This is a genomic window from Parerythrobacter jejuensis, assembly GCF_039536765.1.
GTDB classification, from domain to species: Bacteria; Pseudomonadota; Alphaproteobacteria; order Sphingomonadales; family Sphingomonadaceae; genus Parerythrobacter; species Parerythrobacter jejuensis.
On sequence record NZ_BAAAZF010000001.1, the window covers coordinates 2,152,495 to 2,207,012 of the forward strand.

Here is a 54,518-nt window from a genome sequence, read left to right on the forward strand (position 1 = left end):
ACCAGCCCCTGGGCAATTGCACCGCCCGATCCGTTGACCAGCGCACGCGGGGTTTCGTCGGCAACGATCTGGCCGCCATCCATCACCAGCACACGGTCCGCCAGCAACAGAGCTTCGGCCATATCATGCGTCACCATCACGGTGGTCAGCCCGAATTCCTGGTGCAGATCGCGGACCCGGCGGCCCAGGGCATCGCGGGTGACAGGGTCTAGCGCGCCAAAGGGCTCATCCATCAGCAACAAGCGTGGATCGCCTGCCAGGGCCCGCGCCACCCCAATACGTTGACGCTGCCCGCCCGACAGTTCGTGCGGCATGCGATTGGCGTAGCTGCCGTCCAGTTCCACCAGCTCCAGCAACTCAGCAATGCGACTGACGGACAGCTTTTCGCCCGCAAGACGCGGACCGATGGCGATATTTTCCCCCACGCTCATATGGGGGAATAGGCCGATCGACTGGAACACATAGCCGACCTTGCGTCGCAGTGCCGGCAGCGGAACAGTGGCGACGTCTTCGTCTTCGAAGCGGACCGACCCGCCGCCAGGTTCGACCAGCCGGTTCACGGTTTTGAGCAATGTTGATTTGCCCGATCCGGAAGCGCCGACCAGGGCAACGAAACTGCCGGATTCAATCTCCAGCGACACGGCATTTATGGCGGTCACCGTATCATAGGTTTTGGTAACCCGATCAAATTGCAGAACCATTGCGCCCGAACCCGTCATGGGGCCGAGCCTAGGGGGGAAAGGTGAGTGGGGGAAGGGAGCGGGATCAGTTTGCGAGCGAAGCGAGAGGCAAGGTAATCCGCACACGCAGCCCGTTTGCATCCCATTCCTGATCGAGCGAACCATCGAGCTGGGATTCGATGCTCATGCGCAAAAGGCGCGAGCCAAATCCGGAATCAGACGGGGCGGATACTTCGGGCCCGCCATGCTCTGCCCAGGTAATGTGGACAGAGGTTGCGTCTTTACGCAGTGCGACTTCGACCGAGCCTTGCTCGGCTGACAAGGCCCCGTATTTGGCGGAATTGGTTGCCAGCTCGTGGAACACCAGCGCCATCGGAGTGGCCGCGCGAATGCCGATTTCGACCCGGTCGCCGGTCACATGGATATGTCGTCCGTCGCCCTTGCCATAGGGAGCCGTGAGAATATCGAGCAGGCCACGCAGGCTCTCGCCTTTCTCGTCGGTCAGCGGACGAACGAATTCCTGGGCCCGCCCTAGTGCGCGGACGGTGCCGGCCAGCTCGTCGGCGAAATCGCGCACTTCCGGCTTGCCGCGGCTACGCAGTGCGATCAGGCCATTCATCACTGCGAAGATGTTCTTGATCCGGTGCGCCAGCTCGCGCGCAATCAGGTCGCGCGATTCCGATTGCCGGTGCGACACATCAATATCGGTTAGCGTGCCGAACCATTGGGCGGTTTCCGCATCGGCGTGGCTGGGCACTGCGCGCGACAGATTCCAGCGATAGGTGCCATCGGCCTGGCGTATGCGCAATTGATCTTCAAACGGCTCGACCGCTTCGACAGCGGCGGTGAATTTCTCTCGCGAGGCGTCCCAGTCGTCCGGGTGGATGAAGCGTTCCCAATCGCTGACACTGCGCGGCGGCGCAGCGCCGGTTACCTCGTCCCAGCGGGCATTGAACCGGTCAAACACCGGCCCGGGCAAGGCCGACCACGCAATATCGGGCACCGAATCGAGCATGAACCGCAAACGGCGCGCATTCTCGTCCGTAGCAATGGCAGAGCGGCTCGACTGGCGCTGCGATTCGAGGCGCCGCATCACCGAACGGGCCAACACACTCAGCCCGCGCATCTGCGTTGCGCTCAACCCCTCGGGGCGGGGCTGTGTGTCGATGATGCACAGAGCGCCGATCGGTGCGCCTTCGGACGTGACCAATGGCATGCCCGCATAGAACCGGACATGAGGATCTCCGGTGACCAGCGGATTGTCGGCAAAGCTTGGGTCGACAGTAGCGTCGGGAATTACCATCGCGCCTTGGCCCATCATGGCATGAGCGCAGAAGCTGTATTCCCGCGGGGTTTCGGTCACCTCTAAGCCGAGCCCGGCGATAAAATTCTGCCGGTGTTCTTCCACGATCGAGACCAGGGCGATCGGGGCTGCGCACAATTCGGCAGCGAAGCGGGTAATTTCGGACAGTTCCGGATCGTCGCGCAGGCGTTCGACCCCGAAACCGGCCAGCACGGTCAGGCGATCGCAATCCTCGCACCATTCGGGTGCGGGCAGCGTGCCGTCGGGCCAGGGATTGGGGTTCAAATCATTCACAGCGATCCCTTCGGTTGTCGCGTGCTGCGCGCTTACAGCAAGTCACTGAAAAATCAAATAGACCTGTGTCTGTTCGGCTGATTTCAACTGCAACCGGTTTGCGCGGTGGCGCAGCCTTGCTATGCGCGCTTGCAAGGAGAATTTGAACTATGCGTGCTACCCCCGATTTCGATTTCCAGCTTGGTGAAAGCGCCGAGATGATCCGCGAAAATGTGGCCCGCTTCGCCGATGAACAGATCGCGCCCCTGGCTGACAAGGCCGATCGTGAAGACTGGTTCCCGCAAGAGCTGTGGCCGATGATGGGCGAGCTTGGGCTGCACGGGCTGACCGTGGACGAGGCCGATGGCGGTCTGGGCATGGGCTATCTTGAGCATGTCATCGCGGTGGAAGAAGTCAGCCGCGCCAGTGCCTCTGTCGGTCTGTCCTACGGCGCGCATTCCAACCTGTGCGTCAACCAGATCCGCCGTTGGGGCAATGAAGAGCAGAAGGCAAAGTACCTGCCCAAGCTCATCAGCGGCGAGCATGTCGGGTCACTGGCCATGAGCGAGGCGAGCGCAGGCTCCGACGTTGTTTCGATGAAGCTCAAGGCGGAGGCCGTGCAAGGCGGCTATATCCTCAATGGCACCAAGTTCTGGATCACCAATGCCACCTATGCTGACACGCTGGTGGTCTATGCCAAGACCGATGGCGCAGCGGGATCGCGCGGCATCACGGCCTTTCTGATCGAGAAAGGCATGCCGGGCTTCGAAATCGGCCAGAAGATCGACAAGATGGGCATGCGCGGCAGCCCGACGGCGGAGCTGGTTTTTACCGATTGCGAAGTGCCCGAAGAGAACGTGATGGGCCCGGTCAATGGCGGCGTCGGCGTGTTGATGAGCGGGCTGGATTACGAACGCGTCGTGCTCGCGGGGCTCCAGCTTGGCATCATGCAGGCGTGCCTCGATTGCGTGATCCCCTATCTGCGTGAGCGCAAGCAGTTCGGCAAACCGATCGGCAGTTTTCAGCTGATGCAGGCCAAGGTTGCCGATATGTATGTCGCGCTGCAATCGGCCCGGGCCTACACCTATGCGGTGGCCAAGGCGTGCGATGCCGACCAGACCACCCGTTTCGATGCCGCAGGCGTGATCCTGCTGGCCAGCGAGAACGCCTTCAAGGTTGCCGCCGAAGCGGTGCAGGCGCTGGGCGGTGCGGGCTATACCAAGGACTGGCCGGTGGAACGCTATCTGCGCGATGCCAAACTGCTCGATATCGGCGCTGGCACCAACGAGATCCGCCGGATGCTGATCGGGCGTGAGTTGATCGGCGCGGCCGGATAAACGTTTTGGCTGTCACCCATGACTCCAGGGATGTCGGCGCCGCTCCCCAATTAGATGTGTTCGATATCGGCCCGCTGCGCGAACTGTTCCGGCCCATGATATCAGGCGCCTGGGAACTGAAGTGTATCGAGATGGCGCCGTGTCGCGGCTATTGGTCCGGGGTGCAGATGTGCTTCGGGCTGATCTTGCTGACCCGGGGCGAAGACACCTGGATGTCGCTCGCGCCGGTCGAAATCGAGAGCCAGATCCTGGGGGTCGAAGCGGCCCGTGGTCATGTTGCGATCATGGGGCTGGGCATGGGCTGGGCCGCGAGCGAAACAGCTTTACGTGAAGAAGTGGCGCAGATCACGATTGTGGAGCATGATCCAGAGGCAATTGCTTTGCACGAAGAGCTCGACCTGTTTGCCCGCCTGCCCGGCGGTGTGGGTGAGAAGATCCGTATCGTGGAAGCTGATGCCTATGCATGGGTGCCGGATACGCCGGTCGATTTGCTGATGCCCGATATCTGGCTGCCCTTGGTGGGAGGCCACCGGGTCGCCGATGTCGCCCGGATGCAAGACAATGTGCAGGCCCCGCAGGTCTACTTCTGGGGTCAGGAACTGGAAATCGCCCGCCACGCCGCAGCTTCAGGACGGCTGCTTGACGAAGCAGGGATTGCCGCGACAGTGGCCGGGTTTGATTTGCCCCTTTTGATCCCCGACGCGCCCGACTATCCCGGAAAGATCAAAGCCGCTGCATCGCAGTGGATGAACGACAATTGGTTCGAGGAAGGCCATGCGGCCATTCTCACCCGCAGCTGAAGGATGCCCGATGTCGGTTTATCTTATCTCGCGTTTCAAGATTCACGACCGTGCCTTGTACGACAAGTACGAAGACCTGTTCATGCCGACCTTCGAGAATTCGGGTGGCACGCTGCTGAGTGTCGATGAGGAGCCGCGCGTCTTGCAGGGCGAATGGGAGCATACGCGGTCTGTGTTGATCGAATTTCCCGACAAGGAAAGCGCCTTTGCCTGGATGATGTCGCCCGAATACCAGGCGATCGCGAAATACCGGCTCGAAGGCAGCGAGGGGCAGTCGATCATGGTCAAGGGCATGGACCCCGCATGATGCAGCCCGGCGTATCGCTCACCATTTTGCGCATGCTTGGCGCCGGGTTGGCCCTGTCGTTGATGATTGGCGAGGCGATCCGCACATGGGGCACTGGCCGCCCTTTCCCCTTCTGGTTCGATGATTACTGGACCGGCGGGCTGTTGCTGGCAGGGGCGCTGCTGATGGCGCGGCCGACTCCGTTCCGATCCCATGTGTTCGTGGTCGGATGGGCAGCGTGCCTCGGCATGCTGTTTGGCAGCTTCTTCGGCAAAATCTATGATCCTGCTTCCGCCAATTCCGGCAATATCGATCTCGGCTTTTTGACAATCCTGATCGGCATGGCATTTGCGACTGCAATAATCGGCCTGGTCTGGTCTCTTTGGGAAGTATCGCGCGCATGACGGCACCTGTTCTTACATCCACGCTCGATCGGGAAAGCCCCGAGGCGAAGGCGCGTTTCGCTCACAATCAGGGGTTGGCCGACGACTTGCGCGGCAAAGTGTCCGAGGCGGCGTTGGGTGGCAGTGAAAAAAGTCGGGAGCGGCATGTTTCGCGCGGCAAGCTGCTCCCGCGGGATCGCGTCGAGCGCCTGCTCGATCCGGGTTCGCCTTTCCTCGAAGTCGGGCAACTGGCCGCGAACGATCTGTATGGCGGGGATATCCATGGCGCTTCGATGATTGCCGGAATCGGCCGTGTGTCGGGCCGGCAGGTGATGATCGTGTGCAATGATGCCACCGTGAAGGGCGGCACGTACTACCCATTGACAGTGAAGAAGCATCTGCGCGCACAGGAAATCGCGCAGGAAAACAGGCTGCCGTGCATCTATCTGGTCGATAGCGGCGGGGCCAACTTGCCGCATCAGGCCGAGGTGTTTCCCGATCGCGATCACTTTGGCCGTATCTTCTTCAATCAGGCCAATATGAGCGCGCTGGGCATTCCGCAGATCGCTTGTGTGATGGGCAGTTGCACCGCGGGCGGGGCCTATGTCCCCGCGATGAGTGACGAGACCGTGATTGTGCGCAACCAGGGCACGATCTTCCTGGCAGGCCCGCCCCTGGTGAAGGCCGCCACAGGTGAGGAGATCAGCGCCGAAGATCTGGGCGGCGGTGATCTGCATGCCAAGAAATCGGGCGTGGTCGACCATCTGGCCGAGAATGACGAACATGCGCTGACCATTGTCCGCGATATCGTCAGCCATCTGGGCGAGAACACCGGCGCGGCGACCGATATCGCGATCAAGGAACCGCGTGCGCCCAAGTTCGACGCCGATGATCTTTATGCGCTGATCCCCGATGATGTTCGCGCACCCTACGACGTGCACGAAGTGATCGCGCGGCTGGTCGACGGCAGTGAATTCCACGAATTCAAGGCGCAGTATGGCTCAACCCTGGTGTGCGGCTTCGCCCATATCTGGGGCATGCCGGTGGCCATCCTCGCCAACAACGGCGTGCTGTTTTCGGAAAGCGCGCAGAAGGGCGCGCACTTTATCGAACTGGCGCAGCAACGCCGCATCCCGTTGCTGTTCCTGCAGAATATCTCCGGCTTCATGGTCGGCGGAAAGTACGAGGCGGAAGGCATCGCCAAGCATGGCGCGAAACTGGTAACAGCGGTGGCGACGGCAACGGTGCCCAAGATCACCGTGGTCATCGGCGGCAGTTTCGGCGCAGGCAATTACGGCATGTGCGGCCGTGCCTATTCGCCGCGCTTCCTGTTCACCTGGCCCAATGCGCGCATTTCGGTGATGGGCGGCGAACAGGCCGCCAGCGTCCTTGCCACCGTTCACCGCGACGCCGACAAATGGGACGAGCGCGAGGCAGAAGCATTCAAAGCCCCCATCCGCCAGAAATATGAAGACGAGGGCAACCCCTACTACGCCACCGCCCGCCTATGGGATGATGGCGTGATCGACCCGGTGCAGACCCGCGATGTGCTCGGGCTGGCCTTTGCGGCGACGCTGGAAGCGCCGATTCCGGAGCGGCCAAGCTTTGGCGTGTTCAGGATGTGAAGCGTTTGCGGAGAGATTTTAACGTCTGCGAAGACATTGGCCTATTGCTGATCGGGTTTGTAATCTTCGACTCCGCCTATAGCGGATGGAGTTCGCACATCTCTATTTTTCAAATAGCCGAGGGAGAATTCAACAAGTCGAGGGCAATAGTCATTAGTTTGTATTCGTTCGTCGTCATTTTGGCTATCTATTGTCAGAGAATTTGGGAGAGAAGGCTCTGGCAAATTTGGCGGATATACGGAAAAGTTTGGAAGTGGGACTTCTCCAGGTTTGTTAGATTTGCGCGAAAATCCAAACGCATACTATTTGATTCACTTATTTCGTTTGTCCTGTGGGCCACTCTGGCTGTAGGCGCTGTCATGATCGCGTATCTAGCTATCGGAGAGGCGCAGGCATTCTTAACCGCTCTGGGGTTGGTCCTAGTATTTGTTCAGCTAGCTCTTGATCATGACCTTCAAGTCTACAACCAGACTGGGAAGTTTCCTGTTGGTAGAGTCTCTATATATCGCCGAGTTCGGCGATAGCTGATGAATCACCCCCTCGCATTCCCCCGCACACGTGCTAATCCGTAGCGGCAATGGGAGAGAACATGTCGCAAGAACCCGCCTATAAGCGGTCCCTGCTGTCGCGCCTGGTGCGGCGGATTATCGTCTGGATCTATCATGCCAAGGGGTGGAAGATCGAAGGCGGCCTGCCCAAGGATGTGCAAAAATATGTGATCGCAGGGGCACCGCATTCCTCCAACTGGGATTTTGTGTTCTTTGCCGGCGCGACCGAGGTCGAGGGGGTGCATCCCAGTTTCATGGGCAAGCACACGCTGTTCAAAGGCATCATGCGCAATTTCATGTTCGATATGGGCGGCATCCCGATCGACCGGACCAAGAGGGCGAATTACGTCGAACAGATCGCCGCTGAATATGCCAAGCGCGATCATCTCGCTCTGGTGATTGCAGCCGAGGGCAGCCGCACCACTGATGGCAGCTGGAAATCCGGTTTTTACAATATCGCCATGGCGGCCAATGTGCCGATTGTGGCCGCGTGGGTGGACAACGACTCCAACACGCTTGGTTTCAGCAAACCGATCTGGCCGACCGGCAATTATGGCGAGGACCTCGCCAAAATCGCGGCGTTCCTCCGGTCCAAACTGCCCGATTTCGAGCGCTACAAAGTGCTCGAGGCGCAAGCCCGCCAATTGGTCGAAGATGCCAAGGCCAAAAGCTGAGCCGGGCATCGATCGTCGGCAAATGCGACTGCGTGTTTCGCAATATTGCCAAGAAATCCCTGCAATTCATCGCATCGGGCCTTCCGGTGGCGGGATCGCGTTCCTACATGTGCGCTATTCGAGGGAGATCGAGCGTGGTGGCATCTGGCAATCCTGATCAAGACCGGCGTCAGCTGGTCGAATTGGCGATGCAGGTCACAGAGCGGCGCGGCGAAGAAGTCAGCCGGGCCACACTCGCTTCAGATGCGGGCGTCTCGCGCACTGTCGTAGACCGCCATTTCCCCGAAGAAGCCGACCTGTTCAACGCAATTGTCGAGCTCTGGTACGAGCCCGACATTGCGATAATGGAAGAGGTGGTCGCGTCCGATCTGCCGATCCAGCGCAAGTTCTTCGAATTCTTCGCCCGCCGTTTCGTACGCGAGCGGGCGCGGTTCGAAGCCGACCCGGTGACCTTCGCGCTTTATTGCGAACTTGGCAGCAATCGCTTCGAGGATGTGCGCGGCTATATCGACCTGGCTGACCATTATCTGAGTGAACTGATCGCGGAAGCGCAGGCCGAGGGATTCTTCCCTCACCTGAAGATCAATCAGGCGCTCACCCTGATCAACCAAATGGTGATGGCCTACACATCCCCACAAGTCATGATGATGATTGCAGTCCGGTTGGAAGAGGACAAGCTGGCCGCGATCATCGATACGATGTTCGCCGGGCTTTCGGGCGGCGATCGCGGCGCCAAGGGCGTGACCGGACTGCGCGTCGCCAGCTAGCGCGCGCGATTGGGTCGCCGGCTCAGATCGCTTGGCCCGCGGCCCAGCCGCTGCTCCAGGCCCATTGGAAGTTGTATCCGCCCAGCCAGCCCGTCACATCGACGGCCTCGCCAATCGCAAACAGCCCCGGCATCGCCTTTGCTTCCATCGTCTGGCTGGAAAGATCGGCCGTGCTGATGCCGCCGGCGGTGACCTCTGCCTTGGCGAACCCCTCCGTGCCGTTGGGGCGGAATTCCCACCGCGCCAATTGTTGTTCGGCGCGCCTCAGGGCCTTGTCGCTGATCGAATGGAGGACGCCTGACAGACCCAGCCGCTCGGCCAAGATCTTGGCCAGGCGTTCGGGCATATAGGCGCGCAGGATCGCCACGAGTTGCGTCTCCGGCGTGGCCCGCTTGTGCTCGAGCAGCCAGCCCTCGCGCTGCCCGGGGCAGAAATCGAGGTGGATCGGGTCACCATGCGTCCAGTAGCTAGATACTTGCAGAATGGCCGGGCCGGACAGGCCGCGATGGGTCAGCAGGGCAGCTTCGGCAAAGGAAGTCTTGCCCGCCTTCGCGACAACATCCGTTGCAACGCCTGACAATTCGCGGAACAGCACATCCTCGCCGCCCAGCGTGAGCGGCACCAGCGCCGGGCGTGGCTCGACCACTTTCAGGCCGAATTGCCGTGCCAGCCCGTAAGCGAAGTCGGTTGCACCCATCTTGGGAATGGAAGGCCCGCCGGTGGCAATCACGAGACTGTCCGTCGTATGCGCAGTGCCATTGGCCATGACAGCATAGCGCCCGCCCTCATGCACGACTTCGCTGACATCCTGCCCGGTCAATATCTCGACATGTCCGCCAGACGCGTGCGCCTTGTCGCATTCGTCAAGCAGCATCTGCACGATCTGAATCGCGGACTGGTCACAAAACAGCTGGCCCAGCGTCTTCTCGTGCCAGGCGATGCCATGCGCCTCGACCAAATCCAGAAAGTCCCGTGCGGTATAGCGACGCAGGGCCGATTTGGCGAAATGCGGATTGGCCGAGAGGAAATTTTCCGGCTTCGCCCCGATATTGGTGAAGTTGCAGCGCCCGCCGCCTGAGATGAGGATTTTCTTGCCGACCGTGTCAGCCTTTTCCAGCACCAGCACCCGCTTGCCGCGCTGCCCTGCCTGGGCGGCACAGAACAGGCCTGCGGCGCCTCCGCCGAGAATGATCGCATCATGGGACATAGTGCGGCTCTAGCGTCAGTTGGCCGCTTCGTCGCCGGTTGGTTCAGGATCGCCCGCCCGCTGTTCGCGCAGAATGGTCCAACCGGCAAGGAACAGCCCGGCGACCAATGGCCCGATCACGATGCCGGACAGGCCAGCCGAGGCAATCCCGCCCAGCGTCGTCACCAGCACGACCCAGTCGGGAATGCCCGTATCACGGCCCACGAGGATGGGGCGCAGCGCATTGTCGACCATCCCGATCACCGCGACGCCCGAGATGAGGACCACGACACCTTCCCAGATCGCGCCGGTCGCCAGCAGCCAGATCGCCGCCGGGGCCCAGACAATCGCCGGGCCGATTGCAGGCAGGAGCGAGAAGATCGCCATCAGCACGCCGAACAGGACGACGGAGGGCATGCCCACAATCGAGAATGTGATCGCACCCAGAGCGCCTTGTACCAGGCCGACAACCACCGAACCCTTGATCGTGGCGCGCACGATGGAGAGGAACTGTTGGGCGAGGCGCGCGGCGATATCACGCTGCAGCGGCAAGGATCGCACGATGGTGCGGCCAACGCCCATCCCGTCACGTAGCAGGAAGAACGTCACATAGAGGAAGATGCCGAAGGCCAGGAACCAGCTCAGGGCACCGCCACCGATGGCGACGGCCTGACGCGCGATCAGCCCGGCGCTTTCCGTGGCCAATTGCTGCAATTGTTCCTGCAGGAAGGCCATGTTGGTCCAGCCCGCACTGTCGAGCGAAGCGCGCAGATTGGCGGGCAAGGCGGCCAGAATCTGGTCAAACCACGCGGCGACATCGATTTGCCCGTCGCGGAAGGCAATGAAGATGCCCGCTGCCTGTTCGACCACGATGCTACCGATCCAGATCGCCGGAACCAGCACCACGAAGAAGATGATCAGCAGGCTGGCGAGGGCGGCTTGGTTGGTCTTGTTCGGGATCTTCGCAAGGATCCATTGATACAGAGGTTGGAACATGATCGCTGCCAGTGTCGCCCATAGGATCGGCGCGATAAAAGGCCACGAAATCGCCAGCACAGCTACGGTGGCCAGTGCCAGGAACAGCAGGAATCCACCCTGTTCGACGCCACTCTTGCTTTCCGTTGCGGCCATCAAATCTCTCCTAGAAACCGCTATCCCAGCGTTTTGGTATGCGTTTGTCCGACAAGGCGTAGCGCAAGCTGGCCCCGATCATCAGCGCGGCAAGGGTGATGATCCCGCCCGCCCAGATCCAGTGCGGCAAGAGCAGATATTCTTCGATCGCCCCGGTGTCCGACAGGATCTCCTGTCCGCCCACAACCGCACGCTCGGTCAGCAGATAGTCCCATTGCTGGAACATGCTGAGCGCTGCCGAAAGCCCCAGAAACTGCAAGGCAAATCGCTCAAGCCATGGCGCGCCTTTCGCCGCGATGACAACCAGCACCAGCGCGATCGAGGGCAAGACGATCCATCCGATCATCGAGCGGACCCAGATCAGGGTCGACAGGACAATCGCGCCTGCCAGGATGTACAATGTCGGGCGCCATAGAGCCGCCTTGGTCGAGGCCAGGATCAGGAGCGAGCCGACAATAGCAGGGCCGATCGGACCACCTGCCGCAACCAGGGCCTGGCTAAACGACGAAGCGTTCACCGGGCGCAGCGTTTCGGCAAAGCCTGAGCCATTGGGGAACAGCACAAGCCTTTCGAACTGGAAGCCGACCGCCATCGCGGTGAGGCCGTGACCCATTTCGTGAAACCAGGTCGACAGGATCATGAACGGATAGAGAAGGTAATTGCCCAGCGGCACGTGCGGCAACACGAACAATGCCCCGGCCGCCAGCGCCAGCCAGCGAATATGCTCCTGGCGCGAATGGATGGCGAGCGGGCTCATATGGGGGGAGCCGCGCCCATCAAACGTCCAGATTGGCCACGTTCAACGCGTTGTCCTGGATGAACTCGCGGCGCGGTTCGACCACATCGCCCATCAGGCGCGTGAAAATCTCGTCGGTGACGTCCGCATCTTCGACCTTCACTTGCAACAACACGCGGTGATCGGGATCAAGCGTGGTCTCCCACAACTGCTCCGCATTCATTTCGCCCAGACCCTTGTAGCGGGCAATCGAAAGACCCTTCCGGCCTGCTGCCAGAACCGTATCGAGCAATTCGGTCGGACGGGTAATGGCGTCATCATCGGCGAAGCTGGGTGCTTCCTCTTCTTCGCCTTCTTCGCTCGTCGCAGCGGTATCGGCGGCGCTTGTCTTGATCAGGCGACCGGCAGTTTCATAGGCTTCGGCTTCCTCTGCCGCGACACGGTGCAGCTTGCGCGCTTCGGCGCTTTCAAGGAACTTGGCCTCGAACAAGTGGACATCGGTGACCCCGCGCCACAGCCGTTCGAACTTCACACTTCCATCCTCGGTCCGCGCACCGGTCCAGCTGGCCTCCTGATCGCCAGACTGCAGCCGGGCGGCGGCTGTAGCCAGCGCATCCGCGGAGCCGAGATTATCAGGATCGAACACGCCGGCCAGAGCCATCGATTCAATGATTCCCGCATTGTATTTGCGCGGAGCGAAGGCGATCAGATTGCGCATCCGCATAGCGTGTTCGACCAGAGCCGCGAGTTCGGGCCCGCTCCGCTGGGTGCCACCACTTTCAAGCACGCGCCCCTGCAAGCCGCCTTCGGTCAGGTAACGGTCGAGCTCGCGATCATCTTTCAGATAGACCTCGCTGCGGCCCTTGCTCACCTTGTAGAGCGGCGGTTGCGCGATGAAAAGGTGCCCTGCCTTGACGATTTCCGGCATCTGGCGATGGAAGAATGTCAGCAGCAGCGTTCGGATATGCGCACCGTCGACATCGGCGTCGGTCATGATCACGATCTTGTGATAGCGCAGCTTTTCGAGGTCGAATTCGTCGCGCAGGCCAGTGCCCATCGCCTGGATCAGCGTGCCGACTTCCTTGGACGAAATGATCCGGTCAAATCGTGCGCGTTCCACATTCAGGATCTTGCCCTTCAGGGGCAGGATCGCCTGGGTCTTGCGGTCGCGACCCTGCTTGGCCGAGCCACCGGCGGAATCGCCCTCGACCAGGAACAGTTCGGATTTCGCTGGATCGCGTTCCTGACAATCGGCCAGCTTGCCAGGCAGGCTGGCGACGCTCATCGCGCCCTTGCGGCTCATCTCGCGGGCACGCTTGGCGGCTTCGCGCGCGGCAGCCGCATCGATGATCTTCTGGATGATGGCTTTGGCGTCGGCAGGATTCTCTTCCAGCCACTCGGTCATCTTCTCGCTCATCAGGCTTTCCAGCGGCTGGCGCACTTCGGAAGAGACAAGCTTGTCTTTGGTTTGCGAGCTAAACTTGGGATCGGGCAGCTTTACGCTGACAATCGCGCTCAGACCTTCACGCATATCCTCGCCCGTCAGGCTGACCTTTTCCTTCTTCAGCAGGCCGGCAGCGTTGGCATAATTGTTGAGCGTTCGGGTGAGCGCGGCGCGGAAGGCGGCAAGGTGGGTGCCGCCATCGCGCTGCGGGATGTTGTTTGTGAAGCACAGTACGTTTTCGTAGTAGCTGTCGTTCCACTGCAAAGAGACGTCGATCCCGATGCCGTCCTTGTTGGCGGACACCGCAATCGGCTCTGCCACGAGTGGCTGTTTGTTGCGATCGAGATATTTCACGAAAGCCGCGATGCCGCCTTCGTAATACAGGTCATGCTCCAACACTTCCTCGCCGCGATTGTCGCGCAGCAGGATGCGCACGCCGGAATTGAGGAAGGCAAGCTCGCGATAGCGGTGCTCGAGCTTGTCGAAATCGAACTCGGTCACATTCTTGAACGTGTCATGGCTGGCCATGAAGGTCACGCGGGTGCCCTTCTTGAAGCCATTGTCGTCCGGATTGCGATCCACCTTGGGCGCATCACCCTTCACTTCGAGGCTGTTGACGGCGTCGCCATGCTCGAAGCGCATCCAGTGCTCCTTGCCGTCGCGCCAGATCATCAGTTCGAGCCATTCGGACAGCGCGTTGACCACCGAGACGCCGACACCGTGGAGGCCGCCGGAGACCTTGTAGGCATTATCATCGGAGGTGTTCTCAAACTTACCGCCCGCATGCAGCTGGGTCATGATGACCTCGGCCGCCGAAACGCCCTCTTCCTTGTGCATGCCCACCGGAATGCCGCGTCCATTATCCTCGACACTGACCGAACCATCCGGATTCAATTCAATCAGAACCAGGTCGCAATGGCCCGCCAGGGCTTCATCGATGGCATTGTCGCTGACTTCGAACACCATGTGGTGGAGGCCGGAACCGTCATCGGTATCGCCGATATACATGCCCGGGCGCTTGCGGACGGCATCCAGGCCCTTGAGAACCTTGATCGAATCGGCGCCATACTCGCCCATCTGCTTGGCATTTTCAGCCGGGATCTGCGGGGCGTTTTCGGGTGTGTCCGGGGTGTTTTCGCTCATGCCCAGTATATAGGCTCCGCAAGGGCAAAACCCAAACATTGCCGCCCGCTTTTGTCCGGCTTTTTCCACTGCGCCGAAGCGCAGTACGCGCGCCTTCGAAAAAGCGGCTCTCGACACGGCGGGTTTCGACGCTAGCGTAGCGGCCATGAGTGCGCATCCCGTTGTAGAATCGCTGGCCGAACCTTTCGGCTCCTTCCCGCAAATTCTGGCCGACTGGGCTGGAATCCAGCCAGACAAAATTGCGCTGCGCGATAACCATGCCGAGCTGAGCTGGGCCGACATGGACAGCCGGATCGAGCGGATTGCCGCGCGCCTGGCCGAGACCGGGCTAGAACGCGGGCAATCGGTCGCGATCCTTGGCACTTCGACAGTCAATTACGCGCTGGCCTACCTCGCCGCAGTGCGGGCGGGCGGGGTGGCTGCCCCGCTGACCACCAGCGCCAGCCCCGACCAGCTCGAAGGGATGGCAAGGGATTCAGGTGCCCGCCACCTGTTTATCGACGGGGCAAAACTGGCCGAGCTGGGCGAGGGCTTTATGCGCGGTCTGGAACATATTGTGCTTGATGAAGAGCTGGATAGCTGGATGGCGCCGACAGGCGCCACCGCACCGGCATTCGATCCGCTGCCAGGCGATCATTTCAACATCATCTATTCAAGCGGGACGACCGGCATTCCCAAAGGCATCGTCCACTCGCACCAGATGCGCTGGGTCCAGTTTGCGCCGACCGCGTCATCCTATCTGGCGAATGGTCTCGACTCGCAATCGCTGACCTCTACGCCGCTCTATTCCAACACTACGATGGTGGCGTTCCTGTCTACGCTGCTCGCGGGCGGAACGGTCAACATTATGGGCAAGTTCAATACCGTCGAATGGCTCGCCACGGCCCAGCGCTTTGGTGTGACCCACACCATGCTGGTGCCGGTACAATACCAGCGGTTGATGGACGAGCCACGCTTTGACGAGTTTGACCTGTCAAAATTGCAATTGAAATATTGCACATCGGCACCGTTCTCGGCGGAATTGAAGGCGCAGGTCCTCCAGCGGATGCCGGGCGGACTGATCGAGATTTACTCGATGACCGAAGGCGGGGTCGTATGCCTGCTGCCTGCGCATGAATTTCCGGACAAACTGCACACCGTCGGGCGCCCTGCGCCGGGCAGCGAGCTGAAAGTGATGGGCGAAGACGGCAACCTTGTTCCGCCGGGCGAGGCGGGGGAGCTGGTCGGGCGCGGCCCGGCGATGATGCAGGGTTACAAGAACCGGCCCGACAAGACTGCCGAGGCGCAATGGATCGATCCGGAAACCGGCGAGTGGTGGATGCGGATGGGCGATATCGGACGGGTCGACGAGGACGGCTTTGTCGAACTGGTCGGCCGCGCCAAGGACATGATCATTTCCGGCGGGTTCAACATCTATCCCAGCGATCTGGAGGCAGAGCTGGAAAAGGATGACCGGGTGGCCGAGGCTGCCGTCATCGGTGTGCCAAGCAAGCAGTGGGGCGAAACACCGTTCGGCTTTGTCCGGCTTGCGGACGGTGCGAGTGAAGGGGATGTTGCCGACATTATGGGCGCGATGAACGCCCGCGTCGGCAAGACCCAGCGGCTATCGGCCCTTCATGCGATCGATGAAATGCCGCGTAGCCATATCGGCAAGCTGCTCAAGACCGAATTGCGCGAACGGGCCGAGAGAGTGACCAGCTGACGCGGAAATGAAAGTGGATGCGGCCTGCCGCGGGGGAGGAAGAGTGACAGACCGCATCCAGCGACCCGGACGTGGCCGGGATCGGGGGGGTGTGAGTGTCAGGCCGTTGCAACCGTGATTACGGTTCCGCTGAGCGAAACGGCAATGACGACGGCGAGGAGCTTTTCAGAAATCAGCCGCATGGCATATTCCTTTCCAATGAGGGGTCTTGCCCTCTTGTTCGCCCGCTGCACCGGGAAGGTTACAAGCTCATGTCGCGGAGAAGAAAATTGCCGCGAGACGCAGGTCGCCGGGGGGGAGAGGAGAGAGTGGCGACCGCGTCTCGCGGCGATTGTAACCGGGGCCGGATCGTTAGACGATCGTGGCGCCAATCGTGAAGCTGCTGAGTGTCGCTGCAGCTACAAAAGCGATCAGATGAGCAGAGAGCTTGCGCATGTCCTGCCTCCTTTTCTGATGCCGGGGTGAACAATTATCGGGGGGAGAGGACTGGCCACCTCCGGCGTGGGACCAGGAAATAATGTTTCGGGCCACTTTTCAAAAGTGAGAAAAGCCGCAGGTATGTTCAGTTTTTTGCAACATATGGGCCTAAAGTTTCTCTTCATGATGAGAAAGGCGCAATCGTGCGTAGAGGAAAATCGCCAATGTTCCCAAGGCGAGCACGGCTGACAGCAGCAGCGGCATTCCCGGCAATATGATCCAGGCACCGTCGGACATGAAGGCTGCGAACACGATCGTGTACATCGGCGGCCCGACGATCGCGGCGAGACTGCCAATGGCCTGGGTCGCGCCCTGGAGCTCTCCCTGGCTCGAAGCGTCGACGGCGCGGCTGTTAAGCGAATTGATCGATGGCATCACCAATCCCTGCAATCCGCCCAACAGGAGGGCGGCATAGATTATCCAGTCGCTGCGCGCGAAGGTGTAGGTGATACTGACAACGCAAACCGCAGCGATGCCCAGGATAACGGCGCGCGTCTCCCCCAGTATTGGCAGGAGCAATCGCAGGCCGAAACCCTGCACCAGCGCGCTGCCGATCCCTACCATCATCAACGACAGGCCGATCTGCCACTCGCTCCAGCCATAGGCCGCAATTGCAAAATATGCCCAAATGGCGGGATAGACGAGATGCGACAGCTGCCAGACACCCAGCGCTGCGAGGAACCACAGCACCGTGCGATCCTGCCCCGACAAAGCGCGCAAGGCCGACAGAGCATTGGCGCGGGCAAGCCGGAAGGGTCTCCGCCTTTCCTTCGGCAGGCTCTCATCGAGGAAGAAGAAACCGAACACGAAGTTTGCCAACGCGAAAGCGCCGGCAGCGTAAAAGGGAATACGGGGGCCAATCTCGCCCAGAAAGCCGCCTAAGGCTGGCCCGATGATAAAGCCGAAGCCGAAGGCCATGCCCAGCAGGCCAAAACTCGCAGCGCGATCCTCCGGCTCCGTAATATCGGCGATATAGGCATAGGCCGCAGCGAAACTTGCGCCGGTCAGACCTGCGATGAAACGCCCCAGCACCAGCCACCAGATCGATGGCGCGAGGCCCATCAGAAAATAGTCGAGCGAGAACGCGAAAACGCAGGCCAGCAAGACCGGGCGACGGCCGAAACGGTCGGACAAATTGCCCAGGATGGGCGCAAAAATGAACTGCATCGCGGCGTAGCCCGCACCGAGCCAGCCGGCCCATATTGCCGCTTCGTCAACACTGAACGTACCCAGCTCCATGATCAGTTGCGGCAGTACCGGCATTACGATGCCGAAACCGATCATATCGAGCAGGACGAGGATGAAGATGAAGGCGACCGAAGCCTTGCGCTGCATGCTGGCCGCCTTCCCTGTGCCCTTGTCCCTGCTGCCTAGCTATCATGTCCGCGCCCGATCCCAAACGAAAAGGGCGGCGAGGGACGCTCTGCACGTTCCCTCGCCGCCCTGAATATCGGGTCGGCACAACCGGCGCTACCGGCTGTGTCTATCCGCGTGGCTTAATTGCCGGCAGCAACCGTCGCCGCTGGCTGGACCGATGCCAGCTTGGTGAAGGCAGCCTGGCGTGCCTTGGCCAGGCAATCGCGATCCAGGGTGCTGCGGGTGTAACGCGTGCCATCGCGCTTGCAGGCGGAACGCACTGCCGCATCGACGCGCGCGCGCAATGTGGCGCGGTCTTCAGCACGATCGAGGTTGAGATCGGCGTAGGAAACGCTGACCCGCTCGGTCACGATGGTGGCGTTTGCAGGTGCAGCAAACGCCATGGTGGCGGCGGTCAGAAGAGTGATAGTACGCAACATGATGGCAGTCCTTTCGGCCATTGAAACAATCAATAAGGGCCTCCCGAGCGGCGGCTTGTGCGGCGCAGCAATTCGTTTTGCAATTGCGAAAAACGCGCCCGCAAATGCATCCGTTGCAAGCTGAAACTTTTTGTCGCTTCGTGCGTATTGTCGGGTTGTCCAATGTCCCGTGGGTGGGGCTCTGCGGCGTCTGGACAGGCCCAGCCCAGCCGCTTAACGCCTCCGCCCATGGACCAAGAACACCTCCCCGATTCCATCCTCATTGTCGATTTTGGCAGCCAGGTGACCCAGCTGATTGCGCGCCGCGTGCGCGAGGCTGGCGTCTATTCCGAAATCGCGCCTTTCAGCATGGCGGAAGAAGCGTTCCACCGGCTCAAGCCCAAAGGCATTATCCTGTCCGGTTCGCCCGCCGGGGTGCCAGACGAAGGCAGCCCGCGGGCGCCGCAGATGCTGTTCGAAGCCGGCGTGCCGATCCTGGGCATTTGTTATGGCCAGCAGGTGATGACCCATCAGCTCGGCGGTGAAGTGCGGCCCGGTCACGAGACCGGAGATGGCGGCGAATTCGGCCGCGCCTATCTGACGGTGACCGAAGAATGCGCGCTGTTCGATGGCCTGTGGAAGGTGGGCGAGCGGCACCAGGTGTGGATGAGCCATGGCGACAAGGTCACCAACTTTGCCGACGGCTTCGAAATTGTCGCCACCAGCGATGGCGCGCCCTTCGCCGTGATCGCGGATGAAAGCCGCAAGTTCTACGGCACCCAGTTCCACCCCGAAGTCGTCCACACGCCGGACGGGGCCAAATTGCTGGCCAATTTCGTGCGCCATGTCTGCGGCCTGAAAGGCGACTGGACAATGGCCGAATTTCGCAAGACCAAGATCGAGGAGATCCGCGCCCAGGTGGGCGATGGAAAGGTCATTTGCGGGCTATCGGGCGGAGTCGACAGCGCAGTCGCGGCGGTGTTGATCCACGAGGCGATTGGCGAGCAGCTCACCTGCGTCTTTGTCGACCACGGGTTGATGCGCATGAACGAGGCGGAGCAGGTCGTGACCCTGTTCCGCGACCACTACAATATCCCTCTGGTCCATGTGGATGCCGAGGAACAGTTTCTTGGCGGGCTCGCCGGTGTCACCGATCCGGAGAAGAAGCGCAAATTCATCGGCGGGGCCTTCATCGACCTGTTCGAAGCCGAGGCCAAGGCGGTAGGCGGGGCCGATTTCCTCGCTCAGGGCACGCTTTATCCCGATGTGATTGAGTCGGTTTCGTTTACCGGCGGACCAAGCGTAACGATCAAGAGCCATCACAATGTTGGCGGCCTTCCCGAGCGTATGAACATGCAACTGGTCGAGCCGCTGCGCGAATTGTTCAAGGACGAAGTGCGCGATCTGGGTCGGGAGCTGGGCCTGCCCGATATTTTCGTCGGCCGCCATCCCTTCCCCGGCCCCGGCCTTGCCATCCGCATTCCCGGCGAAGTCACGAAAGAACGCTGCGACATCCTGCGCAAGGCGGATGCGATCTATCTCGAGGAAATCCGCAACGCCGGATTGTATGATGCGATCTGGCAGGCGTTCGCTGTCTTGCTGCCGGTCAAGACCGTCGGCGTGATGGGCGATGCCCGCACCTATGATAGCGTCTGCGGCCTGCGCGCCGTAACCAGCACCGACGGGATGACGGCAGATGTCTATCCCTTCGATGCCGCCTTCCTGACGCAGTGCGCCACGCGGATCGTCAACGAAGTGCAGGGCATCAATCGCGTGGTATATGACTATACCAGCAAGCCGCCGGGAACGATTGAGTGGGAGTAAGACCTACGTCGCTGCACGTTGTCGATTGAACGATCCTTACTGTGTTATCTGTATAACACAGATAGCAAGCGGTTTCGGCAAGTCAGCCGTGAGCGTCATGGGGATCAGAAACTTGAAGAAAACACTCTTGCGGGTCGCACTTGCTGCTGCCTTCTTCGGCGGCACACCAGCTGTCGCCAATAGCTTTGCCTATGCGACACTCGGTGAAGACAGGGCGATTACCGTCGGTGCAAGCGGCGATGCGATTGCAGGCGCACTCTATGAATCGGGTTCAATCGGCAAATTCGCTTGCACGCTCGCAACGCTCAGGCTCGCGGACAGTGGTGCCCTCGATCTGGGTGACAGTCTGGGCGATCTTCTGCCGGGTTTCGGTGACACGCCAATTGGCGATGTAACGCTCAAGCAGGTTCTCGCCAGCAGAAGCGGGCTCGCGGATGGTCTCCTTCCGGCATTCCGGAAGTCTCCGGCTGACGTAATGAGCACCCCCGATGCGCGAACAGCTCTGATGAAATTCGCGACAGGCGAGCTTGTCTCCGTGCCTGGTACCCAGTGGTCATACGATCTGGTCAACTGGATCGCGGTCCAGGCGGTTGTCGAACAAACCACCGGGCAACCGATCGGCGATGTGCTTGATCGAACGGTCCTGCAGGCGGCTGGTATGGGCCAAAGCCGGATTTTCATCGGAGAAATTGGCGATGGCGCTGCTCCACCGTCTGCGCCTGTGCGGCCTCTGCCCGGTTTCCTGACTTGCGCTGGAGGTCTCGCCACTACTCCGACCGATCTGATTGCCTTGGCCCGTTTCCCGCACCAGGGTGGCTTGAGCGCAGAAAGTCTCGAATTGCTGACCTCGGTCACCACCGAGGATGAAGGCTACACGCTGGGGGGTCGCTACCTTGCCGCGGGCCAATCGCCGAGCCGCATGATCAGCTGGCAGACCGGAAGCAACGGGGCCTACAAATCCCTCGTGACCTACGATCCGCATACTGACACCGCCTTCGCAGCTATGACTGCTTCGGATGATAATTCGGCCATCCAGCAAGCACGATCGGAATGGATGGCGCAGCGCGGCCTGTGATAGGGCCGGTGTCAGCGCGCAACCCCCATGATTGATCCAGGTCAATGAAGCCGCTGATGGCTTGGCGCAGGAGATTGCCACATTCCTGAAGGAGGCACTGCGCCATGTTCCGAATGATGCTCGTCCTGTTGCCGATCATTGCCACCACGCTGATGGGAATCGCCGTTATCGCTGTCCTGACGACGGACATGGGCGCAGACTGGTAACCGATTGCTCTCGCTGCCCTGGCAGGGCTGGTCGTTTCCATTCCGGTATCGTGGTGGGTCGGCAAGCAAGTGGCCGCCAAAACAGGGTGGTAGGCGGCGGATCGGCCATACTGCGACCATTACTATGGGGCCTTGCTGAGAAAGGGGCGGCGGTGCATGCGATAGGTCATGCAACTCCCGCTCGGCACTGATCCCCGGACCGAAATCCTGCGCCGTATGCAGCCCGCCTTGATCGCGCGGTTCGGGCGCATAATTCGACCGTCGGACAAGCGCCGCGCGCCGGAATGGGTCCTCGTTCATGGCGTAATCGGGGCTCAGACCAAGACGGCAGCGTCCAATGCATCGACCGATGGATTGCTGGCGGAACATGGCTCGTGGGAAGCCGTGGCGGTGGTGTCGGTCGACGAATTGGAAGCGCGGTTGCAGCGGCAGACGTTCCCAAGCGTTGCGGCGCAGCGGCTGAAAGACTGCCTCAGCGCCATCATGGCCGAGCGCGGATCGGTCGATCTGCGCCACCTTTCCAAGCTCGATCTGGCTGTTGCGATGGAATGGCTGGAGCGGTTGCCCGGCGTCGCGCGCAAGAATTCCGCCGGGGTGATGAATGCCTCTGCATTCGATCGCAAGGCGATGGTAATCGACGGGCACCATCGCCGGATCATGCAACGCATGGGGATCGTGCCGGCCAAGGCGGATACCGCGAAAACCTATGATGTGCTGATGCCGCTGGTGCCCGAGGAATGGTCTGCCGCCGATCTGGACGAGCATCATCTGCTGCTCAAGAAACTTGGCCAGACCCATTGCCGACCGCGCGGCCCGCAATGCGAGGGTTGCCCGGTGCGCGCAGATTGCCGCACCGGAACCGGAGCGTCGCCCGCTCGCTGACACAGCAATGCTGGAGAAAACTGAAGTTGAAACCGTGTTCGAGCGTCTCCGCGATGCGATGCCCGGACGCACGCACAATGCAAAAGGTCCCAAGGGGCAACCCGATGCCTATCGCAGCTGCATTTCGTGCATGCTTTCGGCGCAATCGCTTGATCGAAACACTGCCAGGGCGACCCGCGCCCTGTTCGCCCTCGCGACTACTCCTGAAGAAATGCTCGCGCTCGATGACGCGGCGATTGCCGAAGCGATCAAGCCGTGCGGGCTCTACAATATGAAGACGCGCAATATCCGGAATTTCAATGAGGCGTTGCTGGGTGAACATGGCGGAGTGGTGCCTAGCACGCGCGCGGGGCTGCTTGCGCTTCCCGGTATCGGGCGAAAATGTGCCGACATCGTTTTGAGCTTTACCTTCGGAGCGGATGTGATCGCAGTCGACACGCACGTCCACCGCGTTTGCAACAGGATCGGCCTGACTGACGCGAAGGCCGCCGATAAGACGGCGCAACAACTGGAAGAGCGTGCACCGGATTGGGCCCATCGCGATGGACACTTCTGGCTGATCCAGTTTGGCAAGCGGGTGTGTACGGCACGGGCGCCCAAATGCGATGACTGCCCTGTCAGCGATCTGTGCGAATGGCTCGCCGCTAGCCGGGAAAGCTGACGCCGGTCAGCTGCTCGGATTTGGTCCAGAGGTCCTGCGCGAGCTGGGTGTCGCGAATATGTGGAGCCACGCCCGCACCACGCGGGGTATTCTCGTCGGCCATCGCGCCGATATTGCAGTCCTCGCAATAAACGCCGCCTTTGCCGTCCAGCAACGGCGAGACCGCGCACCATACACTGGTGGCGGCGCCTTCCTCGACCGATTTGAACGATTCATGGACATTGCCGTCATCATCGAACCACCCCATCGCAACCTGTTCTTCATGGGTAAGGTGGCGCTGAAGCGGGGTGACGATCCCGCCCGGATGTACAGCGAAAGCGCGCACGCCATGCGATTCTCCCAAGGCATCGAGTTGCAAGGCAAACAGCGCGTTGGCCGACTTCGTGGCGCCATAGGCCGGCCATTTGGCATACTCCCGCGCCTCCCAGTTCGGATCGTCGAGATCGAGCCCGCCCAGACGATGGCCGACCGAGGAAAGGATGACCACGCGTGCGCCATCGGCTGCCTTGAGCAGCGGCCACAGCCGCGCCGTCATCTGGAAATGGCCGAGGTGGTTGGTCGCAAACTGCATTTCATAGCCGCGCGCATCACGCATCAGCGGGCTGGCCATGATGGCAGCATTGGCGATCAGGATATCGATCCGGCCCCACTTTGCCGCGACCTTCTCGCAGAAAGTGTCGATCGAGGCAGGGTCGGACAAGTCGAGCGGGAGGATCGAAATCTGCCCCGCCATTTCGTCCAGCACTTTATGCGCCGCGTCGGGCCTCCGCGCGCCGACGAGAACATGCGCGCCAGCCCCGGCAAGGGCGCGGACTGTCTCTGTCCCAAGGCCTGAATAACCCCCCGTCACCAGGATGTTCTTGCCCGCCAGATCGATTCCGGCGGCGACTTCCGCTGCGGTAGAGCGGTGCCCGAAAGGGGAATCGATGGGCTCTTGGGGTGTCGGCATGAGTGTTTCCTTTGCGAATGACCCGTCACTGTCACGCGAAGCCCGCCCCGATGCAAGGCGGATCGATCAGAGAGGACGCAATGGATCGGGCAGCTTGCCTACCAAGCGAATCCGGCATCGATGGCACGCTGTTCTGCGGCGGTGGTTGGGCGGCCTAGCACCGGGTTGCGGTGCGGGAAGCGCCCGAACCGTGCGATCATTTTGCGGTGGCTGCGGGCAAAGGAGAATGCGCCTGGCACATGGTTTGCAAAGATCCGGCAACACAGATCCTGATCGGCAATGTCCTCGCTATGCATCAGTGGCATGGCAAGGAATTGGATCCGGCTCGACGACAGGTCGCGGTGCCAGCCGCGTTGTAGCGCGCCATGGGTGATAGCACGGGCGAGAGGGTCGCTGGTAAAGGCGCGTGCCTCGCCGCGAAACAGGTTGCGCGGCACCTGGTCGAACAACAGGATTGCGGCCAGCGCGACGCTATCGTCGGTCAGGAATTCATGGGCCGGGCGGTGCCGCAGGCTGTGCCAATCTGCGGCAAACCGGCGCGCGAGCAAGGCATCGACGTGGTCGGAGCCGCCGAACCAGTCCCGCTCGTTTAGCCGATGGAACCAGACATGCAGGATTTCCGCAGCCCAGCGCCGCGATGCCAACGCCAAGGTTTTGCCTTAGCCGTCTGACTCGACTTTCCGGTACGGCACGAAATCGTCCAGGAAGACATTGCCGGTGTAGAACCCGTTGAAGCGATCAATAGTGGTGACGATGTCGGTCTTGCAGACTTGCGATCCGAACCGGCGGAAAACCAGCGTGTCGGAATCATCGAGGTTCTTGGGATCGCGCGTGTAATTGACCCAATATGTCCGGCCGATCTTGTAGACGATGGCCGTCTTGTCGATCACCTGGAACCGGCTGATCGGACGGTCTCGGATACAGCTTTCAGGCTCACCCGCTTCACGCCCTTCGAGCAGCTTGGCGAGCTTTTTCTCGCCCTTGGTCGGCTCGCGCTCGACATCTTCTGCCAGCGCAGGCGTGGCTGCCAATGCGGCCAGGGCAAATGCGGAAAGGATAGGCTTGATCATGGCGATTCTCCTCAAGACTGCTTCTTGTGAGGATTTACGCCTGAACCGCTGCTGACGTTTCACAGCGGCGAAAAAATCACCGGTGCCCCGGGTCTGCGCCTTCGGAAATATCGGGAAGCTCCGACTGGTCGATGCCTTCTGCGGGCCCCCCTTTGAGCACGAACCGGCGATCGCAATAGCCGCAATCAACATAGCCGTGCTCGTCAATCTCCAGATAGATGCGCGGGTGGCCCAGAGCGGCAGGGCGATAATTGTCGCCCCCGCGAATGTCGCTCGCGCCGTCACAGCTGACGCGGCGGGTGGTGACGGTGATGACTTCGGGCGGTGCGGTGTTCATGGCGAAGCCGATAGACCTGTCTCGCGAGTGGCGCAATATCACGCGTCACACCTGGCGGGGGTCCCTCACTGGTAGTCGACATCCACGTTGAATGTACCGGAATAGACGCCCGGAGCCTGGTTACGCCGGATCCGCAATTGCCCGCCCAGCTTGACAAGAAATGCGCCATTGGCGTCGGTGATCCGATAGCGGATCGATCTACGATTTGTTCGGGCGGTCAGCCTTTGCAGACCCTCTGTATACCCGAACACGACATTGCGGATTTGCATCCGGCGTCCAGGACCCGTGAGGAAAATGCGGCGATTGCGGGGTTTACGGATCCGGATGCGCCGGTTGGTGGTGCCGACCCCGGTGAATTCCGCTGCAATGCAGGATCCACTATGAACCACATTGGCGCTGGTGGTGCATGTTTCCGAATCCGTTGGGTTTAGCGTAACCGTCCCCGGATTGTTGTCCACCGCAAGCCGACCGAAGTCCATGTCCTTGCTCTTAACGATTGTAATCCGTTCAACCAGTTCGGTGCGGGTGGGTGCATTCTGGCTGTTCGATTGCGCCTGAGCCACAGCTGGCCAGGCCAGCACGCCAGCGAACAGCGCAACAATGCTCGCGCGCACCAAACGGCTGGCGCGCTTCGAGCAGCGCTGCAAAGGATGATCCCGGTTCCCCATTCCGCTGCCATAGCTAGCGCTCTGTTAAGGAAACGCCTTCGAGGTAAGGTTAACGGCGGGGTAGGGATGCGGCCCTGAAAGCCGCGCCAGTTCTATTCGAAATCAACCCGGACCACGAATTCGCCGGTGTAGACGCCTGGCATCTGGTTGCCGGCCACGTTCAAGGTTCCGCCAACGCGGAAATCATAGGATGTCTGCCCGAACCATGCCGGCACGGTGAACAGCCCGAAAAAGATCGTCCGGGTGCGATTGAAGTCGTTGGTGAAATTGGTCAGCTGCATCGTTTCCGATGTGTCGGTCGCGTGGATCAGCGTGATCGAATCGGCAGTGGTAGGTGAAACATAGGCCGGGAAATCCAGCCCTGTGCGTCGTTCGATGATGAAGCTGGCAGCACTCGGCGTGCTGACCGAAAGGACAGTGCCCGTGACAGTTGCAGAGTTGTCGGGTGCCACCACGATGGTGCCGCCTGTGTCGCCCGGGGCGACCTTGCCGAAATCCAAATCGCCGGTGTTGCGCATGGTGCCGCTGGCGATCACCGATGCGCTGGCATCGGGGGCAGCCGAATTGGACTGCGCGGCGGCCGGTGCAGCCAGGCACAGCAATGCTGTCGCTGCCACCGCCCCGGTGGTTGCGATCCTGCTTGCAATGGTTTGCGTGCGTGAACCCGACTGCATCATTGAGGCTGCAACTACCTACCGAGGCATTAAGGAAGCCGACCCAAGCATGGTGAATGGCTTGTTAGGGATTGCTGTTGATGCTGGCCCTTTACGACGGGGGCCAGCCACGCCTAGGGGCAATGCGCATGAGCCAGATCAGCGCCCCTTCCGCCATATCGATCCGCGATGTCCAGAAGACCTATGCCGGCACCAAGGGGGAGCCGGGCAAGCACGCGCTCAAAGGGGTCAGCTTCGAGGTTCCGCAAGGCGGGATATTTGGACTGCTGGGTCCGAACGGGGCAGGCAAGTCGACGCTGATCAATGTCCTGGCCGGATTGGTGACCAAGAGCGCAGGCTCGGCCGAGATCTGGGGCTTCGATATCGATGACCAGCGCCGCAATGCCAAGCGCGCGATCGGGATCGTGCCGCAGGAAATTGTCTTCGACCCGTTTTTCACGCCTTACGAAGTGCTGGAAAACCAGGCGGGGTTCTACGGAGTGCCCAAGGCCGAGCGTCGCAGCGAGGAATTGCTCGCGGCAGTCCGGCTGACTGACAAACGCGATGCCTATGCCCGCACCTTGTCGGGCGGGATGAAACGCCGGTTGCTGATTGCCAAGGCGATGGTCCATTCGCCCCCGATCCTGGTGCTGGACGAGCCGACCGCAGGCGTCGATGTCGAATTGCGCCGCCAATTGTGGGAGCTGGTCACCGAGCTCAACCGGCAAGGAGTCACCATTGTTCTGACCACCCACTACCTCGAAGAAGCAGAGCAGCTGTGTGACCGGATTGCGATCATCAACAATGGCGAACTGATCGCCAACAAGACGACCAGCGAAATGGTCGGCATGGCGCGCGAGAAGATCGTGGTGGTCAGCACCGACAAGGACTTGCCCTCCGCCCCTGTCCATTCGGCCTTCATAAAATCGGCTCTGACGGGTGAGCGCACAGTCGAAGTCACGTACGACAAGGATGCGCTGACAGCGGGGCAAGTCCTTGCAATCTTGCAGGAACAGGGCGTGACAATCGAAGATGTGACCACGCGCGAGGCCGATCTGGAGGATGTATTCGTCCAGCTGACCGGCGCAGGATGAGCGCGCTCTACGACACAATCGGCATCGATTACGCCAATTTGCGCAAGCCCGATCCGCGCATCGCGGCGCAGGTGGATGCGGCATTGGGCGATGCGCGGACCCTCTTGAATGTCGGGGCCGGCGCAGGATCTTACGAACCGCGCGGACGCGAACTGACTGCGCTTGAACCTTCCCGGGAAATGATCGCCCAGCGCCCCGAAGGCAGCGCACCAGTCGTGCAGGGCACTGCCGAACACTTGCCGTTTGCGGACGACAGTTTCGAGGCGGTAATGGCCATCCTCACCATCCATCACTGGACCGACAAAGCCCGGGGCCTGGCGGAAATGCGCCGTGTCGCGCGGGACCGGGTGGTGCTGCTCACTTATGATCCGGCCTTCCGGGGCCAGTGGCAGACCGAATATTGGCCCGCCCTGATCGGGCTCGATGAAGGGATCATGCCCCCGATGGAGTTCTTCGAGCAGCATCTCGGGCCCGTCGACATCACGCCGGTTCTCGTCCCGCACGATTGCAGTGACGGCTTTCTCTATGCCTACTGGCGACGGCCCGAGGCCTATCTCGATGCGCGCATTCGCAAGGGTAGCTCCAGCTTCTGGGTGATCGAGGGACTGGAGGATGGCGTGCAGCGGTTGGAGGCGGATCTGGCGAGCGGCAAATGGGCGCAGCACAATGCCGGGCTGCTCAAGGCCGAAAGCGCGGATATGGGTTACCGGCTGGTGATTGCGGAGGGCCTGCCATGCTGATGATGCCATGCTGATTATCCTGGGCACAGTCCGCCTGCCGCCCGAGAACCTGTATGAGGCGCGCGCCGCGATGCAGGAGATGATCGAGGAAAGCCGCGCTGAGGAAGGGTGCGTGACCTATTCCTATGCCGAGGATGTGATCGAACCGGGCCTCGTGCGGGTTACGGAAATCTGGCGCGACCGCGAGGCGCTGGACGCGCATTTTGCCTCGGACCACCTTGCTGAGTGGCGTGCGAATTGGGACCGCTTGGGCGTCCACGATCGGGATTTGCAACTCTTCGAAGCGAAATCGGGCCAACCGGTCTAGGGCGAGCCGGCCCCACGGGTGGCTTTCCCCGATCTTGCGGGGCTGCGCTATTCTCGCCATGAGGCGCCGATGACACGCGAATATCACGACGTCCTGATTATCGGCTCCGGCGCGGCCGGGCTTACCGCTGCGCTGGAACTGGCGGAGCACAAGAAAGTGCTGGTGCTGGCCAAGGGCTCGCTCACCGGCGGGTCGACGGCTTGGGCACAGGGCGGTATCGCTGCGGTGCTGGATGCGGGCGACACATTCGACAATCATGTCCGCGATACCATGGTGGCAGGTGCAGGCCTGAACCGGCGTGAGACCGTAGAATTCGTCATCGAGCAGGCGCCCAAGGCGATCGACCGGCTGGTCGAGCTGGGCGTCCCGTTCAACCAGGATTCGGGCGATCTACACCTGACCCGCGAAGGTGGGCATTCGCACCGCCGAATCGTCCATGTCGATGATGCAACCGGCTGGGCCGTGCAGGAGGCGCTGCTCAAAGCAGCAGAGGCCAATCCCAACATTACCCTGCTGCCGGGCCGCAGTTGCGTCGATTTGATCACGGGCCGGAATGCGGAGCTGTATTCGGGCGCGGGCCGGGTCTGGGGTGCCTACGCGCTGGACGAGGCCACGGGCGAAGTCGAAGCGCATGTCGCCAAGGCCACGATCATGGCGGCGGGCGGCGCTGGCCGGGTGTACCAGTTCTCCACCGCGCCGCGCGGCGCAACGGGGGACGGGATTGCGATGGCGTGGCGGGCCGGCGCCCGCGTCTCCAATATGGAGATGATGCAGTTTCACCCGACCTGCCTGTATAATCTGGAGGTCAAGAACTTCCTCATCACCGAGGCGGTGCGGGGCGAGGGCGGGCATTTGCTCCATCCGGAAACCGGGCATCGTTTCATGGCGGATTATGACGCGGAGCGGATGGAGCTGGCCCCGCGCGATGTTGTGGCGCGCGCAATCGACGACCAGATCAAGCGCTATGGGCTCGACTATGTCCATCTCGATATCAGCCACCAGCCGCCCGATTTTGTGCGCGAGCACTTCCCGACCATCCATGAAAAACTGACCGGACTGGGCATCGACATGACGACCGGCCCGATCCCGGTGGTGCCGGCCCAGCATTATACCTGTGGCGGTGTGCTGGTCGGCCTCGATGCGCGGACAGATCTGCCGGGCCTGTGGGCGGCGGGCGAATGCACCGAAAGCGGCCTGCATGGTGCCAATCGCCTGGCCTCCAACAGCCTGCTTGAGTGCTTCGTATTTGGCGAAGCCGCAGCGGATGACATCCTGTCGCGGTGGGACGAATTGCTCGATCCGCCCGCGATCAGGGAGTGGGATGAAAGCCGGGTCACGGATTCTGACGAGGAAGTCGTCATCAAGCAGAACTGGACAGAGATCCGCCGCTTTATGTGGAACTATGTCGGAATCGTGCGCACTACCAAGCGGCTGGAACGGGCGGCCAATCGGATCAAGCTGCTGCGCGACGAGGTTGATGACTATTACGGTAATTTCCGCGTCACGACCGACCTGATCGAACTGCGCAACCTGCTGGAAGCGGCCGATCTGATCGTAACTTCCGCCCTCGCCCGGCACGAAAGCCGCGGACTGCATTTCACGCTCAATTATCCGAACACAGACGATGTGGCGCGCGATACGGTGCTGGTGCCGTAGCGTCTTCCTCCGTTTGCATGTGCCACGCATGACTGGCCCAGGTTCTTCTGACTCCCTTTTTTGATCTGGCGCAATTTCAGGAGTGTCGCATTCTGCTTTGATGCTGGACGAGTCGCGCCTGGAGGCAATCCGGGGTGACACCATTCGGGAGGGGAAAGTTTATGGCACGCGCTGGCGGAAACACATCGAAGGGGAATGCGAGCGGCGCCAAACCAGCGGTCGAAGAGGCTCTGGCCGATGAACGGACCGAAGCGGCGATCGAGGGAGAGGAAGAGGCCATTGGCGTCGTTGCCAAGACTTCCCCCACGGAAGGCGTAGACGCCATCATTGCCGGATCATCGCCCGATGATGCCGCGCGCCTGCGTCAGTATCTTGGCCTGCCCAAGCCTCCGGGCAAACCGCGCAAGACCAACAACCAGCTGGCAGAAGACTGGCGCGAGGGTGGCTATCCCTACAAGTACAAGATGCTGCGCAAGGATTACGAGCGCGAAAAATTCGTGCTCCAGACCGAGCTGCTGAAATTGCAGCAATGGGTCCGTGAAAACCAGCAGCGGGTGATCATCCTGTTCGAAGGCCGCGATGCGGCGGGCAAGGGCGGGGCGATCAAGCGCATGATGGAGCATCTTAATCCGCGCGGTGCCCGCGTTGTCGCCCTGGAAAAGCCGAGCGAGGTGGAGCGTGGGCAATGGTATTTCCAGCGCTATGTCGAGCATCTTCCAACCGTTGGCGAGATCGTGCTGTTTGACCGGTCGTGGTACAACCGGGCCGGGGTCGAACGGGTCATGGGCTTTTGCAGCGACGAGGAATATCGCGAGTTTCTGAGGCAGGCGCCCGATTTCGAACGCAATCTGGTCCGCTCCGGCATTCATTTGATCAAGTTCTGGTTCTCGGTCAGCCGGCCGGAACAATTGCGGCGGTTCAAGGAACGGCAGGTCCATCCGCTCAAGCAATGGAAGCTGTCGCCGGTCGACTTGGCCAGTCTCGACAAATGGGATGATTACACCAAGGCGAAAGAGGCCATGTTCTTTGCCACCGATACGGCCGACAGCCCATGGACAGTGGTCAAGTCCGACGACAAGAAACGCGCGCGCCTAAATGCGATGCGCTATGTTCTGCATTCCCTCCCCTATACCGGCAAAGACACTGACCGGATCGGGCGGGTCGATGATTTGCTGGTGGGCAGGGCCAACGTGATCCACGAACGCGGCGAGTATTTGATGCCGGGCAGCAAAGGTGACTAGAGCGCTTCGCAGATAGGTCGGGCCGCTGACCGGAGGCACAGCTCTCAGGCACTAATCGGTCGCCGTCGCCCGTTCGTCGGAAACATTGTTACTCCGATAGAAGCATGATTGTGGCGACTCGGCGCGGGGTGCATCTGTGCCCTTGGACGCGGTGCTCACCCCCGGTCGCCGCGTCCGATCGACCATTAGCCCAAGCGCGAGGAGTTAGGGACTGCGCCTGGAACAAGGGTAACGCCCGGCTGGTCACTCATGGCCGATCATCCAACGACAGCAGAGGATGATCTGATGACAAAATTGTTTCGTAACCCCGTCGCACTGGCGCTTGGCGCCGCCCTTATCACTCCGGTTCTTGTGACCCCGGCGATGGCCGGCTCCGGCCAGCAAGAAATTGTGGTCTCGCCCAGCAGCGCGATGGAAGAATGGCGTGCTGATGTGAGCCGCGATCTTGGTCGCAATCTGGTCCTCGCTGAGCGCTGGGCCAAGCACAATCCCGATAGCGGCATTGTGCAAGTGCGCTTCCAGCTCGATGCCAAGGGCCGCCCGGCCAATATGCAGACCTATCGCAGCTCCGGCTCGGTCAGCACTGATCGCGCCGCTCGGTGGGCGGTTCGGCGGCTGAGTGATCTCGACCAAGGTCCGGCGCAGGCTTCGGCTGGGCAGGTGTTTCAGGCCAATATCATCTTTGCCGATAGCGCCGCGCAGAAGGCACATTATGCAGAGAAGCTGGCCTATATCGAGCGCCGCCGTCTCGCCAGCGCCGCCGCCGAACGCGGAGTGATCGCGCTCGGTTCCTGACCTCATTCCAACAGGCACCATGGTTGGTGGTGCCTATCCCCGGGCATCGCCGCCAGTCACCTCCAAGTGACCGGCGGCGATGTTGCGTCTGATATCCGTCATTTTGTCAACTTGCCCGGCATGGCCAGTTCGGCCATGTGATCCGGGCAACCGGCCCGAAGCTGCCGGAACACAGAATGAAACGGGAAAGGACTGCACGGCATGCCCGAAACAACGGCCAATGGAATCTCCATTCATTACGAGGATCACGGCGACAAGAATGCGCCGCCAATGCTGCTGATCATGGGGTTCGGTGCGCAGCTGACCCTGTGGCCGGATGAACTGGTGGACGAGCTGGTCGGCCACGGCTTTCGCGTCATCCGGTATGACAATCGCGACATCGGCCTCAGCCACAAGTTTGACGGGGTCAAGGCGCCCGGACTGATCAAGATGACCCTGCTCGGGAAGCTCGGGATCACGCCCAAGGTGCCCTACACGCTGTCCGACATGGCCGATGACGGGGCCGGGCTGCTGGAGGCGCTGGAGATTCCGCGGGCGCATATCGTCGGTGGCAGCATGGGCGGGATGATTGCCCAGCATGTCGCGGCCAAACATGCCGACAAGACAATGTCGCTGACCTCGATTTTCTCGACCACCGGCCACCCCAAACTGCCAGCTGCCAAGCCAGAAGCGCTCAAGGCGCTGGTGACCCGGCCCAAGAGCATAGATGAGGAAGCGCTGGTCGAACACGGCATGTTCCTGTCGCGCACGATCGGGAGCCCGGGCTATCCGGCGGATGCGGATCGTTTGCGCGAACGGGTTACGGCGAGCGTGCGCCGCAGCGTCTATCCGGAGGGGCCGACCCGGCACTTGTCCGCGATTGTGGCTGACGGCGACCGGCGCGAGATGATCAAGAACATTACCGCGCCAACGCTCGTCCTGCATGGAGAGGCGGATCCGCTGGTCCCGGTCGAGGGTGGCCATGACACGGCCGCCCATATTCCCGGCGCGAAGATCAAGACCTTCCCCGGTTGGGGCCATGACCTGCCCGAGGAACTGATCAAGCCGATCGCAGCGGAGATGGCCGAGCACGCCAAGGCAGCGCAGGGCTAGGGACGGGCTTTCTATTCGGTTTCTTGCGGGGCGGCTGCGGGCTTGGCGAGCGCGCGCCGCCGTGCTTCCACCTTTCCGTGGACATAGCCCCACCACACGGCGTTGAAGGCCACCGATGACCAGAAGAATGTCGGCCGCACCCAGCCGGGCAGATCTGGCAAAGGGATGAAGCGGGCATAGATCGCGATTCCCGCCCAGAACCAGATTGCGGCTGCGATCACGATCATGCGTTCGTGCTTCAATCCGATCGTGATTGCGCGTTCCAGCATGGTGTCTTCCTTGCAGTTCAAACGGTTGGTTTGGATTCGAAAATTGCGTCGCTCGATTCGAATGATTCAAAAGGCCCGCAGAGGAATTTTGCCCGACAAAATTTTTTCACGGATTCATTTTTGGGCTTGCACAAGCCAGCAGTCCAGCTTTCTCCACGCGTCGCGGCGTTGCAACAGGCTAACACACCGAGTCCCGGAACGCGGTTTTGCCATTTATTCCTTGTTTACCCTCTTGCGCGCGAGTCCAGTCTGATTCAGTATCTAGTGGTTCGCATCGGTCGCGGACCCCAAAACCTAGTGAGATCGGCCCGCCAGCGCGGATTCCCGCGTAAGGGGAGGAGTCGGTCAGCTCGCAGGCCTCGGGGGACAAGATTGTGGGTGAACGGGGGACAGTCAGGGGACAGCAAAACCCATCACGACTGACACCATGTCATAGGCCGGGAGCTCGGAAGAAGGCTCTCGACGCGGCAGAACGAATGTGGAACAAAGGGCGGCCCGCGAGTCGCCCTTAAGAATGAAAGAGCGGGGCGAGAGAATGGATTTCAAGGCAGGGGACGACACGGCCATGGGCGCAGATGTGGTAGATACCGCGGAGACCGTCGCCGACGCGCCCGAATCGAAAGCGAAGAAGGACAAGGCTGTCAGCATGGACAAGCAGGACGCAGGATCCGAAGAGCTGGTCGCGACCGCAGCTGCAGGCGCCATGGCGGAAGCCGTGAAGACCGCCGCAACGCCGCAGGAAGACAGCAAGAAGGTCAACGACCGCCGCTTCGAAATCACCATTGATGAATCGCGCGATGCCAATCTGACCGAATTCGGCAAGGAAACGCTGATCGATCGCTACCTGCTTCCGGGCGAGAAATTTCAAGACCTGTTCGCGCGCGTGGCCGATGCCTATGCCGACGATCAGGAACACGCCCAGCGCCTGTATGATTACATTTCCCGGCTGTGGTTCATGCCGGCCACGCCGGTCCTTTCCAACGGGGGCACCAGCCGGGGCCTGCCGATCAGCTGCTATCTCAATTCGGTTTCGGACAGCCTCAACGGGATTGTCGATACCTGGAACGAGAATGTCTGGCTGGCGTCCAAGGGCGGCGGCATCGGCACCTATTGGGGTCAGGTGCGCGGCATTGGCGAGCCGGTCGGCCTGAACGGCAAGACCAGCGGCATCATTCCCTTCGTGCGCGTGATGGACAGTTTGACGCTGGCGATTTCACAAGGCTCGCTGCGGCGCGGCTCGGCGGCCTGCTATATCGATGTGCACCATCCGGAGATCGAAGAATTCCTCGAAATCCGCAAGCCATCGGGCGATTTCAACCGCAAGGCTCTGAACCTGCACCACGGCGTGCTGCTGACCGATGAATTTATGGAAGCTGTTCGCGCAGGCGAAGAGTTCAATCTCATCTCGCCGAAAACAGGCGAAGTGCGCAGCACGGTCGATGCCCGTAGCCTGTTCCAGAAGCTGGTCGAAACGCGCCTTGCCACGGGTGAGCCCTATATCGTGTTCTCCGACACTGTGAATCGCATGATGCCCAAGCATCACCGCGATCTGGGCCTGAAGGTCTCGACCTCCAACCTGTGTTCGGAAATCACCCTGCCAACCGGTGTCGACCATCTCGGCAATGACCGCACGGCAGTCTGCTGCCTGTCGTCGCTCAACCTTGAAAAATGGGACGAGTGGAAAGACGAGAAAGGCTTTGTCGAAGACGTCCTGCGCTTCCTCGATAATGTCCTGCAGGATTATATCGACCGCGCGCCGGACGATATGGCGCGTGCCAAATATTCCGCCAGCCGCGAACGCAGTGTCGGCATGGGCGTGATGGGCTTCCACTCCTTCCTCCAGAGCAAGAACCTGCCGCTGGAAGGGCCGATGGCCAAGGCGTGGAACGAGAAGATGTTCAAGTACATCCATTCCAAGGCGAACGAAGCCAGCATGGTTCTCGCCAAGGAACGCGGCCCCTGCCCGGATGCCGAAGAAATGGGCGCGATGGAGCGCTTCAGCTGCAAGATGGCCATCGCGCCGACCGCGTCGATTTCAATCATCTGTGGCGGTACCAGTGCCTGCATCGAGCCGATCCCGGCCAATATCTACACGCACAAGACGCTGTCGGGCAGCTTCATCGTGAAGAACCCGTATCTGGAAAAGATCCTGCGCAAGAAGAGCAAGGATTCCACCAATGTGTGGAATTCCATCCTCGAGCGTGGCGGTTCGGTCCAGCATCTCGATTTCCTGACCACGGAAGAGAAGGCGACCTTCAAGACCAGCTTTGAAATCGACCAGCGCTACCTGCTCGAATTCGCTGCTGATCGTGCGCCCTATATCGACCAGGCCCAGTCGCTGAACCTGTTCATCCCGGCTGACGTCGACAAGTGGGACCTGATGATGCTGCACTTCCAGGCGTGGGAGAAGGGCATCAAGTCGCTCTATTACCTGCGTTCGAAGAGCGTCCAGCGCGCAGGCTTCGCCGGCGGTGTCGAAGCCGACAACACCAGCGATGCGCCCGAGATCGAACTCAAGGCGGAGCTGGGCGAACAGCAGACCGACTATGAGGAATGTCTCAGCTGCCAGTGAGGATTGTCCGTGGTGTTTGTTGAGCCTGTCCGATTCAAGGACGAGCTCGACGCATTGAGGGACGCGCTGGCAGCGGCAGACCTGCCAGTCGACGATATCGATCAAGCCGGGCGCCAGTTTCTGTTACTGCGAGACGGGGCAGAACGGCTTGGCTTCATCGGCGTTGAAGGTGAGGGACCGGATCGCTTGTTGCGGTCTGCCATCATCTTGCCCGACAAACGTGGCGCGGGTGTCGGCAGCCAGCTTGTCAAAGAGCTTGAGACCTTTGTGCGATCAGACGGGTGCGAGCGACTTCATCTTCTCACCACCACGGCCGAAGCGTTCTTCGCCCGGCTCGGATACAGGGCAAAGGACCGCTCAACCGCGCCGCAAGTAATTGCCGCATCGCGGGAATTCGCCGAGCTGTGTCCCGGAAGCGCGATCTATATGATGAAGACATTCAAGTGACCGCCGTTGCTCACATATCGAACTGGCCTTTTGCGCGATCGCCGAGGGACCCAGTGAGTGGTTCGTCCTCTTGTGGTTTGCATTGTCGTTGATTGCGCTAAGCTGGTGGATCAGGAAAAAGCTCGGGAGGCCCAGGCCATGACACCACATCAGTTTGCGAAGATTGCCGTTGCGAGCACTGCCTTGCTGCTCCTGTCGGCTTGCGCCAGCCAGATTGATGCCGGCGTCGCCAAGGAAGCCGGGTCGCCCGGTTTCTGGTGGGGGCTGTGGCACGGTTTCATCTTCCCGTGGTCTTTCATTGGCTCGCTCTTCAATCCCGATATTGCGGTTTATGCCGTGCCTAATCGCGGCGGATGGTATGATTTTGGCTTCTTCCTCGGCATAACCATGCTGGGTGGCGGCTCGTTCTTCGGATCGAAGAGCAAGAGCTGACGGACCCATAGGGGGGAGAAGGGCATGATTGGAATGATCGGCCTTGTAGCCGGGTTGGCGTTGCTGATCTGGCTGGCATTGCGCGATGTGAATATCATTTTCGCATCGGTCGTGTGCGCGCTGGTGGTGATCGTCACCAACGGCCTGCCCTTCGCCGAAAGCCTGACGCAAAGCTTCACCATCGGGGAATTGGGTGCCTTCACCTTTGCCGGGCGGTTCTTCCTGCTGTTCGCTGCGGGCGCGGTTTTTGGCAAGATCATGGGCGATAGCCATGCAGCGACCAGCATTGCCATGGCGCTGGTGCACAAGCTTGGCGCGCACAGGACATTGTGGATCACAGTGTTGGCCTGTGCTGTTCTGACGTACGGTGGTGTCGTCGTCTTTGTCGTTATCTTCGCGATGTATCCGCTCGGGCTAAGGCTCCTGAAAGAGGCGAATATTCCCAAACGCCTGTTCTGCGGAGCAGCTGCCCTGGGCGCAGGTACTTTCACTCTTACAGCGCTGCCCGGCACGCCATCGATCCATAATGTCATACCTACACTTACGCTGGGGACAGACCTGTTCGCCGCCCCGCTGCTGGGCCTGTTTGGTGGATTCCTGATGTTCGCTTTGGGGATGGCCTATCTCGAGCGGGAGCGGATCAAGGCGCAAGCTGCAGGGGAGGGCTTCGAGCCGGGCCCACGCGATGTGATCCCGGACTTCTCCGAAATCGAGAAAGACGTGCCGCATTGGGCGCTCGCGATCTTTCCGCTGATGCTGGTAATTGCCACGATCCTTGCGCCGCGTCTGGCGCAAATGGCGGGCGTGGGTGAAGGCTCGGCCCTGATTGAATTCGCCACGTCCCAACCAGTGCTGTGGCCCTCGATTGCGCTGATCCTGGCGAGCCTGGTGGCGATTGCGCTGTTCCCGGCAGTGCGCAAGGCTCCGCTCCAGACCATGGGGCTCGGCACGCAAGATGCGATCATGCCGCTGATGGCGACCAGCGCGGTTATCGGTTTCGGGGGTGTGGTGGCGCAGACCAGCGGCTTCGCAGCCTTTACCGATCTGGTAGTGGGCTCGCCCTTGCCGCCCGAATTGTCCATGTTCGCAGCCGCCAGCACGGTTTCCGGTATCACTGGCTCTTCATCGGGCGGTCTGCAGATTTTCATGGCCACATTGGCCGAACCGTATCTCGCACTCGGCATCTCGCCGGAAGAATTGCACCGGCTGGTGGCGATGGCGGCGGGCGGATTCGACTCGCTGCCACATTGCGGCGCGGTGATTGCCATGCTCACCATCACGCAGCTTACGCACAAGCAGGCCTACAAGGAGGTCGGCGTGGTGACAGTGGTGGTGCCGGTAGTCGCGACGCTGGCCACGATTGCGCTGGCCATGGTGACCTGACCTCGCGGCCTAGCTGGCGATACGGTCCACCCGCAGCTCGATCCGTTCCGACACAACCACGCGGTTCCGGCCGGCTTTTTTGGCGCTGTAAAGGGCGCGGTCGGCCCGGGCGGTCAATTCAGCCAGATCCACGGAGGCGCCGGCCCCGGTTGATGCCAGGCCGATGCTGGTGGTGATCGTCTCGCTCGTATCGCTGCGCACATTGATGTCGAGCGCGGCGATCCTGCAGCGCAGCATCTCGCCGAATTTTTCCGCCTCCGCGACCGAGCCACTGCGGAAGGCGCCGATGAATTCCTCGCCGCCAAAGCGTGCAACCAGCCCGTCGACACCGCGGAAGCATTCTTCCAGGCAGCGTGCGACCTGGCGCAGCGCACGGTCACCGGCCTGGTGGCCGTGATCGTCATTGAACCTTTTGAAGTGGTCGAGATCGATCATCATCACCGTGACATCGCCTGCACCCTGCTGCGCCGGATCGGCGAAGGAACTGGCGAATACGCTGCTGAAAGACCGGCGATTGGCGAGCCCGGTCAGCGCGTCACTGTCCGACAATTCGCGTAAGACGCGGATATTCTGTTCCAGCGCGCGATGGGTCAGCCGGTCGCGCAGGCTGTAGAGATAGTTGGTCGTCTTGAGGTCGATATGGCGCGAGGCAACCACATAGGCACCTGCCGCACAGAGGACGGAAAGCAGCGTTTGTTCCAGCACGCCCTGGGGCGGATGGGTGTGGGGCCACTGGCTCATCAGGGTCATCACCGCGATATATACGACCGTAAAGGCGACCAGTTCGCGGCGGCGGAAGGGCAGGATCAGGATGGCAGCACCCAGCAGGAATGTGGTCGACATCAGATAGCGCGCCGCCGTTACCGGTTCGGCGTGGCAGGCAAGATGCGCCACGATCCCGGCGAACAGGATCAACGTTGTCGCGGTGGCGAGCTTCATTTGCTGCACGCTCAACCGGTCCCAGAACAGGATCGCGGCGAGCCCGATCGGCACGACCAGCACAAGCCGCAGGATCGCACCGCGCAGCAGCTGGTCGGGCAGGGCAATCGCATCGAACGCGATCGATACGACCGCCACGATCAGCCCGACGATTTGCAGGAACCGCAACTCGCTTTGGGCGATGCGGCCACGATGGACCTGGTATTCGGCTTTCAGCGCCTCGGGCCAGTCGGCAAAGCGCAACTTCCCGGCCACGGCCGTATCGACCGCTTGCTCCAGCTCGGACGGCTGGGGAGGGGGTACTGGCCCTGTCATTCGGCGCTATTGCGCTCCTTGTAACCGTGCGTGACGAAGGGCCAGCCCGCCTTGCAGCGCGCACGGACCCGGTCGAAAGGCCGTAGTTGCACAAATTGCTTAACGAGCCGTTCGCCCTGTCGCCCGGTGCGCAGCGAGGCAGTCGCGAGCCTTGTCGCCAGGCCGTTTCGCGGCAGTTGCAAATCATGCTACAAAAAGGGGGCGTTTATCCCCCGCCTAAAGGTCAGGCTTGCTATCGAATCACCCATGTGATTCTTATGGTGGCCAATCACGCTGATCCACGGAGACCACAAGATGTCGTTGCTCGAAGCCCGGAAGACCTACAAGCCCTTTGAATACCCATGGGCCTACGACTTCTGGAAACGCCAGCAGCAGATCCACTGGATGCCCGAGGAAGTGCCCTTGGGCGAAGACTGCCGCGACTGGGCCCAGAAGATCTCCGAGCATGAGCGTAACCTGCTCACCCAGATCTTCCGCTTCTTCACCCAGGCCGATGTCGAAGTGCAGGATTGTTACCACGACAAATACGGCCGTGTGTTCAAGCCGACCGAGATCAAGATGATGCTGACCGCCTTCTCCAATATGGAGACGGTGCACATCGCGGCCTACAGCCACCTGCTCGATACGATCGGCATGCCCGAAAGCGAATATTCCGCCTTCCTCGAATATGAGGAAATGAAGGACAAGCACGATTTCCTCCAGATGTTCGGCGTGGACACCGATGAAGATATCGCGCGCACGCTGGCGGCATTCGGCGGCTTCACCGAAGGCATGCAGCTGTTCGCCAGCTTCGCCATGCTGATGAACTTCCCGCGCTTCAACAAGATGAAGGGCATGGGCCAGATCGTCAGCTGGAGTGTGCGCGACGAAAGCCTGCATTGCGAAGGCATCATCAAGCTGTTCCACGAATTCGTACGCGAACGCGATTGCTACACCAAGGCAGTGAAGGAAGACATTATCGACCTGTGCCAGAAATCGGTGCGGCTGGAGGACAACTTCATCGACCTCGCCTTCGAAATGGGCCCGGTTTCCGGGATGACGCCGAAGGAAATCAAGAAATACATCCGCTACATCGCCGACTGGCGCCTGGGCCAGCTGGGCCTGCAGCCGATCTACATGATCGACGAACACCCGCTGCCCTGGCTCGCCCCGCTGCTCAACGGTGTGGAGCACGCCAACTTCTTCGAACAGCGCGCCACCGAATATTCCAAGGGCGCGACCAAGGGCAACTGGCAGGACGTGTGGAGCACCTTCGACAAACGCTCCGGCGCCGGCAAAGCCGCGAACGAGGAAGAGGCGGTGGACGACGGGCCGGATATGTTCGGTGACGAAGCCGGGAGTGTGGCGGCGGAGTGATGCTCCGCAGTTTGGGTCCCTCATCCCGGAGTTCAAAGTGATCCAGCTTCTAATTGATTGAATAGATTAGGAGCCAATTGGTTCTAGCTATAATGCTAGGGTGGCTTTAGCCTGCACTATTAAGTGGGGGTGGTATGTCGCGTGAACTTGCAATCAAAGACGAAGAATTGGCTTGGCGCGAATACGAGAGCGTGCAGGCAGGCATTGGCCGATACGATGAAATCCTTTTCAAAATCCGATCTTGGTGGATCGCCGTCGATGCGGCACTGATCATCGCCTATTTGGGGGCGGATCAGGCTTTGATGAACCAACCGAATGCGACCGGCGCCGAGGAACGTATTTCGCCAGGCTCGCCAGACCTATTGTTTTCAGCCCAAGGGTTCCTGGATGAGATTGCGTTCTTGGCTATCGCCATCGTCGGCTTTTGTTTCTGGTCATTGGACGCATTGAACAAGTCACTGCAGCACGTGCTCATAAATCTTTCAACTGATCTTGAGAGGCTAATTGTCTATTCGCATCCCTATCTCGGCCCTACCAGATCTCACCGCTTCCGGCGGAAGGAGCGGCGCCACATTCGCGACATGCTCCGCCATATGTCAGACCAGTCAATTGCGCCGTTTTATCTCTTCCCGATCTTGGCATCCGGTGCCCTAATTGGTGTGAAGGCGTGGCTCGAGAGTGGCATGAAAATTTCCGTTCTTGCTCTGGCGGTAGTATTCTCGCTTGCCTGCACGTGGGCAATCTACAGATTGATCTACCCAAGAGGAGGGCGCAGTCTCCAATTCATTGTTGTGGCAGGCTTGGCGCTGAGTAGCGTGATCTATGCAGTTCTCTCACTCTTGCCGGTCGAGTTTCTCGATAGCCTTCCGACGATGACAGCAGCTCTGGTGGAGGTTGGCAGCTTCCTCCTGAACCTTGTTTTGCCATCAATCGTATTAGGCGCGGTATGGGCAGTTTGGCATTTCTCTAAAGCGCTGGCTGATCCACTTTCCCGAGCATCCTGGTTCTTTTCGAGCAGGGAATTCAGAAAAGCACTCTGGCGCGAGAATCTTCGTGAATCTCTCGAAGAGTATTTCGATGCAGCTGATTTCAAACTGATCGAAAGCCCAGTATTTGTGACAGGCTACAAAATTGAGTTCCGGGGCCCGGATTGGGCACTCTTCATAGACTACCGAAAGACACGCCCTTTGACTGCTTACCAGGAAATCCGAGGCGCAGTCCTTAAGAAGATGGGCTATCATCCTCTCTGGGTGATTATCGACTCGACGGATGTAGAGTTTGGTGATGATCCACCCGAACACATTTCCAGCCTCCGAGAGTTCCTGCAGAAGAATCTACAAGGGAACCGGCACAAGCTACCCACTGGCCGCTTGGCGATGCTCGACGGTCAGAGGTATTGGCGAAGACTATTCGATCCTCAATACAGCAAGGTATAGGGCACAAAGCGACCGCTGAGTTCCAAGGGCCGAACACCAAATCAATCAATCCCGATCCTTTCGCTCGCACCAAGCCACCGTCGGTCCACCCCAACGCTCTGCCAAACCTTCGCTCACAAGCCTGTCGCCCACGCTCGCCCCGTCGCGTGTGACCACACGGAGCAGGCGGCCGTATTTGTCGCGGTCGCGGCCGTCGGGGTTGGGGGCTAGGGTGAAGGCATCGGCATTGAGCATGGCTTGCAGGCGACGCGTTGCCTTGCTGCCCAAGCGCGCTTCGCGGGCGCAGCCGGGTTTGCTCACTTCTGGCGTGTCGATATCGGCGATGCGGATTTTGTCGCCGCGATACCAGATGGTGTCGCCATCGACGACGCAGGTGATGCGTGGGCCTCTGCCGCAAATCGGGAAAGTTGCCACTTCGCGATCCGGTGCCACGCGGGCAGCGGGCACGGCCAAACTGCTTGGCGGGCCGCCTAATAGGAACACTGCGGTGAAGGCAGCCAATGGCAGCGCGACCAGCAGGATCGGAAACCAATTGATGCGCGTGGCAGGTGCGCGCACGCCGTCGTCGGCGGGGCGCGTCCACCTGGCCCGTTGCCGGAAGGGGGTGACCTTTCCCATGCGCGCGACTGTGGCCGGAATTGATCAAGATCGGGTTTAACGAGCGGGAGTCGTTCGCTTGGACCCTGCGGGCGGGGCGCGTCCGCGCCCCTTGCTGCCTCGCATAAGCTCGGGCGCGCGGTCGCGCTTGCGGTCGGCTGGTCGCCGACCGAACCAGTGCTCTAACTGAGTGACTTGGTCCTCGAGACCGGGCGCGAGCTTACTACCGTGTCGCGGAGCACGGCGCGCTAGCGCCGCAAGCCCGACCGGGCGCCCGCAGCACCGATAGGTGCGAGGATATCGCGCGCCGGAGGGCGTGCGGAAAACGAAAAAGCCGGACGGCCCCCGCCCGCAGGGACACAACAAAAAACCTTCGCCCTAGACCCCGCCCAACAACACCCGCGAATACCAGATATGCAGGGGCCGTACGGCGTACATCAGCGGCGTCTCGGGATTTCTCACGCCGCTGCCGAAATACAAAACCGTCTTGCTCTCACCTGGCTCCACTTTCAGCCAGCTGCTGGTGCGGCCGCGGAAATCGCGCAGCAATATCTCGTCCTCGCGCCGGGCCACTACGTTCCAGGCGGCGAAGCTTTCGCGTTCGCCCTTGGCATGGGCCGCGATGTCGGTGTGGTTGGCGCCTTTGCCGATCAAGGCCAGCAACTTGCGCTCGGGCCAGAAGGCGGGGCTGGAATAGAAGCGGGTAATATAGTCCGGCAGCGCAACCTGCCCCGGCACTTCGGCGGTGAAACAGTCACCATAATCGCCCGGCTCCATATGCTGGGCCAGCAAGCTGTCGGGCGGGAGCGGGGTCGCGGTCACCTTGGCCATGTGCCCATGCTACGCCCCTGGGCGGTTCTCGCCAAGTGCGACGCTTGCAAGCGGTGATGCGCGGCACGGGAGACGGGTTGTCGTGCCCGAACGGCAGTGTATTGTGTAGGCAATACACTTTGGAGAATCCCCGATGTTGACCGCTCTTGCCCTGATGCTCGCCCAACCTGCGGACGAAGCGCCCCCGCCGCCCCCGGCCTCACCACCTTCCATGCCCGTGGGGGAGGCGCTGGAAACGGCGATCGCAGCACGCGATGCGCAACTGTTCGAAGCCGCCTTCGAAGGGTGCGATCCGGACGCTGTCGGCACGATCATCGGGCCGGATTTCACCATGCTGCACGATCTGGGCGGGTTGGCTGTCCCATCGAGCGAAGCCTTCGTGGCGAGCCTGCAGGAGCAATGCGATGCGCGCCTGCCGGGTGGGCGCAACGCAGGCTACAAGAACCGGCGCGAGGTCGTGCCGGGATCGCGCATTGTCCGCCGATTGGGCGATTGGGGGGCGCTGGAAGAGGCCAACCACATCTTCTTCGAATGGCGCGCGGGCAAGGCGGAAGACGGCGCGCCCTCATCAGGCCATTGGGAGCTGGTCGGCGGCGCGCGCTATATGCATGCGTGGAAGTGGGAGCCTGGAGCCGATGGCGGCCAGGGCGCATTCAAGCTCGAACGCAGCTATTCCTACGATCACGGTGCCGTGCGGAGCGCAGGCGCGCCGGGCTAGGTTCTGGCGGCTGTCCTACACGGGCCGGGCTGTGGCACGGTGGCGCGATGTCTCTACGGCCCGTTGTCTGTCTTGCTAGCGCCTTGATTCCGGGGCGGATTGCAGGGCGCGGATTTTGCCCCAGGACAGTGTTCCATGTGTTCCATCGTGTAGGGTTTGTGCGCCGATATGACGGGCGCCTAGAGGCCCGGGATCGGATGGCGCGGCCGGGTCAGCCACGGCATCAGGCCGAACAGCACCTGTCCGGCAAAGCCAAGAACGCCTGGCATCTGCACCAGACTGTGGAGCCAATCGCGCGGGCTCTCTCCGGGCAGCGCCGCTGTCAGTGTCAGTTCCGCCGCCATCAGAACGGCAAAGGCAAGCGCCCCCATGGCCAGCGTTTCGCCCGTGCCGCGCAGGGTATAGCGGTGGGTGATCCAGCGTGCAGCGAGAGAGCTGGCGAGCACCATCAGCGGCACTTCGACCAGCACCACAGCCTCCTCGCCAAAGCGGGGCCCGAACCACAGCACACGCGCGGTCCCCAGCGCGAAGCCAAGGCCGAAGATCAGCGCCCAATAGAGAAGCGCGGGGCGGACAATGCGGTCAATCACCCGCTTACTATAGCACAAGGTTCGCGCCCAAATTTGATCTGGCGCAAAGCGGTCTGCCAGCGCGGCGCTAGAATAGGGTCAATCGACACGGATCAAGGAAAGGGCCTCTTATGTCGCAACACACACCGCACGAACTGACCAACATCTTCAAACGTGACCGCGCGCTTATGACCACCCTCAAACAGGAAGACGCGCATTACGCCCGCCTGGCTGACGAGTATCACGAGGTGAACCGCGAAGTGCACCGGATCGAGGCCGAGACCGAAGCTGCGAGCGACGAACGTACCGAGGCGCTGAAGAAGAAGCGGCTTGGCCTGCTCGATGACATCACCGTGATCATCGACAAGGCCCGCGCTGGCTAGTCGTGACCCCATGGCGCAGGCGGTGCATCCGCCGCTTGCGTCAGGTCAAATTCGACGCGGAAGAACCGCTCTTCGGGCGCCCCGCCCGCAATTGTGCGCTGGAGCTGGTAAGCGAATGTAGCGCCTTCGGTGCCTGCGGGGTCAACCGCAACGGTCCAGACATTGGTAACCGAGGCGTCGAGCCCTTCGGTTTCGAACATGGCGATGCTCTCTGCATCGACCGGGAAGCTCTGGGTCTTCGCGGTGCCGCTTTCTGCGGTGTCGCCGCCATACATGGTGACAGTGTCGCTCTTGCCATCGGCATGGCGATGGTCATGCTTGAGCCGCAGGCCACCGGCATCATTGCGGGTGAGGACCCAGGTGCGCGACCGGTTCCAGCCATCCACCACTTCGCCGACGCCTTCGATGTGGAAGGGAATGGCGATCCGTTCATCGCTGCATTCACGCACATGCATCACCATGGCTGCGCCCTGCATGTCGGTGTCTGCTGCATCGTCGCTGACCAGCTGGCCGGCAAAGGCCTTGCCACAATGCGAAGAAAGGGCCTGCCAGAACTTGTCTTGCGCCGTGGGGGGGAGGTCAATTTCCGGAGCAGGTGCGGAACATGCGGCGAGCGCAAGGAACGGGAGAGTTATGCGAAAGATCATGGATCCCAGAGTGGCAGCTTGTTCGCCCGGAGCCAAGGTCTCGCTATTCACACCAGTCGGATCGGGGGAAACCCCAGCCGCTTTCGCGTGCCAGGCCACGCGCGATCAGGGTCTCGCCAAGCTCTTCGTCGCCGCGACGGATGCTTCGAAGCTCGCGGCCATATTGATCGTAGGGAGGAGCATCACCGCCGCTCCATTCGAATGGCCCCTGCGCCAACCAGTCGTGCAGGGCCGACCGCGCGATACGGGCTGCTTCCCGTTCGGCGTCGCAGGCGCCGTCAAGTTCCGGCGCATCAAAGCCCGTCAGCCGGACACGCCTTTTCCCGATGGCGATCGTATCTCCGTCAACCACACAACCTGCCGCCCCGCGCGTCCCGCAGATCGGAAGGTCGAGGCGGACCTCTTGCCATTCCTGCACGGGCATCAATCGGTCGCGGGCGAACCAGATCCCGGCAGCGATTAGGGCGATGACCAGCCACCATCCGGCCTTGCGCAGGCGGGCGCGCCAGCGCCTTTTGCGGGTCCAGCGGGCATCGAAACGGAGCGGGCGCGACATGCGCTGGATGTTAGCAGCGCAACACGGCTTAGCACCATCCTTGGCGCGATCCGGTCCACGGTCTGGCGAGGCCTTGATCGACCAGTCGGGCGCCCAGATTGATCGGGCCACGATGGATGGTCCGCAGCAATCTGTTGTAGCGATCGCGATCGCGCGCGCCGCGTTGCAATGTGAAGGCGCCCGCACTCAGCAAGCCCTGTAAGGCGCGCGTTGCGGCTTTACCCAGACGCTTCTCCTGTTCACAGCGGGGCCGGCTTACTTCCGGCGTGTCGATATCCGCGATCCGGATCTTGTTACCGTCCAGCCAGAATGTGTCGCCATCGACAATGCAGGTGACGCGTGGGCCTGAGCCGCAGATCGGAATTGGCGCGCTGAAGGTAGCTGTACTGGCCGGTGCTGGGGATGGGGACAGGAGCAAGACAAGGAATGCGCACGAGAAGGCGGCAGGCAATAGAGCGGATTTGGGCATGCATAAGCGGTAAGCCGATTGGCCTGCCCGAAGATTGCAGACATCCTCGGAGCCGGAACAATCAACCAGGTATTTTCACGCAAGCACCTACCTTTTGAGCAGGATGCTGCGCGTAGTTGGGCACCGGCCAAGATACCTTCGAATTGGATGCAATCGCAGCCGGTTTCTCTGCCCTCAGGCGACATTGTACCTTATTGTAACCTTGTCACTCGGCATGGCGAACCTGCGGCTGCCATCCATATAAGGAGAGAGACATGGCGAATGACAATCTGAAAGCGTTCCTCAAGGTTGCAGGCGGTCTTGCACTGGCCGCCCCGGCATTGACGGCATGCGATGCGATCTGCGGGGCATGCGGTGCATGTTCGGCCTATGGCTGTAGTGCTTGCGGCGCGGATAAAGGCGGTTGCGGTGCCGCCAAGGCTGGTGCCTGTGGCGCAGCCGGCTGTGGAGCTGACAAGGCCGCAGGCGATGCGATGGAAGGCGAGTCCATGGACGAAGCCATGGATAAGACAGAAGCCATGGCGGACGATGCCGCAGGCTGACGCCATCACAACGGACCGGTCGCGGGCGGCGCTGTTGGCGTTGAGCGCGGACATGGCGGCGGAGGGGGCGATGCTGATCCAGCGCGTCCTCCCCGCCGCGCCGGACGCATACCGGCAGTGGGAACACTATCCCGAAGGTGACGCGATTGATCCTGACAGTCGCGCGCGCTGGTTCTATCATGCGCATCCGCCCGAACAGCGAGCGGAGGGTGAGCATGGCCACTTTCACGTCTTCCTGCCGCTCTCGGCCTTTGACGGCGTCGAGCCGTTATTCCTTCCCAAGAAAGAAGATGCGGTCAAAGTCGTCCATGTCGCAGGGCTCAATTTCGATTGCGACGGTCTGCCGACGAGCTGGATGACTGTGAACCAGTGGGTCACCGATGAATATGTGATGCCGGCAGAGGCCATTATTGACCGGCTGGATCATCTGGTTTTGGACCGGGCTGGTGAAAAGGCCGGGATGGAAAAGGTCGGGCAATGGCTCACTCTGGCGCTCCGCAGTTGCCGTATCGATATCGCGGCCATCTTGCGCGAGCGCGACGCGCGTCTTGCTGCAATTGATCCGCGCGATACCGACCACGAAATCTTGAGCGCCCGGCGCTTCTCGCTCGACTAGCCGGCAGCAATGCGCCGGGCGCGCAATTCCCTACTTCTTGACCTTCTTCTCGACATATTCCGCGAAGTCCTTGGAATAAGCGTCACGCAATTCAAGCTTTGCGGCTTCAATCATGCTTTCGTCCTTGGGCGGAAATTCCTCGAGTGGATTTTTCACCTGCCCCCTGCCCTTATTGACTATCGTGTCGCCATCGGCCTCACGAAAAACCCAGCCGGTAAAGAGGTTGGATCCATACATCATCGCTTTGTGATAGAAGATGTGCGTGGTGATCAGTTCGGCATAGCAGGGATTCGTCGAATCTGTCAGCCGCTCGCCCCTCTTGATTTTCTTGTTCGTCGCCTTGACCTGTGCCTTGAGCTCCGGATTTCCTTTCAGGTCTTCATTCCACGGTGTCGGATCGTGAATGACAACGCGGTAATCGTCGGACAGGCCGAGCCGATCATGCAGGCCAAGCTTTTCAAGCTCGGTCAGCTGCACTTCAGGGCCGAGATAGTCGCGCATCAGATCCTTGACCGTGGTGACCTTGTCTTTGTTCGCTGCCTGATCTGCCAGTGCACCGACGATTCCAAAGCCACTCAGAAGGCCCATCTTGACGCCAAGATAATTCTCGGTCGGCCAGATGTGCAATTCGCAGCTGCCCTCCGTGCGGTTTGCAAAGGGGCTGGTAGGCGCGCTCTGCTCGACGGCCGCTTCCATCGTGGCCGCAGCACTCTCCGCCGCCGCTTCGATTGTAGTGGTCTCTTCCCTGGGGGCCGGTTCTGCGTCCTGCGCCACAACGGGTAGATGCATGGTGAGAGCCAGGGCGGTAGCGCCCAGGCCAAAGTGTTCAAACTTCATCGGATTTGCGTCCCTATCCGTTGATCCCAAGTGCATCCTGTACAAAGCCGGACCAGGGTCAAGGCCAACCCATGATTTCTTCCCATCGGCGCGTTGCGTGTCTAAGCGGGGCAAAACCTACCGGCTTCTTGAGCGGAAATTCTAGCGGGCAAACGCATATGACGGGTGACAACAATACATTGGCCAAGGCCGAAGTGCTGATTGAGGCGCTGCCTTATTTCCAGCGCTACGCCGGGCGGACCTTCGTGGTGAAATATGGCGGCCATGCGATGGGCGATCCCGCCGCCGCGCGCGACTTTGCCGAGGATATCGTCTTGCTCAAGGCCGTCGGGATCAATCCGGTGGTGGTGCATGGCGGTGGCCCGCAGATCGGTGCCATGCTGGAACGACTGGGCGTCGAAAGCACTTTCGTCGATGGCCTGCGTGTAACCGACAAGGCGACTGCTGAAGTCGCCGAGATGGTCTTGTCTGGGGCGATCAACAAAGAGCTGGTCAGCTGGATCGCAAAGGCGGGTGGCAAGGCCATGGGCGTTTCCGGCAAGGATGGCGGCCTGGTTACCGCGACCAAGGTGGAACGGACCAGTCGCGACCCGGAAAGCAATATAGAACGGGTGCTGGACCTGGGCTTCGTCGGCGAGCCGACCCATGTCGACACCACCATTATCGATACGGCCAACGCCGCCGGAATGATTCCGGTGATTGCCCCGATCGGGGCGGGCGAAGACGGGCATACTTACAATATTAATGCCGATACGATGGCCGGGGCGATTGCTGCCGCCTTGGGCGCAGCCCGGCTGTTCCTGCTCACCGATGTGCAGGGCGTGCTGGACAAGCAAGGCGGATTGCTGACCGATCTTAACCCGTCCAAGATCGCGGCGTTGAAAGAGGATGGCACGATCCAGGGCGGGATGATCCCTAAACTGGAAACCTGTGTCCATGCTGTCGAGGCGGGGTGTGAAGCGGCTGTGGTTCTCGATGGCCGGGTGCCTCACGCAATGTTGCTGGAATTCTTTACCGCCCGCGGTGCCGGTACCCTGATCAGCGCCGACACCTAGCAGAACGCATCCATGCGTATTATGTTGTTGATACACCCCGCCCGTCTCGGATAGACTATCGCCAAGACTGCTCCACATTTCCGCAAGAGAGGTATGCCCCCTTGTTCCTTTACACCCTGATCCAGATTATCGAGCTGCTGACCAATGTTCTGGTTATGCTGGTCATCGTGCAATTCGTGATCGGCCTGTTGCTGGCATTCAATGTGATCAACACCAGCAATGACTTCGTCCTGGCGATCTATCGCTCGATCAATTCCTTGCTCGAGCCTGTGTTGGGCCCGATCCGGCGGATCCTGCCGGGGACCGGTTCGATTGACTTTTCCCCGCTGGTGCTGATCATTCTGCTGCAAGTCATGTTGATCGTCCTGACGAATGTCGCCATTGCGGCGCAATGACCGCACAGATTATCGACGGAAAAGCCTTCGCCGCGCAATTGCGCGAGAAGGTCGGCGCTCTCGCCGCTGATTTCGCTGAAAAAACCGGCCGCAAGGCCGGTCTCGCCGTCGTGTTGGTAGGGGATGATCCTGCCAGCCAGGTCTATGTCCGCAGCAAGGGCAAGGCGACCATTGCGGCCAATATGGAAAGCTTCGAACATAAGCTGGCAGGGGATACCACGCAGGAGCAGCTCGAGGCCCTGGTCGACAAGCTGAACCGAGACCCTGCGGTTGATGGCATCCTGGTCCAATTGCCCCTCCCGTCGCATCTGGACGAACAAGCGGTTGTCGATCGCATTTCCCCAGCCAAGGATGTCGACGGGCTCACGCCTGTCAGCACGGGTCGGCTGGCACTGGGTCTTGAAGGGCTTGTCCCGTGTACGCCGCTTGGCAGTCTGATGCTGCTCAAGCAAATCCATGGTGACCTGAGCGGTATGGACGCGGTGGTCGTTGGCCGCTCGATCCTGGTGGGAAAACCAATGGCGCAATTGCTGCTGGCCGAGAATTGCACGGTCACTATTGCCCACAGCCGGACGCGCAATCTCGCCGAGATCGTGCGCGGTGCGGATATTGTCGTGGCTGCGGTAGGGCGTGCCGAGATGGTTCAGGCCGACTGGATCAAGCAAGGCGCAACAGTGATCGATGTCGGGATCAACCGGCTCCCACCTGAAGAAGGCAAGGAAAAAGGGCGTCTGGTCGGCGATGTTGCCTTTGGCAGTGCCAGCGAAGTGGCCGGAGCAATTACGCCTGTGCCAGGAGGCGTTGGGCCGATGACGATTGCAGTCTTGCTGCGCAATACCCTCGTTGCCGCCCATCGCATCGAATCGATCGATCTTCCGGAAGGTGCCCTGTGAGACGCGCGCTTGCCATGACGCTGGCTCTGGCCGTGGCTGCGTGTGCCAGTCAGCCCAACGGTCCGCGTGGACCGCGCATCGCGCCCGGGGCCAACCCCAGCGCTGTGGTGACCACCGAACTGGCCTTCGCTCGCACGGTGCGCGAAGAAGGCTTTGCCAAGGCCTATCGCGAATTTGCCACCGATAGTGCAGTGATTTTTGACGAGACAGGTCCGCGACAAGTCCGTGATTGGCTGGACGGGCAATCCGGCGATATCGGTACGATGAGTTGGGACCCGAAACGTATCCTGATGAGCTGTGATGGATCGGTCGCAGCCAGTCTGGGCACTTTCGATCATCCGCTCGGCCTTACTGGCACCTACACTACCATCTGGCAGCGCCAGGCCAATGGCGACTATCGCATCCTGATCGACTTCCCTTCGCCTGGTGAAGAGTGGAGCGGCTTGGAAGACATCATCGAAACCCATGTTGCAGAATGCGATGCCAGCACTCCTGATGCACGTGCGCGCAGCTATTCGCCTGTTTACGCCGAGATGGATCGCGATGCGACTGCGATGAATGTGCAATCGGTCTCGGGTATCTCGCAGGACACATCCTTTGCATGGTTTGCCGGCCATGCCTCACCATCCGATCGCGGCGTCATGCTCTCCGTCTTTGTCGATGGCGCCTGGAAGACATTCATGGGCCAGCGGCTGGAAGCGACTGACCCCAATGATCCGGGAATCGAAGAATGACCGAACTGTTCATATCGGCTTTCATCACCCTGTTTGTGGTGATCGATCCGCCAGGATGCGCGCCGATCTATGCCGGGCTGACCAAGGGTGCACCACCGGCGCAGGCCCGCAATATGGCGATCCGCGCAAGCGTTATTGCTGCCATTATACTGTTGGGCTTTGCACTGTTCGGCGAACAATTGCTGGGCGCTCTGCATATACAGCTCGACAGTTTCCGTATCGCGGGCGGTCTGATGCTGTTCTGGATCGCGTTCGAAATGGTGTTCGAGAAACGGACCCAGCGGCGAGAGGAACGGGCAGAAAAGGTCGCTGCGACCGAGATCGACGACGTTTCGGTCTTCCCCATGGCGATGCCGATGCTGGCGGGTCCCGGCGCGATTGCTGCGATCATGCTGTTGCAGAACGAGGCGACGGGCACGGAAGAGACCTTGGTGGTCCTCGCTGCCCTAGGCGCTGTGCTACTGCTGACCATGTTCGCGCTGATCGCTGCAGGACCGCTGATCCGGCTGCTGGGGGACCGGGTTGAGGCCGTGATTACCCGTCTGCTCGGCGTGCTCCTCGCAGCGCTAGCCGCGCAATATGTGATCGACGGGCTGAAAGGCAGCTTCGGCGTCTAGGTCAGCGCCAGCGCGATGCCGCCAGCGCTTCCCAGAGCCGTCGCAAGCGTGCCGAAGGCGCCCATTGCGCGCATACCGGCAAAGGCTTTGCGACCGCCGGTAAGGTCTTCCCCATGCGAGCCGGCGAGAGAAGAGAAGCCGACCGCATGGAGAACGCGTGCGACCGCGAACAGGATACACAAGACATAGACCAGCGTCGTCTGGCCGGTCAGGATCTCGAGCAGGGCAAGGACAACTACAAACAACCCTGAGTTTTCCGCCAGATTGCCATGGCGGCGCACCTTACGCTCCAGATCCTTGTTGCCCTCATGGCCGATAAACTGGCCTTTGCCGCGTTGCAGGCCGACGGTGAGCATCAGGATCACCTGCAGGATAATGATAAAGGCGCCCAGTGCGGCAGCGTAAATCGGCATGTTCATGGGTGTTCTCCCGAGGGGGCTTCAAGACGAAGGGGACTGCCAATAAGAGCAAGTGATGCGTTGCCTGCATCGCGAACGGGTCCTGCATCGGCGGCCAGGCGGGCCGACACAAAGGCCCCATGCAGCAATTGCATCAAGGCGCGTGCCAGGCTGTGGGCGCTCCAGCCCTCCGCAGCCTGGGTATCGATCACATCAAGCGCGATTTCGCGAAAATGATCCTCGACAGCGGCAAAGACTTTGGCTGCTTCCTTGCGGACATTGGGCAATTCGTAGCCGAGTTCGAGCACGAGGCCGGTGACCGGGCAGCCGAGGATGTCGTGCATCTCGCCAAGCTGCGCCTCATGCGCGCAAACGGTGGCGTGGTAGAATTGATAGAGGCGCGCGTCCGGCTCGCTCGTATCCGCAAATATGGAACCGAACAGACCTTCAACGATCCGCCGGCCATGCTCTCTGGTCACGTCCAGCGCGAGCGCGGCCTTGTCCGGGAAGTAGCGGTAGATCGTGGCCTTGTTGACGCCGCTGGTTTCGGCGATCTCGTCCACCGATACACCGTGATAGCTGCGTTTCCAAAAGAGGGCAGCCGCTGTATCCAGAATGCGCTGACGGGTGGCAGCGGCTTTGGGGGAGAGGGTGGTTGCCTGAAGCATAACCAACCGGTTAGTTTCTTTTCCCGATGCCGTAAATCAACTCACTGTCGCATTCGGGTTGAACAGGCTGCGCGCAGAACAGATGCGCCGGGCCTACTGCAAGGTCACGCGATCATCGTCGCCGTCGCGCCGCCCGAAGAAATACATCAGCTGGATGAGCAATTCGCATCGCGCAGCAATGTCGGGGGCCTCCAGCAAGGCCTGCTTCGATGCCGGATCGAACGGAGCGATCTGTGATACTGAATTGATCAGCGACTGGTCATCCAGTCGCGCAACCGATTCCCAATCAACGCTGTACCCCTGAGCATCTGCGAATTTGCGCGC

The 54,518-nt window shown here is 60.8% G+C and carries 60 protein-coding genes (2 of these 60 only partly in view); 34 read left to right on the forward strand and 26 right to left on the reverse strand.

The features are described 5' to 3' along the window. Together ABD653_RS10615 and ABD653_RS10620 are read right to left on the reverse strand one after the other, a co-directional pair. Positions 1–719, reverse strand: the 5' portion of a protein-coding gene (locus tag ABD653_RS10615) for an ATP-binding cassette domain-containing protein (protein ID WP_160778648.1). 49 nt of this gene lie to the left of the window's left edge; only the first 719 of its 768 coding nucleotides appear in the window; the start codon lies at positions 717–719; its stop codon lies beyond the left edge, outside the window. Positions 720–765: 46 nt separating this feature from the next. Beyond that, positions 766–2,277 (reverse strand): sensor histidine kinase, encoded by a 1,512-nt coding sequence (locus tag ABD653_RS10620; RefSeq protein ID WP_160778649.1) that lies wholly within the window; start codon positions 2,275–2,277, stop codon positions 766–768. 149 nt (positions 2,278–2,426) lie between these two features. Here ABD653_RS10620 and ABD653_RS10625 point away from each other — a divergent pair, with 149 nt between their 5' ends. The 7 genes from ABD653_RS10625 (at position 2,427) to ABD653_RS10655 (ending at position 8,676) form a co-directional block, all read left to right on the forward strand. After that, positions 2,427–3,593: an isovaleryl-CoA dehydrogenase gene (locus ABD653_RS10625; protein ID WP_160778650.1), complete on the forward strand. Its 1,167-nt coding sequence runs from the start codon at positions 2,427–2,429 to the stop codon at positions 3,591–3,593. A gap of 56 nt (positions 3,594–3,649) precedes the next feature. Beyond that, complete coding sequence (locus tag ABD653_RS10630; protein ID WP_160778651.1) at positions 3,650–4,393, forward strand: hypothetical protein; 744 nt, start codon at positions 3,650–3,652, stop codon at positions 4,391–4,393. A 10-nt stretch (positions 4,394–4,403) separates the two neighbouring features. Further along, entirely contained in the window at positions 4,404–4,700 is a 297-nt protein-coding gene (locus ABD653_RS10635) for a DUF1330 domain-containing protein (protein WP_160778652.1), read from the forward strand. Then, entirely contained in the window at positions 4,697–5,083 is a 387-nt protein-coding gene (locus ABD653_RS10640; RefSeq protein ID WP_160778653.1) for a hypothetical protein, read from the forward strand. Before ABD653_RS10635 ends, ABD653_RS10640 begins: the two co-directional genes overlap by 4 nt. Beyond that, positions 5,080–6,687 (forward strand): carboxyl transferase domain-containing protein, encoded by a 1,608-nt coding sequence (locus ABD653_RS10645; protein WP_160778654.1) that lies wholly within the window; start codon positions 5,080–5,082, stop codon positions 6,685–6,687. Before ABD653_RS10640 ends, ABD653_RS10645 begins: the two co-directional genes overlap by 4 nt. Positions 6,688–7,276: 589 nt before the next feature. After that, on the forward strand, positions 7,277–7,909 hold the full coding sequence (locus tag ABD653_RS10650) for a 1-acyl-sn-glycerol-3-phosphate acyltransferase (RefSeq protein ID WP_160778655.1): 633 nt from the start codon (positions 7,277–7,279) through the stop codon (positions 7,907–7,909). A gap of 32 nt (positions 7,910–7,941) precedes the next feature. After that, positions 7,942–8,676: a TetR/AcrR family transcriptional regulator gene (locus ABD653_RS10655; RefSeq protein WP_160778656.1), complete on the forward strand. Its 735-nt coding sequence runs from the start codon at positions 7,942–7,944 to the stop codon at positions 8,674–8,676. A 22-nt stretch (positions 8,677–8,698) separates the two neighbouring features. Here ABD653_RS10655 and ABD653_RS10660 read toward each other — a convergent pair whose 3' ends face one another. Genes ABD653_RS10660 through gyrB form a run of 4 tightly spaced genes read right to left on the reverse strand, consistent with a single transcriptional unit; the run spans position 8,699 to position 14,316 of the window. Further along, complete coding sequence (locus ABD653_RS10660) at positions 8,699–9,883, reverse strand: BaiN/RdsA family NAD(P)/FAD-dependent oxidoreductase (RefSeq protein WP_160778657.1); 1,185 nt, start codon at positions 9,881–9,883, stop codon at positions 8,699–8,701. A gap of 15 nt (positions 9,884–9,898) precedes the next feature. Further along, complete coding sequence (locus ABD653_RS10665) at positions 9,899–10,993, reverse strand: AI-2E family transporter (protein WP_160778658.1); 1,095 nt, start codon at positions 10,991–10,993, stop codon at positions 9,899–9,901. Between the two features lie 10 nt (positions 10,994–11,003). Next, complete coding sequence (locus tag ABD653_RS10670) at positions 11,004–11,750, reverse strand: M50 family metallopeptidase (RefSeq protein ID WP_160778659.1); 747 nt, start codon at positions 11,748–11,750, stop codon at positions 11,004–11,006. Between the two features lie 19 nt (positions 11,751–11,769). Then, positions 11,770–14,316 carry a DNA topoisomerase (ATP-hydrolyzing) subunit B gene (gene gyrB, locus ABD653_RS10675; RefSeq protein WP_199801092.1) on the reverse strand — a complete coding sequence of 849 codons (2,547 nt, stop codon included), beginning with the start codon at positions 14,314–14,316 and terminating at the stop codon, positions 11,770–11,772. Between the two features lie 145 nt (positions 14,317–14,461). Here gyrB and ABD653_RS10680 point away from each other — a divergent pair, with 145 nt between their 5' ends. Beyond that, entirely contained in the window at positions 14,462–16,018 is a 1,557-nt protein-coding gene (locus tag ABD653_RS10680; RefSeq protein ID WP_160778660.1) for a class I adenylate-forming enzyme family protein, read from the forward strand. A 585-nt stretch (positions 16,019–16,603) separates the two neighbouring features. On the opposite strand, the gene ABD653_RS10685 is transcribed toward ABD653_RS10680, so the two are convergent. Together ABD653_RS10685 and ABD653_RS10690 are read right to left on the reverse strand one after the other, a co-directional pair. Next, entirely contained in the window at positions 16,604–17,830 is a 1,227-nt protein-coding gene (locus tag ABD653_RS10685; RefSeq protein ID WP_160778661.1) for a TCR/Tet family MFS transporter, read from the reverse strand. A gap of 161 nt (positions 17,831–17,991) precedes the next feature. After that, positions 17,992–18,291, reverse strand: a complete 300-nt coding sequence (locus ABD653_RS10690; RefSeq protein ID WP_160778662.1) for a UrcA family protein — start codon at positions 18,289–18,291, stop codon at positions 17,992–17,994. Between the two features lie 228 nt (positions 18,292–18,519). Here ABD653_RS10690 and guaA point away from each other — a divergent pair, with 228 nt between their 5' ends. The 4 genes from guaA to ABD653_RS10710 all read left to right on the forward strand — a co-directional run bounded on the left by guaA (position 18,520) and on the right by ABD653_RS10710 (position 22,918). Then, positions 18,520–20,094 (forward strand): glutamine-hydrolyzing GMP synthase, encoded by a 1,575-nt coding sequence (guaA, locus tag ABD653_RS10695; protein ID WP_160778663.1) that lies wholly within the window; start codon positions 18,520–18,522, stop codon positions 20,092–20,094. A 97-nt stretch (positions 20,095–20,191) separates the two neighbouring features. Further along, positions 20,192–21,169: a serine hydrolase domain-containing protein gene (locus ABD653_RS10700; protein ID WP_344705389.1), complete on the forward strand. Its 978-nt coding sequence runs from the start codon at positions 20,192–20,194 to the stop codon at positions 21,167–21,169. A 374-nt stretch (positions 21,170–21,543) separates the two neighbouring features. Continuing rightward, on the forward strand, positions 21,544–22,257 hold the full coding sequence (locus ABD653_RS10705; RefSeq protein ID WP_160778665.1) for an endonuclease III domain-containing protein: 714 nt from the start codon (positions 21,544–21,546) through the stop codon (positions 22,255–22,257). Positions 22,258–22,264: 7 nt separating this feature from the next. Continuing rightward, positions 22,265–22,918 carry an endonuclease III domain-containing protein gene (locus ABD653_RS10710; RefSeq protein ID WP_160778666.1) on the forward strand — a complete coding sequence of 218 codons (654 nt, stop codon included), beginning with the start codon at positions 22,265–22,267 and terminating at the stop codon, positions 22,916–22,918. Here ABD653_RS10710 and ABD653_RS10715 read toward each other — a convergent pair. From ABD653_RS10715 to ABD653_RS10740, 6 genes are all read right to left on the reverse strand, one after another. Next, complete coding sequence (locus ABD653_RS10715; protein WP_160778667.1) at positions 22,902–23,867, reverse strand: oxidoreductase; 966 nt, start codon at positions 23,865–23,867, stop codon at positions 22,902–22,904. The two genes, ABD653_RS10710 and ABD653_RS10715, sit on opposite strands and share 17 nt — an antisense overlap. A 98-nt stretch (positions 23,868–23,965) precedes the next feature. Next, the gene (locus ABD653_RS10720) at positions 23,966–24,517 is read right to left on the reverse strand and encodes a DUF924 family protein (RefSeq protein ID WP_160778668.1); all 552 of its coding nucleotides are present in this window, start codon (positions 24,515–24,517) and stop codon (positions 23,966–23,968) included. Between the two features lie 9 nt (positions 24,518–24,526). Beyond that, on the reverse strand, positions 24,527–24,937 hold the full coding sequence (locus tag ABD653_RS10725; protein ID WP_160778669.1) for a hypothetical protein: 411 nt from the start codon (positions 24,935–24,937) through the stop codon (positions 24,527–24,529). A gap of 76 nt (positions 24,938–25,013) precedes the next feature. Beyond that, positions 25,014–25,274: a zinc-finger domain-containing protein gene (locus tag ABD653_RS10730; protein ID WP_160778670.1), complete on the reverse strand. Its 261-nt coding sequence runs from the start codon at positions 25,272–25,274 to the stop codon at positions 25,014–25,016. Positions 25,275–25,339: 65 nt separating this feature from the next. Next, the gene (locus tag ABD653_RS10735; RefSeq protein ID WP_160778671.1) at positions 25,340–25,942 is read right to left on the reverse strand and encodes a DUF4402 domain-containing protein; all 603 of its coding nucleotides are present in this window, start codon (positions 25,940–25,942) and stop codon (positions 25,340–25,342) included. A gap of 92 nt (positions 25,943–26,034) precedes the next feature. Next, positions 26,035–26,619: a DUF4402 domain-containing protein gene (locus tag ABD653_RS10740; protein ID WP_160778672.1), complete on the reverse strand. Its 585-nt coding sequence runs from the start codon at positions 26,617–26,619 to the stop codon at positions 26,035–26,037. A gap of 125 nt (positions 26,620–26,744) precedes the next feature. Here ABD653_RS10740 and ABD653_RS10745 point away from each other — a divergent pair, with 125 nt between their 5' ends. The 7 genes from ABD653_RS10745 (at position 26,745) to ABD653_RS10775 (ending at position 33,520) form a co-directional block, all read left to right on the forward strand. Next, positions 26,745–27,689, forward strand: a complete 945-nt coding sequence (locus tag ABD653_RS10745) for an ABC transporter ATP-binding protein (protein ID WP_160778673.1) — start codon at positions 26,745–26,747, stop codon at positions 27,687–27,689. Next, positions 27,686–28,429 (forward strand): class I SAM-dependent methyltransferase, encoded by a 744-nt coding sequence (locus ABD653_RS10750; protein ID WP_160778674.1) that lies wholly within the window; start codon positions 27,686–27,688, stop codon positions 28,427–28,429. Before ABD653_RS10745 ends, ABD653_RS10750 begins: the two co-directional genes overlap by 4 nt. Before the next feature lie 7 nt (positions 28,430–28,436). After that, complete coding sequence (locus ABD653_RS10755; protein WP_160778675.1) at positions 28,437–28,736, forward strand: putative quinol monooxygenase; 300 nt, start codon at positions 28,437–28,439, stop codon at positions 28,734–28,736. Between the two features lie 69 nt (positions 28,737–28,805). After that, positions 28,806–30,392 carry an L-aspartate oxidase gene (gene nadB, locus ABD653_RS10760; protein WP_160778676.1) on the forward strand — a complete coding sequence of 529 codons (1,587 nt, stop codon included), beginning with the start codon at positions 28,806–28,808 and terminating at the stop codon, positions 30,390–30,392. Between the two features lie 161 nt (positions 30,393–30,553). Beyond that, positions 30,554–31,633 (forward strand): polyphosphate kinase 2, encoded by a 1,080-nt coding sequence (gene ppk2 / locus ABD653_RS10765; protein ID WP_160778677.1) that lies wholly within the window; start codon positions 30,554–30,556, stop codon positions 31,631–31,633. Positions 31,634–31,918: 285 nt separating this feature from the next. Then, on the forward strand, positions 31,919–32,428 hold the full coding sequence (locus ABD653_RS10770) for an energy transducer TonB family protein (protein ID WP_160778678.1): 510 nt from the start codon (positions 31,919–31,921) through the stop codon (positions 32,426–32,428). Positions 32,429–32,629: 201 nt separating this feature from the next. Then, a complete protein-coding gene (locus tag ABD653_RS10775) occupies positions 32,630–33,520 on the forward strand; it encodes an alpha/beta fold hydrolase (RefSeq protein WP_160778679.1) in 891 nt (296 codons plus the stop codon). Between the two features lie 11 nt (positions 33,521–33,531). On the opposite strand, the gene ABD653_RS10780 is transcribed toward ABD653_RS10775, so the two are convergent. Continuing rightward, positions 33,532–33,789: a hypothetical protein gene (locus ABD653_RS10780; protein ID WP_160778680.1), complete on the reverse strand. Its 258-nt coding sequence runs from the start codon at positions 33,787–33,789 to the stop codon at positions 33,532–33,534. Positions 33,790–34,324: 535 nt separating this feature from the next. On the opposite strand from ABD653_RS10780, the gene ABD653_RS10785 reads away from it, so the two are divergent. The 4 genes from ABD653_RS10785 to ABD653_RS10800 all read left to right on the forward strand — a co-directional run bounded on the left by ABD653_RS10785 (position 34,325) and on the right by ABD653_RS10800 (position 38,623). Then, a complete protein-coding gene (locus ABD653_RS10785; protein WP_160778681.1) occupies positions 34,325–36,361 on the forward strand; it encodes a ribonucleoside-diphosphate reductase subunit alpha in 2,037 nt (678 codons plus the stop codon). 12 nt (positions 36,362–36,373) lie between these two features. After that, positions 36,374–36,808 (forward strand): arsenic resistance N-acetyltransferase ArsN2, encoded by a 435-nt coding sequence (arsN2, locus tag ABD653_RS10790; RefSeq protein WP_325065377.1) that lies wholly within the window; start codon positions 36,374–36,376, stop codon positions 36,806–36,808. 138 nt (positions 36,809–36,946) lie between these two features. Further along, positions 36,947–37,240: a hypothetical protein gene (locus ABD653_RS10795; protein WP_160778683.1), complete on the forward strand. Its 294-nt coding sequence runs from the start codon at positions 36,947–36,949 to the stop codon at positions 37,238–37,240. Positions 37,241–37,264: 24 nt separating this feature from the next. Beyond that, the gene (locus ABD653_RS10800; RefSeq protein ID WP_160778684.1) at positions 37,265–38,623 is read left to right on the forward strand and encodes a GntP family permease; all 1,359 of its coding nucleotides are present in this window, start codon (positions 37,265–37,267) and stop codon (positions 38,621–38,623) included. A gap of 9 nt (positions 38,624–38,632) precedes the next feature. On the opposite strand, the gene ABD653_RS10805 is transcribed toward ABD653_RS10800, so the two are convergent. After that, a complete protein-coding gene (locus ABD653_RS10805; protein ID WP_160778685.1) occupies positions 38,633–39,877 on the reverse strand; it encodes a GGDEF domain-containing protein in 1,245 nt (414 codons plus the stop codon). 294 nt (positions 39,878–40,171) lie between these two features. On the opposite strand from ABD653_RS10805, the gene ABD653_RS10810 reads away from it, so the two are divergent. Together ABD653_RS10810 and ABD653_RS10815 are read left to right on the forward strand one after the other, a co-directional pair. Then, the gene (locus ABD653_RS10810) at positions 40,172–41,233 is read left to right on the forward strand and encodes a ribonucleotide-diphosphate reductase subunit beta (RefSeq protein ID WP_160778686.1); all 1,062 of its coding nucleotides are present in this window, start codon (positions 40,172–40,174) and stop codon (positions 41,231–41,233) included. Between the two features lie 134 nt (positions 41,234–41,367). Further along, entirely contained in the window at positions 41,368–42,669 is a 1,302-nt protein-coding gene (locus tag ABD653_RS10815) for an iron ABC transporter permease (RefSeq protein ID WP_160778687.1), read from the forward strand. Between the two features lie 45 nt (positions 42,670–42,714). Here ABD653_RS10815 and ABD653_RS10820 read toward each other — a convergent pair whose 3' ends face one another. Continuing rightward, the gene (locus tag ABD653_RS10820) at positions 42,715–43,287 is read right to left on the reverse strand and encodes a thermonuclease family protein (RefSeq protein WP_160778688.1); all 573 of its coding nucleotides are present in this window, start codon (positions 43,285–43,287) and stop codon (positions 42,715–42,717) included. A 357-nt stretch (positions 43,288–43,644) separates the two neighbouring features. Beyond that, positions 43,645–44,097 carry a hypothetical protein gene (locus ABD653_RS10825; protein WP_160778689.1) on the reverse strand — a complete coding sequence of 151 codons (453 nt, stop codon included), beginning with the start codon at positions 44,095–44,097 and terminating at the stop codon, positions 43,645–43,647. A gap of 133 nt (positions 44,098–44,230) precedes the next feature. Here ABD653_RS10825 and ABD653_RS10830 point away from each other — a divergent pair, with 133 nt between their 5' ends. Further along, positions 44,231–44,815 carry a DUF4440 domain-containing protein gene (locus ABD653_RS10830; protein ID WP_160778690.1) on the forward strand — a complete coding sequence of 195 codons (585 nt, stop codon included), beginning with the start codon at positions 44,231–44,233 and terminating at the stop codon, positions 44,813–44,815. A gap of 179 nt (positions 44,816–44,994) precedes the next feature. Here the strand turns inward: ABD653_RS10830 and ABD653_RS10835 are convergent, their stop codons facing one another. Then, complete coding sequence (locus ABD653_RS10835) at positions 44,995–45,405, reverse strand: hypothetical protein (protein ID WP_344705401.1); 411 nt, start codon at positions 45,403–45,405, stop codon at positions 44,995–44,997. 110 nt (positions 45,406–45,515) lie between these two features. Here ABD653_RS10835 and ABD653_RS10840 point away from each other — a divergent pair, with 110 nt between their 5' ends. Continuing rightward, the gene (locus ABD653_RS10840; RefSeq protein ID WP_160778692.1) at positions 45,516–45,767 is read left to right on the forward strand and encodes an HP1242/YdcH family protein; all 252 of its coding nucleotides are present in this window, start codon (positions 45,516–45,518) and stop codon (positions 45,765–45,767) included. Here the strand turns inward: ABD653_RS10840 and ABD653_RS10845 are convergent. From ABD653_RS10845 to ABD653_RS10855, 3 genes are read right to left on the reverse strand one after another with little or no spacing between them, the layout of a single operon-like run. Next, positions 45,764–46,414: a hypothetical protein gene (locus tag ABD653_RS10845; RefSeq protein WP_160778693.1), complete on the reverse strand. Its 651-nt coding sequence runs from the start codon at positions 46,412–46,414 to the stop codon at positions 45,764–45,766. The genes ABD653_RS10840 and ABD653_RS10845 overlap by 4 nt on opposite strands. A 43-nt stretch (positions 46,415–46,457) precedes the next feature. Next, positions 46,458–46,970, reverse strand: coding sequence for a thermonuclease family protein (locus ABD653_RS10850; protein WP_160778694.1), 513 nt, complete (start codon positions 46,968–46,970; stop codon positions 46,458–46,460). Positions 46,971–46,998: 28 nt separating this feature from the next. Next, complete coding sequence (locus tag ABD653_RS10855; protein ID WP_160778695.1) at positions 46,999–47,439, reverse strand: thermonuclease family protein; 441 nt, start codon at positions 47,437–47,439, stop codon at positions 46,999–47,001. 254 nt (positions 47,440–47,693) lie between these two features. On the opposite strand from ABD653_RS10855, the gene ABD653_RS10860 reads away from it, so the two are divergent. Beyond that, positions 47,694–47,981, forward strand: coding sequence for a hypothetical protein (locus ABD653_RS10860; protein WP_160778696.1), 288 nt, complete (start codon positions 47,694–47,696; stop codon positions 47,979–47,981). Next, positions 47,968–48,597 (forward strand): DUF6969 family protein, encoded by a 630-nt coding sequence (locus ABD653_RS10865; protein ID WP_160778697.1) that lies wholly within the window; start codon positions 47,968–47,970, stop codon positions 48,595–48,597. Before ABD653_RS10860 ends, ABD653_RS10865 begins: the two co-directional genes overlap by 14 nt. A 30-nt stretch (positions 48,598–48,627) precedes the next feature. Here the strand turns inward: ABD653_RS10865 and ABD653_RS10870 are convergent, their stop codons facing one another. Then, a complete protein-coding gene (locus ABD653_RS10870) occupies positions 48,628–49,434 on the reverse strand; it encodes a hypothetical protein (protein WP_160778698.1) in 807 nt (268 codons plus the stop codon). Positions 49,435–49,592: 158 nt separating this feature from the next. Here ABD653_RS10870 and argB point away from each other — a divergent pair, with 158 nt between their 5' ends. The 5 genes from argB (at position 49,593) to ABD653_RS10895 (ending at position 53,128) form a co-directional block, all read left to right on the forward strand. After that, positions 49,593–50,489 carry an acetylglutamate kinase gene (gene argB / locus ABD653_RS10875; protein WP_160778699.1) on the forward strand — a complete coding sequence of 299 codons (897 nt, stop codon included), beginning with the start codon at positions 49,593–49,595 and terminating at the stop codon, positions 50,487–50,489. A 101-nt stretch (positions 50,490–50,590) separates the two neighbouring features. Further along, a complete protein-coding gene (locus tag ABD653_RS10880; protein ID WP_160778700.1) occupies positions 50,591–50,884 on the forward strand; it encodes a YggT family protein in 294 nt (97 codons plus the stop codon). Next, positions 50,881–51,777, forward strand: coding sequence for a bifunctional methylenetetrahydrofolate dehydrogenase/methenyltetrahydrofolate cyclohydrolase FolD (gene folD, locus ABD653_RS10885; RefSeq protein WP_160778701.1), 897 nt, complete (start codon positions 50,881–50,883; stop codon positions 51,775–51,777). The genes ABD653_RS10880 and folD overlap by 4 nt, the downstream gene beginning before the upstream one ends. After that, the gene (locus ABD653_RS10890; protein WP_160778702.1) at positions 51,774–52,511 is read left to right on the forward strand and encodes a hypothetical protein; all 738 of its coding nucleotides are present in this window, start codon (positions 51,774–51,776) and stop codon (positions 52,509–52,511) included. Before folD ends, ABD653_RS10890 begins: the two co-directional genes overlap by 4 nt. After that, on the forward strand, positions 52,508–53,128 hold the full coding sequence (locus ABD653_RS10895) for a MarC family protein (protein WP_160778703.1): 621 nt from the start codon (positions 52,508–52,510) through the stop codon (positions 53,126–53,128). Before ABD653_RS10890 ends, ABD653_RS10895 begins: the two co-directional genes overlap by 4 nt. Here ABD653_RS10895 and ABD653_RS10900 read toward each other — a convergent pair. The 3 genes from ABD653_RS10900 to ABD653_RS10910 form a co-directional block, all read right to left on the reverse strand. Beyond that, on the reverse strand, positions 53,125–53,547 hold the full coding sequence (locus ABD653_RS10900; protein ID WP_160778704.1) for an MAPEG family protein: 423 nt from the start codon (positions 53,545–53,547) through the stop codon (positions 53,125–53,127). The two genes, ABD653_RS10895 and ABD653_RS10900, sit on opposite strands and share 4 nt — an antisense overlap. Beyond that, positions 53,544–54,194: a TetR/AcrR family transcriptional regulator gene (locus ABD653_RS10905; protein WP_160778705.1), complete on the reverse strand. Its 651-nt coding sequence runs from the start codon at positions 54,192–54,194 to the stop codon at positions 53,544–53,546. The genes ABD653_RS10900 and ABD653_RS10905 overlap by 4 nt, the downstream gene beginning before the upstream one ends. A gap of 93 nt (positions 54,195–54,287) precedes the next feature. Then, a protein-coding gene (locus ABD653_RS10910; RefSeq protein ID WP_160778706.1) for an LON peptidase substrate-binding domain-containing protein crosses the window boundary here: on the reverse strand, positions 54,288–54,518 show its 3' portion. 375 nt of this gene lie beyond the right edge of the window; 231 of the gene's 606 nt are visible here — the last part of the coding sequence; its start codon lies off the right edge, out of view — the gene reads right to left on this strand; the stop codon is at positions 54,288–54,290.

What these genes read in the sequence shown, in the direction of transcription:
- ABD653_RS10810 (WP_160778686.1), top strand. Translation starts at nt 40,172, where the DNA reads ATGTCGTTGCTCGAAGCCCGGAAGACCTACAAGCCCTTTGAATACCCA.
- ABD653_RS10905 (WP_160778705.1), bottom strand. Translation starts at nt 54,194, where the DNA reads ATGCTTCAGGCAACCACCCTCTCCCCCAAAGCCGCTGCCACCCGTCAG.
- ABD653_RS10660 (WP_160778657.1), bottom strand. Translation starts at nt 9,883, where the DNA reads ATGTCCCATGATGCGATCATTCTCGGCGGAGGCGCCGCAGGCCTGTTC.
- ABD653_RS10775 (WP_160778679.1), top strand. Translation starts at nt 32,630, where the DNA reads ATGCCCGAAACAACGGCCAATGGAATCTCCATTCATTACGAGGATCAC.
- ABD653_RS10705 (WP_160778665.1), top strand. Translation starts at nt 21,544, where the DNA reads ATGCAACTCCCGCTCGGCACTGATCCCCGGACCGAAATCCTGCGCCGT.
- ABD653_RS10860 (WP_160778696.1), top strand. Translation starts at nt 47,694, where the DNA reads ATGGCGAATGACAATCTGAAAGCGTTCCTCAAGGTTGCAGGCGGTCTT.
- ABD653_RS10800 (WP_160778684.1), top strand. Translation starts at nt 37,265, where the DNA reads ATGATTGGAATGATCGGCCTTGTAGCCGGGTTGGCGTTGCTGATCTGG.
- ABD653_RS10685 (WP_160778661.1), bottom strand. Translation starts at nt 17,830, where the DNA reads ATGCAGCGCAAGGCTTCGGTCGCCTTCATCTTCATCCTCGTCCTGCTC.
- ABD653_RS10645 (WP_160778654.1), top strand. Translation starts at nt 5,080, where the DNA reads ATGACGGCACCTGTTCTTACATCCACGCTCGATCGGGAAAGCCCCGAG.
- ABD653_RS10640 (WP_160778653.1), top strand. Translation starts at nt 4,697, where the DNA reads ATGATGCAGCCCGGCGTATCGCTCACCATTTTGCGCATGCTTGGCGCC.
- ABD653_RS10755 (WP_160778675.1), top strand. Translation starts at nt 28,437, where the DNA reads ATGCTGATTATCCTGGGCACAGTCCGCCTGCCGCCCGAGAACCTGTAT.
- ABD653_RS10840 (WP_160778692.1), top strand. Translation starts at nt 45,516, where the DNA reads ATGTCGCAACACACACCGCACGAACTGACCAACATCTTCAAACGTGAC.
- ABD653_RS10710 (WP_160778666.1), top strand. Translation starts at nt 22,265, where the DNA reads ATGCTGGAGAAAACTGAAGTTGAAACCGTGTTCGAGCGTCTCCGCGAT.
- nadB (WP_160778676.1), top strand. Translation starts at nt 28,806, where the DNA reads ATGACACGCGAATATCACGACGTCCTGATTATCGGCTCCGGCGCGGCC.
- folD (WP_160778701.1), top strand. Translation starts at nt 50,881, where the DNA reads ATGACCGCACAGATTATCGACGGAAAAGCCTTCGCCGCGCAATTGCGC.
- ABD653_RS10730 (WP_160778670.1), bottom strand. Translation starts at nt 25,274, where the DNA reads ATGAACACCGCACCGCCCGAAGTCATCACCGTCACCACCCGCCGCGTC.
- ABD653_RS10830 (WP_160778690.1), top strand. Translation starts at nt 44,231, where the DNA reads ATGTTGACCGCTCTTGCCCTGATGCTCGCCCAACCTGCGGACGAAGCG.
- gyrB (WP_199801092.1), bottom strand. Translation starts at nt 14,316, where the DNA reads ATGAGCGAAAACACCCCGGACACACCCGAAAACGCCCCGCAGATCCCG.
- guaA (WP_160778663.1), top strand. Translation starts at nt 18,520, where the DNA reads ATGGACCAAGAACACCTCCCCGATTCCATCCTCATTGTCGATTTTGGC.
- ABD653_RS10745 (WP_160778673.1), top strand. Translation starts at nt 26,745, where the DNA reads ATGAGCCAGATCAGCGCCCCTTCCGCCATATCGATCCGCGATGTCCAG.
- ABD653_RS10895 (WP_160778703.1), top strand. Translation starts at nt 52,508, where the DNA reads ATGACCGAACTGTTCATATCGGCTTTCATCACCCTGTTTGTGGTGATC.
- ABD653_RS10770 (WP_160778678.1), top strand. Translation starts at nt 31,919, where the DNA reads ATGACAAAATTGTTTCGTAACCCCGTCGCACTGGCGCTTGGCGCCGCC.
- ABD653_RS10635 (WP_160778652.1), top strand. Translation starts at nt 4,404, where the DNA reads ATGTCGGTTTATCTTATCTCGCGTTTCAAGATTCACGACCGTGCCTTG.
- ABD653_RS10845 (WP_160778693.1), bottom strand. Translation starts at nt 46,414, where the DNA reads ATGATCTTTCGCATAACTCTCCCGTTCCTTGCGCTCGCCGCATGTTCC.
- ABD653_RS10850 (WP_160778694.1), bottom strand. Translation starts at nt 46,970, where the DNA reads ATGTCGCGCCCGCTCCGTTTCGATGCCCGCTGGACCCGCAAAAGGCGC.
- ABD653_RS10680 (WP_160778660.1), top strand. Translation starts at nt 14,462, where the DNA reads ATGAGTGCGCATCCCGTTGTAGAATCGCTGGCCGAACCTTTCGGCTCC.
- ABD653_RS10665 (WP_160778658.1), bottom strand. Translation starts at nt 10,993, where the DNA reads ATGGCCGCAACGGAAAGCAAGAGTGGCGTCGAACAGGGTGGATTCCTG.
- argB (WP_160778699.1), top strand. Translation starts at nt 49,593, where the DNA reads ATGACGGGTGACAACAATACATTGGCCAAGGCCGAAGTGCTGATTGAG.
- ABD653_RS10815 (WP_160778687.1), top strand. Translation starts at nt 41,368, where the DNA reads ATGTCGCGTGAACTTGCAATCAAAGACGAAGAATTGGCTTGGCGCGAA.
- ABD653_RS10750 (WP_160778674.1), top strand. Translation starts at nt 27,686, where the DNA reads ATGAGCGCGCTCTACGACACAATCGGCATCGATTACGCCAATTTGCGC.
- ABD653_RS10805 (WP_160778685.1), bottom strand. Translation starts at nt 39,877, where the DNA reads ATGACAGGGCCAGTACCCCCTCCCCAGCCGTCCGAGCTGGAGCAAGCG.
- ABD653_RS10820 (WP_160778688.1), bottom strand. Translation starts at nt 43,287, where the DNA reads ATGGGAAAGGTCACCCCCTTCCGGCAACGGGCCAGGTGGACGCGCCCC.
- ABD653_RS10780 (WP_160778680.1), bottom strand. Translation starts at nt 33,789, where the DNA reads ATGCTGGAACGCGCAATCACGATCGGATTGAAGCACGAACGCATGATC.
- ABD653_RS10625 (WP_160778650.1), top strand. Translation starts at nt 2,427, where the DNA reads ATGCGTGCTACCCCCGATTTCGATTTCCAGCTTGGTGAAAGCGCCGAG.
- ABD653_RS10690 (WP_160778662.1), bottom strand. Translation starts at nt 18,291, where the DNA reads ATGTTGCGTACTATCACTCTTCTGACCGCCGCCACCATGGCGTTTGCT.
- ABD653_RS10870 (WP_160778698.1), bottom strand. Translation starts at nt 49,434, where the DNA reads ATGAAGTTTGAACACTTTGGCCTGGGCGCTACCGCCCTGGCTCTCACC.
- ppk2 (WP_160778677.1), top strand. Translation starts at nt 30,554, where the DNA reads ATGGCACGCGCTGGCGGAAACACATCGAAGGGGAATGCGAGCGGCGCC.
- ABD653_RS10740 (WP_160778672.1), bottom strand. Translation starts at nt 26,619, where the DNA reads ATGATGCAGTCGGGTTCACGCACGCAAACCATTGCAAGCAGGATCGCA.
- ABD653_RS10855 (WP_160778695.1), bottom strand. Translation starts at nt 47,439, where the DNA reads ATGCCCAAATCCGCTCTATTGCCTGCCGCCTTCTCGTGCGCATTCCTT.
- ABD653_RS10670 (WP_160778659.1), bottom strand. Translation starts at nt 11,750, where the DNA reads ATGAGCCCGCTCGCCATCCATTCGCGCCAGGAGCATATTCGCTGGCTG.
- ABD653_RS10785 (WP_160778681.1), top strand. Translation starts at nt 34,325, where the DNA reads ATGGATTTCAAGGCAGGGGACGACACGGCCATGGGCGCAGATGTGGTA.
- ABD653_RS10865 (WP_160778697.1), top strand. Translation starts at nt 47,968, where the DNA reads ATGCCGCAGGCTGACGCCATCACAACGGACCGGTCGCGGGCGGCGCTG.
- ABD653_RS10900 (WP_160778704.1), bottom strand. Translation starts at nt 53,547, where the DNA reads ATGAACATGCCGATTTACGCTGCCGCACTGGGCGCCTTTATCATTATC.
- ABD653_RS10725 (WP_160778669.1), bottom strand. Translation starts at nt 24,937, where the DNA reads ATGATCAAGCCTATCCTTTCCGCATTTGCCCTGGCCGCATTGGCAGCC.
- ABD653_RS10700 (WP_344705389.1), top strand. Translation starts at nt 20,192, where the DNA reads ATGGGGATCAGAAACTTGAAGAAAACACTCTTGCGGGTCGCACTTGCT.
- ABD653_RS10715 (WP_160778667.1), bottom strand. Translation starts at nt 23,867, where the DNA reads ATGCCGACACCCCAAGAGCCCATCGATTCCCCTTTCGGGCACCGCTCT.
- ABD653_RS10650 (WP_160778655.1), top strand. Translation starts at nt 7,277, where the DNA reads ATGTCGCAAGAACCCGCCTATAAGCGGTCCCTGCTGTCGCGCCTGGTG.
- ABD653_RS10735 (WP_160778671.1), bottom strand. Translation starts at nt 25,942, where the DNA reads ATGGGGAACCGGGATCATCCTTTGCAGCGCTGCTCGAAGCGCGCCAGC.
- ABD653_RS10825 (WP_160778689.1), bottom strand. Translation starts at nt 44,097, where the DNA reads ATGGCCAAGGTGACCGCGACCCCGCTCCCGCCCGACAGCTTGCTGGCC.
- ABD653_RS10795 (WP_160778683.1), top strand. Translation starts at nt 36,947, where the DNA reads ATGACACCACATCAGTTTGCGAAGATTGCCGTTGCGAGCACTGCCTTG.